Annotated in this window: 43 protein-coding genes, 29 tRNA genes and 3 rRNA genes (1 of these 75 only partly in view); 66 read left to right on the top strand and 9 right to left on the bottom strand. The window is 32.9% G+C overall.

The genetic code is table 11. The annotated features are described in order from the left end of the window. Both PYW31_RS04605 and PYW31_RS04610 read left to right on the top strand, forming a co-directional pair. Nucleotides 1-915: the 3' portion of an ATP-binding cassette domain-containing protein gene (locus PYW31_RS04605; protein WP_046837870.1), read on the top strand. Its footprint begins 618 nt before the window's first position; the window shows 915 of its 1,533 coding nt (coding positions 619-1,533); the start codon falls outside the window, past its left edge; its stop codon occupies nt 913-915. Between the two features lie 9 nt (nt 916-924). Continuing rightward, nucleotides 925-1,785 (top strand): sugar ABC transporter permease, encoded by an 861-nt coding sequence (locus PYW31_RS04610; protein WP_046837869.1) that lies wholly within the window; start codon nt 925-927, stop codon nt 1,783-1,785. Between the two features lie 126 nt (nt 1,786-1,911). On the opposite strand, the gene PYW31_RS04615 is transcribed toward PYW31_RS04610, so the two are convergent. Beyond that, nucleotides 1,912-2,889, bottom strand: a complete 978-nt coding sequence (locus tag PYW31_RS04615; protein WP_046837868.1) for a metal-dependent hydrolase — start codon at nt 2,887-2,889, stop codon at nt 1,912-1,914. Nucleotides 2,890-3,017: 128 nt separating this feature from the next. Between PYW31_RS04615 and mutY the strand changes: the two genes are divergently transcribed. From mutY to PYW31_RS04630, 3 genes are all read left to right on the top strand, one after another. Next, nucleotides 3,018-4,064: an A/G-specific adenine glycosylase gene (mutY, locus tag PYW31_RS04620; protein ID WP_046837867.1), complete on the top strand. Its 1,047-nt coding sequence runs from the start codon at nt 3,018-3,020 to the stop codon at nt 4,062-4,064. 67 nt (nt 4,065-4,131) lie between these two features. Further along, the gene (ntdP, locus tag PYW31_RS04625) at nt 4,132-4,674 is read left to right on the top strand and encodes a nucleoside tri-diphosphate phosphatase (protein WP_046837866.1); all 543 of its coding nucleotides are present in this window, start codon (nt 4,132-4,134) and stop codon (nt 4,672-4,674) included. Between the two features lie 210 nt (nt 4,675-4,884). Next, a complete protein-coding gene (locus PYW31_RS04630) occupies nt 4,885-6,621 on the top strand; it encodes an ABC transporter ATP-binding protein (RefSeq protein WP_046837865.1) in 1,737 nt (578 codons plus the stop codon). Nucleotides 6,622-6,778: 157 nt separating this feature from the next. On the opposite strand, the gene PYW31_RS04635 is transcribed toward PYW31_RS04630, so the two are convergent. Together PYW31_RS04635 and PYW31_RS04640 are read right to left on the bottom strand one after the other, a co-directional pair. After that, nucleotides 6,779-7,873: an FUSC family protein gene (locus PYW31_RS04635; protein WP_046837864.1), complete on the bottom strand. Its 1,095-nt coding sequence runs from the start codon at nt 7,871-7,873 to the stop codon at nt 6,779-6,781. Nucleotides 7,874-7,944: 71 nt separating this feature from the next. Continuing rightward, entirely contained in the window at nt 7,945-9,234 is a 1,290-nt protein-coding gene (locus PYW31_RS04640; protein ID WP_046837863.1) for a glutamate-1-semialdehyde 2,1-aminomutase, read from the bottom strand. An 82-nt stretch (nt 9,235-9,316) separates the two neighbouring features. Between PYW31_RS04640 and PYW31_RS04645 the strand changes: the two genes are divergently transcribed. The 45 genes from PYW31_RS04645 (at nt 9,317) to fumC (ending at nt 29,425) form a co-directional block, all read left to right on the top strand. After that, the gene (locus PYW31_RS04645; protein WP_046837862.1) at nt 9,317-9,772 is read left to right on the top strand and encodes a peroxiredoxin; all 456 of its coding nucleotides are present in this window, start codon (nt 9,317-9,319) and stop codon (nt 9,770-9,772) included. A gap of 6 nt (nt 9,773-9,778) precedes the next feature. Continuing rightward, complete coding sequence (locus tag PYW31_RS04650; RefSeq protein WP_046837861.1) at nt 9,779-10,729, top strand: phosphoglycerate dehydrogenase; 951 nt, start codon at nt 9,779-9,781, stop codon at nt 10,727-10,729. A 95-nt stretch (nt 10,730-10,824) separates the two neighbouring features. Then, nucleotides 10,825-11,280, top strand: a complete 456-nt coding sequence (gene perR, locus PYW31_RS04655) for a peroxide-responsive transcriptional repressor PerR (RefSeq protein WP_046837860.1) — start codon at nt 10,825-10,827, stop codon at nt 11,278-11,280. A 747-nt stretch (nt 11,281-12,027) separates the two neighbouring features. After that, a 16S ribosomal RNA gene (locus PYW31_RS04660) occupies nt 12,028-13,580 on the top strand. Nucleotides 13,581-13,684: 104 nt separating this feature from the next. Then, nucleotides 13,685-13,761 (top strand) — tRNA-Ile (locus PYW31_RS04665). Nucleotides 13,762-13,791: 30 nt separating this feature from the next. Continuing rightward, a tRNA-Ala gene (locus PYW31_RS04670) sits at nt 13,792-13,867 on the top strand. Between the two features lie 190 nt (nt 13,868-14,057). Then, nucleotides 14,058-16,979: ribosomal RNA gene (locus PYW31_RS04675) — 23S ribosomal RNA — on the top strand. 81 nt (nt 16,980-17,060) lie between these two features. After that, a 5S ribosomal RNA gene (rrf, locus tag PYW31_RS04680) occupies nt 17,061-17,175 on the top strand. Together the 16S, 23S and 5S rRNA genes with 28 tRNA genes alongside form the textbook arrangement of a ribosomal RNA operon. A gap of 9 nt (nt 17,176-17,184) precedes the next feature. After that, nucleotides 17,185-17,260 (top strand) — tRNA-Val (locus PYW31_RS04685). Between the two features lie 16 nt (nt 17,261-17,276). After that, nucleotides 17,277-17,352 (top strand) — tRNA-Thr (locus PYW31_RS04690). 7 nt (nt 17,353-17,359) lie between these two features. Further along, nucleotides 17,360-17,435 (top strand) — tRNA-Lys (locus PYW31_RS04695). 13 nt (nt 17,436-17,448) lie between these two features. Further along, a tRNA-Leu gene (locus tag PYW31_RS04700) sits at nt 17,449-17,530 on the top strand. Nucleotides 17,531-17,533: 3 nt separating this feature from the next. After that, a tRNA-Gly gene (locus PYW31_RS04705) sits at nt 17,534-17,608 on the top strand. Nucleotides 17,609-17,616: 8 nt separating this feature from the next. After that, nucleotides 17,617-17,705 (top strand) — tRNA-Leu (locus tag PYW31_RS04710). 14 nt (nt 17,706-17,719) lie between these two features. Further along, nucleotides 17,720-17,793: transfer RNA gene (locus tag PYW31_RS04715), tRNA-Arg, on the top strand. Nucleotides 17,794-17,801: 8 nt separating this feature from the next. After that, nucleotides 17,802-17,875 (top strand) — tRNA-Pro (locus PYW31_RS04720). A 24-nt stretch (nt 17,876-17,899) separates the two neighbouring features. Further along, nucleotides 17,900-17,975 (top strand) — tRNA-Ala (locus PYW31_RS04725). 25 nt (nt 17,976-18,000) lie between these two features. Continuing rightward, nucleotides 18,001-18,074: transfer RNA gene (locus tag PYW31_RS04730), tRNA-Met, on the top strand. A 27-nt stretch (nt 18,075-18,101) separates the two neighbouring features. Beyond that, nucleotides 18,102-18,175, top strand: a tRNA-Ile gene (locus tag PYW31_RS04735). Between the two features lie 9 nt (nt 18,176-18,184). Beyond that, nucleotides 18,185-18,277, top strand: a tRNA-Ser gene (locus tag PYW31_RS04740). Between the two features lie 41 nt (nt 18,278-18,318). Next, nucleotides 18,319-18,411, top strand: a tRNA-Ser gene (locus PYW31_RS04745). A 13-nt stretch (nt 18,412-18,424) separates the two neighbouring features. Further along, nucleotides 18,425-18,498: transfer RNA gene (locus PYW31_RS04750), tRNA-Met, on the top strand. Between the two features lie 12 nt (nt 18,499-18,510). Continuing rightward, nucleotides 18,511-18,586 (top strand) — tRNA-Asp (locus PYW31_RS04755). A 4-nt stretch (nt 18,587-18,590) separates the two neighbouring features. Next, nucleotides 18,591-18,663 (top strand) — tRNA-Phe (locus PYW31_RS04760). A gap of 18 nt (nt 18,664-18,681) precedes the next feature. Beyond that, nucleotides 18,682-18,757, top strand: a tRNA-Thr gene (locus PYW31_RS04765). Nucleotides 18,758-18,767: 10 nt separating this feature from the next. Next, nucleotides 18,768-18,851 (top strand) — tRNA-Tyr (locus tag PYW31_RS04770). A 12-nt stretch (nt 18,852-18,863) separates the two neighbouring features. After that, nucleotides 18,864-18,937: transfer RNA gene (locus tag PYW31_RS04775), tRNA-Trp, on the top strand. A gap of 2 nt (nt 18,938-18,939) precedes the next feature. Next, nucleotides 18,940-19,012, top strand: a tRNA-His gene (locus PYW31_RS04780). 11 nt (nt 19,013-19,023) lie between these two features. Continuing rightward, a tRNA-Gln gene (locus PYW31_RS04785) sits at nt 19,024-19,095 on the top strand. A gap of 9 nt (nt 19,096-19,104) precedes the next feature. Continuing rightward, nucleotides 19,105-19,178, top strand: a tRNA-Cys gene (locus tag PYW31_RS04790). Nucleotides 19,179-19,185: 7 nt separating this feature from the next. After that, a tRNA-Gly gene (locus PYW31_RS04795) sits at nt 19,186-19,260 on the top strand. A gap of 19 nt (nt 19,261-19,279) precedes the next feature. Further along, nucleotides 19,280-19,354: transfer RNA gene (locus tag PYW31_RS04800), tRNA-Gly, on the top strand. A 19-nt stretch (nt 19,355-19,373) separates the two neighbouring features. Continuing rightward, a tRNA-Gly gene (locus PYW31_RS04805) sits at nt 19,374-19,448 on the top strand. Between the two features lie 19 nt (nt 19,449-19,467). After that, nucleotides 19,468-19,542, top strand: a tRNA-Gly gene (locus PYW31_RS04810). A gap of 433 nt (nt 19,543-19,975) precedes the next feature. Next, entirely contained in the window at nt 19,976-20,362 is a 387-nt protein-coding gene (gene panD / locus PYW31_RS04815; RefSeq protein WP_046837925.1) for an aspartate 1-decarboxylase, read from the top strand. A 359-nt stretch (nt 20,363-20,721) separates the two neighbouring features. Then, nucleotides 20,722-20,804: transfer RNA gene (locus PYW31_RS04820), tRNA-Leu, on the top strand. A 246-nt stretch (nt 20,805-21,050) separates the two neighbouring features. Continuing rightward, nucleotides 21,051-22,133 (top strand): PTS sugar transporter subunit IIC, encoded by a 1,083-nt coding sequence (locus tag PYW31_RS04825; protein WP_046837926.1) that lies wholly within the window; start codon nt 21,051-21,053, stop codon nt 22,131-22,133. A gap of 171 nt (nt 22,134-22,304) precedes the next feature. After that, nucleotides 22,305-23,768, top strand: coding sequence for an ABC transporter substrate-binding protein/permease (locus PYW31_RS04830; RefSeq protein ID WP_046837927.1), 1,464 nt, complete (start codon nt 22,305-22,307; stop codon nt 23,766-23,768). Continuing rightward, nucleotides 23,761-24,483: an amino acid ABC transporter ATP-binding protein gene (locus PYW31_RS04835; RefSeq protein WP_046837928.1), complete on the top strand. Its 723-nt coding sequence runs from the start codon at nt 23,761-23,763 to the stop codon at nt 24,481-24,483. Before PYW31_RS04830 ends, PYW31_RS04835 begins: the two co-directional genes overlap by 8 nt. Before the next feature lie 165 nt (nt 24,484-24,648). Next, complete coding sequence (gene queG / locus PYW31_RS04840) at nt 24,649-25,776, top strand: tRNA epoxyqueuosine(34) reductase QueG (RefSeq protein WP_046837929.1); 1,128 nt, start codon at nt 24,649-24,651, stop codon at nt 25,774-25,776. Nucleotides 25,777-25,780: 4 nt separating this feature from the next. Beyond that, a complete protein-coding gene (gene trmL, locus PYW31_RS04845) occupies nt 25,781-26,251 on the top strand; it encodes a tRNA (uridine(34)/cytosine(34)/5-carboxymethylaminomethyluridine(34)-2'-O)-methyltransferase TrmL (RefSeq protein WP_046837930.1) in 471 nt (156 codons plus the stop codon). Between the two features lie 190 nt (nt 26,252-26,441). Then, nucleotides 26,442-27,041, top strand: coding sequence for a 6-phosphogluconolactonase (locus PYW31_RS04850; protein WP_046837931.1), 600 nt, complete (start codon nt 26,442-26,444; stop codon nt 27,039-27,041). Between the two features lie 23 nt (nt 27,042-27,064). Then, nucleotides 27,065-27,250, top strand: coding sequence for an SAS053 family DNA gyrase inhibitor (locus PYW31_RS04855; RefSeq protein ID WP_046837932.1), 186 nt, complete (start codon nt 27,065-27,067; stop codon nt 27,248-27,250). A gap of 180 nt (nt 27,251-27,430) precedes the next feature. Continuing rightward, nucleotides 27,431-27,847, top strand: a complete 417-nt coding sequence (locus PYW31_RS04860) for a hypothetical protein (protein ID WP_046837933.1) — start codon at nt 27,431-27,433, stop codon at nt 27,845-27,847. Nucleotides 27,848-28,039: 192 nt separating this feature from the next. After that, entirely contained in the window at nt 28,040-29,425 is a 1,386-nt protein-coding gene (gene fumC, locus PYW31_RS04865) for a class II fumarate hydratase (RefSeq protein WP_046837934.1), read from the top strand. A 56-nt stretch (nt 29,426-29,481) separates the two neighbouring features. Here the strand turns inward: fumC and PYW31_RS04870 are convergent, their stop codons facing one another. Next, nucleotides 29,482-30,309, bottom strand: a complete 828-nt coding sequence (locus PYW31_RS04870; protein WP_046837935.1) for an RluA family pseudouridine synthase — start codon at nt 30,307-30,309, stop codon at nt 29,482-29,484. Between the two features lie 192 nt (nt 30,310-30,501). On the opposite strand from PYW31_RS04870, the gene PYW31_RS04875 reads away from it, so the two are divergent. The 4 genes from PYW31_RS04875 (at nt 30,502) to PYW31_RS04890 (ending at nt 36,310) form a co-directional block, all read left to right on the top strand. Beyond that, a complete protein-coding gene (locus PYW31_RS04875) occupies nt 30,502-31,611 on the top strand; it encodes a GAF domain-containing sensor histidine kinase (protein ID WP_046837936.1) in 1,110 nt (369 codons plus the stop codon). Between the two features lie 21 nt (nt 31,612-31,632). Continuing rightward, nucleotides 31,633-32,256 (top strand): response regulator, encoded by a 624-nt coding sequence (locus PYW31_RS04880; protein ID WP_046837937.1) that lies wholly within the window; start codon nt 31,633-31,635, stop codon nt 32,254-32,256. A 122-nt stretch (nt 32,257-32,378) separates the two neighbouring features. Next, nucleotides 32,379-33,662, top strand: coding sequence for a dicarboxylate/amino acid:cation symporter (locus tag PYW31_RS04885; RefSeq protein ID WP_046837938.1), 1,284 nt, complete (start codon nt 32,379-32,381; stop codon nt 33,660-33,662). Between the two features lie 362 nt (nt 33,663-34,024). Further along, on the top strand, nt 34,025-36,310 hold the full coding sequence (locus PYW31_RS04890; protein ID WP_046837939.1) for a bifunctional glycosyltransferase/CDP-glycerol:glycerophosphate glycerophosphotransferase: 2,286 nt from the start codon (nt 34,025-34,027) through the stop codon (nt 36,308-36,310). A 68-nt stretch (nt 36,311-36,378) separates the two neighbouring features. Here PYW31_RS04890 and PYW31_RS04895 read toward each other — a convergent pair whose 3' ends face one another. Next, nucleotides 36,379-37,179, bottom strand: coding sequence for an ABC transporter permease (locus PYW31_RS04895; RefSeq protein WP_046837940.1), 801 nt, complete (start codon nt 37,177-37,179; stop codon nt 36,379-36,381). A 491-nt stretch (nt 37,180-37,670) separates the two neighbouring features. On the opposite strand from PYW31_RS04895, the gene PYW31_RS04900 reads away from it, so the two are divergent. From PYW31_RS04900 to PYW31_RS04925, 6 genes are all read left to right on the top strand, one after another. Next, nucleotides 37,671-40,010, top strand: coding sequence for a CDP-glycerol glycerophosphotransferase family protein (locus PYW31_RS04900; RefSeq protein WP_046837941.1), 2,340 nt, complete (start codon nt 37,671-37,673; stop codon nt 40,008-40,010). 19 nt (nt 40,011-40,029) lie between these two features. After that, entirely contained in the window at nt 40,030-41,001 is a 972-nt protein-coding gene (locus tag PYW31_RS04905; RefSeq protein WP_275115347.1) for an accessory Sec system protein Asp2, read from the top strand. A gap of 243 nt (nt 41,002-41,244) precedes the next feature. Continuing rightward, nucleotides 41,245-42,171 (top strand): proline dehydrogenase family protein, encoded by a 927-nt coding sequence (locus tag PYW31_RS04910; RefSeq protein ID WP_046837981.1) that lies wholly within the window; start codon nt 41,245-41,247, stop codon nt 42,169-42,171. Nucleotides 42,172-42,286: 115 nt separating this feature from the next. After that, on the top strand, nt 42,287-42,682 hold the full coding sequence (locus PYW31_RS04915; RefSeq protein ID WP_046837982.1) for a replication initiator protein A: 396 nt from the start codon (nt 42,287-42,289) through the stop codon (nt 42,680-42,682). 378 nt (nt 42,683-43,060) lie between these two features. Continuing rightward, the gene (gene thrS, locus PYW31_RS04920; protein WP_053042489.1) at nt 43,061-44,974 is read left to right on the top strand and encodes a threonine--tRNA ligase; all 1,914 of its coding nucleotides are present in this window, start codon (nt 43,061-43,063) and stop codon (nt 44,972-44,974) included. 43 nt (nt 44,975-45,017) lie between these two features. Next, nucleotides 45,018-45,932, top strand: a complete 915-nt coding sequence (locus tag PYW31_RS04925; protein WP_046837983.1) for a PhzF family phenazine biosynthesis protein — start codon at nt 45,018-45,020, stop codon at nt 45,930-45,932. Nucleotides 45,933-46,159: 227 nt separating this feature from the next. Here the strand turns inward: PYW31_RS04925 and purU are convergent, their stop codons facing one another. Next, a complete protein-coding gene (purU, locus tag PYW31_RS04930) occupies nt 46,160-47,011 on the bottom strand; it encodes a formyltetrahydrofolate deformylase (protein WP_046837984.1) in 852 nt (283 codons plus the stop codon). A gap of 431 nt (nt 47,012-47,442) precedes the next feature. Here purU and xdrA point away from each other — a divergent pair, with 431 nt between their 5' ends. The 6 genes from xdrA to yhaM all read left to right on the top strand — a co-directional run bounded on the left by xdrA (nt 47,443) and on the right by yhaM (nt 55,009). Then, nucleotides 47,443-47,907: an XRE family transcriptional regulator XdrA gene (gene xdrA, locus PYW31_RS04935; RefSeq protein ID WP_046837985.1), complete on the top strand. Its 465-nt coding sequence runs from the start codon at nt 47,443-47,445 to the stop codon at nt 47,905-47,907. Between the two features lie 289 nt (nt 47,908-48,196). After that, entirely contained in the window at nt 48,197-49,327 is a 1,131-nt protein-coding gene (locus PYW31_RS04940; protein WP_046837986.1) for a DUF445 domain-containing protein, read from the top strand. Nucleotides 49,328-49,395: 68 nt separating this feature from the next. Further along, complete coding sequence (locus PYW31_RS04945; protein WP_046837987.1) at nt 49,396-49,740, top strand: YlbF/YmcA family competence regulator; 345 nt, start codon at nt 49,396-49,398, stop codon at nt 49,738-49,740. Between the two features lie 208 nt (nt 49,741-49,948). Beyond that, nucleotides 49,949-51,133, top strand: a complete 1,185-nt coding sequence (locus PYW31_RS04950) for a metallophosphoesterase family protein (protein WP_046837988.1) — start codon at nt 49,949-49,951, stop codon at nt 51,131-51,133. Nucleotide 51,134: 1 nt separating this feature from the next. Next, complete coding sequence (locus PYW31_RS04955) at nt 51,135-54,068, top strand: ATP-binding protein (RefSeq protein ID WP_046837989.1); 2,934 nt, start codon at nt 51,135-51,137, stop codon at nt 54,066-54,068. Beyond that, on the top strand, nt 54,068-55,009 hold the full coding sequence (gene yhaM, locus PYW31_RS04960; protein ID WP_046837990.1) for a 3'-5' exoribonuclease YhaM: 942 nt from the start codon (nt 54,068-54,070) through the stop codon (nt 55,007-55,009). The genes PYW31_RS04955 and yhaM overlap by 1 nt, the downstream gene beginning before the upstream one ends. Nucleotides 55,010-55,227: 218 nt before the next feature. Here the strand turns inward: yhaM and prsA are convergent, their stop codons facing one another. The 3 genes from prsA to PYW31_RS04975 all read right to left on the bottom strand — a co-directional run bounded on the left by prsA (nt 55,228) and on the right by PYW31_RS04975 (nt 57,655). Beyond that, a complete protein-coding gene (gene prsA, locus PYW31_RS04965; RefSeq protein WP_046837991.1) occupies nt 55,228-56,220 on the bottom strand; it encodes a peptidylprolyl isomerase PrsA in 993 nt (330 codons plus the stop codon). Between the two features lie 157 nt (nt 56,221-56,377). Further along, nucleotides 56,378-56,938 carry a DUF3267 domain-containing protein gene (locus PYW31_RS04970; protein WP_046837992.1) on the bottom strand — a complete coding sequence of 187 codons (561 nt, stop codon included), beginning with the start codon at nt 56,936-56,938 and terminating at the stop codon, nt 56,378-56,380. 339 nt (nt 56,939-57,277) lie between these two features. Then, nucleotides 57,278-57,655 carry a YtxH domain-containing protein gene (locus tag PYW31_RS04975; RefSeq protein ID WP_046837993.1) on the bottom strand — a complete coding sequence of 126 codons (378 nt, stop codon included), beginning with the start codon at nt 57,653-57,655 and terminating at the stop codon, nt 57,278-57,280. Nucleotides 57,656-57,671 lie beyond the last annotated feature (16 nt).

The raw sequence follows: 57,671 nt of genomic DNA on the forward strand, positions 1-57,671 counted from the left end.
TATTTAGCGTGGATTTCACATGGACAACTTAGAATGGAAGGTTCATTGAAACAGATCTTACCGATATTTAATGATCATGAAAAGGACAGGTTATCTTTAACAAGTGATGAGGAAAAGGCAAATTTTGATGTTGATTGGAAAAAAACAAGAACGAGAGTACCAGAGTTAACCTATAACTTCAAACGTACGGAACGATATAACCATGTTAAGCCACCGGTTGCGCTTGTGCGATTTTGGACATTCTTCATAGCATGTTTTGTCGGCTTAGTGCTCATGGCTTTATTGATTTTTAATGATATAGGTAAGTTGGAAATTGGCCAGAATATTGATCAAGCAACGATTCAAAATCAGCATAAAAATCCTTACCAAGAAAAACTCGGATATGGCATTGTTTTAGAAGATTCAATTAATCTTGAAAACATGGATGATCATAAGAAAATCAATATAGGTAAATATGCGTTTATGACTATTGTTGGTGAAAACAATAAAAACTATAAAATCACAATTGATAACAAGAATTACAAAGTAGCTAAAAATAAAATACGCTATTTTAATCCAGCTGGATTATATGAAGCACATAGTGTGAAATCTTTAGCGCCATATATGCATAATAACTACAGTAATTATAATGAATTTTTTAATAGTCATTTGCATAAAAAACATAATAAAGTGACAGAATCTTTAGTCCCTGAAAATGATAAGGATAATCGTTTTGTAGTTCCTATTGTTCAACAGCCTATTTCAATGCTCTTTAATGATAAGAATAAACTTGCTGGGTTTACCATCCCAATCAAAGATAAAGATAAACTAAAAGATGAATTTAACATTGATAGTAAGTTTTGGATTACTAAATCAGGAGATGGCTATTTCATGGCCGATTTAAAAAATAATCAGTGGATATATATCGAATTGTAGGTGTAAAGAATGATAGATAGTGTTATTAATTTTTATAAAAATATTCCATATCTTTTTAAACATGCATACCGCCGTTTGAAAACTCAATGGATGTGGTTGGCTATACCTTTTATTGCGAGTCTGTTATTAATGTTTTTGATGATGCTCATCTTTAAATTAAACGATACAGAAGAAATCAAGCAAGCACGTGGTTACTTTAGATTAGCAGGTATCACAAGTTTTGCGTATATTTGGATAGCTGTATATCAGAGCTATATTATTTATAAGAAAGACTACCTTATTGGGAAATTGTATAATATCAATCCAATCTTCCAAAATATTGTCATAGCAACAATTACGAGTATCACAATGTTTATATCATTAGTAATTATCATCTTTGCTACGCCTGTGAATATTGAAAGCTCTATACCATCAACTTTATATTATGTAGTCATGACATTGATATTTATTGTAGTGGTTTCAACAATTTTAGGTTTACTAACAATAAAGTATACAAAAATTAATGCGATGTATTTTGTCGGTTCATTTATTACTTTTTTCATCGTTCCAATTTTATTTATACCAAAAACGAATGAAACCATTGTGTCACATATTTTAATGTTAAATCCTGTGTTTTACCTTATACAAGGTATTACACAGTCGGTAGTATTAGGTGCACTAAGTTTGAATAATATTCCGTACCATTTGTACTATTATTTATTTATAGCAATGTTATGTGTAGTCATTTTTGCGATGTATAGAACAATCGCGAATAAAAAGTATTTTTATGTAGATATGTCAGATGACACTATTGTTGATAACAATCATAGTTCAGAGCATGTAGAAGCGCAAAAAGAAATACCAACTAAAGAAAAAACTAACCTAGATTAAAAAATAAGATAACATCTTTATAAGTGATAAATGAGATTAAGCTAATAAAAAACTGGAAAGTGTGTTATTAATAAACACAACTTTCCAGTTTTTATTTTGAATTCATTTATTTAGTTATTCAAATCATTATTTAGCGAATAATTTTCTTTGTAATTTATCTTCGCTAAATACCCAACCAATATAGGAATGATCTATCTCTTTATGCTCATCTAAATGTGCAATTGCCACAAATGAATAATGTCCATTTTTTAAATAGCGCAAATCGATTAATCTTATTTCTGTAGTATCATCATCTAATTTAGTTGCTTGCCAACGATAGATAGAGGAAAAATTAAGAAACGTTTTAATATTTTTGTCATTCTTGACGTATTGCATAAGGTCATCACTAGGAAATGGGTGGCGCTCTGATTTATCACTAAAGACGATATTTCTGCCAAAGCTTCTGCCTACGTAATCATAAGTTTCAGTTTGTATAGCTACGCGCCACTCCATAAAACGAATGGTGGGTGCCACAAATATTTTTACTGGATTATGCTCTTGCTTAATTTGTTTTAGAGCCTGCTGTTTAATAATAGCTTGCATTCTAAAGCGAATAATATAATATACTACAAGCAGAGCAATAATAGGGAAGAATGCAAGATATGGGTGTACGCCAAATAACCAAAGTACGATACCCACACACCACATTATAAATATTATAGGATCAAAGGTGTTTATCACACTGAGTTGTATCCATTTATTTGTAATGGGTCTTAATGCTTGTGTACCATATGAGTTAAATATATCAACGAACACATGAAGGAATACTGCAAGTTGTGCCCATAACCATACATGTGTTACATCTATATTTTTAAAAAATGTAAAAATAAAGAGTGAAATCAATAAAGGCCATAATAATGTGAATGGTATAGAGTGTGTTATTCCTCTATGATTTGAAATATAAGTTGCATTGTCTTTTAATTTTAAAGCTGTGTCACCGTCTGGGATCAATGAGCCTACTACTAATGTGGTAGCTGTAGCTACAAATGATCCTGCCATTGCTGGATCTTGGGTAGCTAATGCTGTTAAACCAATACCCATAACAATATGTGTGCCTGTGTCCATAAGTGTTCACTCATTTCATCTCAATATTATATTAAGTACATTATAAGCTAAGATGTTACATAATAAAAATATCATACTATGTTTTAATAAAAAAAATAAAGATTTGCTAAAAGAAAGAGATGTGTAAAATGTTAAAAGAATCAAAGTTCAAAAATAATCTAGTCACATGGTTTAATGAGAATCAGCGTGAAATGCCATGGAGAGAAACATCAAATCCATATTATATATGGCTAAGTGAAGTTATGTTACAACAAACACAAGTCAAAACCGTCATAGACTATTATCATCGATTTATTAGCCGTTTTCCAACAATTGCAGATCTAAGTCAAGCTCATGAAGACGAAGTATTAAAATATTGGGAAGGCTTAGGTTATTATAGTAGAGCGAGAAATTTTCACACTGCAGTAAAGGAAGTACACGACAATTATAACGATCAAGTGCCAAATGAACCACAGACATTTGGTAAATTAAAAGGTGTCGGTCCTTATACACAAGCTGCAGTTATGAGTATTGCGTTTAATGAACCATTAGCAACTGTGGATGGGAATGTATTTAGAGTATGGGCTCGGTTGAACAATGATACACGTGATACAAAATTACAATCAACACGTAAAGCTTTTGAACAAGAATTACAACCGTATGTTGAAGAAGATGCGGGTACGTTTAATCAAGCAATGATGGAATTAGGTGCCTTGGTATGTACTCCAAAAACCCCGCTGTGTTTATTTTGCCCAGTACAAGCACATTGTGAAGCGTTCGAAAATGGAACAGTCCATAACTTACCTGTAAAAACAACGAAAGTTAAGAAAAAGCATATTAAACAAAAGGTATATATCGTGAGAAACCAAAACAATGAAATTTTAATTGAAAAGCGTACACAAAAATTACTTAATAATATGTGGCAATTTCCAATGTATGAAGCGGATGGAAAAGAGGGCATAGTTGCCGATTTATCACAGGAAATAAAGTTTGATAACACACCGGTTTTTAAATTAAAGCATCAATTCACACATATTACATGGGATATAGAAGTCTTTATGGCACAAGAAAAATTAAACCAAGAGACAGTTGAATTACCACAAAATATGGTGTGGATGGCTTTAGAAGATAAAGAGGCATTTAATTTTCCAGTAAGTATGACTAAAATATACAAATTTATTTCAGATCATTGTTAGACTCTGTGTTGCAACCTGACTTATGTTATAATTCATAATGTGAAATTAAGAAAAGGTGGTGTGGAGCATGGTAAAAGAATCCATACCTAAAGAAGGTCAGACGATAAAGATACAAAGTTATAAACACGATGGTAATATACATCGTGTTTGGTCTGAGACTACTATACTAAAGGGTACGGATCATGTAGTCATTGGTGGTAATGATCATACACTCGTCACAGAAAGTGATAGTCGTACATGGATTACTAGAGAACCAGCAATCGTTTATTTCCATTCTGAATATTGGTTTAATGTTATTTGTATGTTTAGAGAAGATGGAGTTTATTATTATTGCAATTTATCTTCGCCATTTGTGTGCGATGAAGAAGCTTTAAAATATATCGATTACGATTTAGATATAAAAGTATATCCTAACGGTAAATATCATTTATTAGACGAAGATGAATATGAACAACATATGAAACAGATGAATTATTCACCAGATATCGACGTGATTTTGAGAAGAAATGTAGATATTTTACAACAATGGATTGAACAGAAAAAAGGTCCATTTGCTCCTGACTTCATAAAAGTTTGGCGTGAAAGATATAAAAAAATTAGAAACTATTAAGCACATTTAATGTTTTTCTTTTTGATATCATTTATAGTGTTATGGGTATGAGCAGAGCAAACATGAAAATCTATGTTTGACGCAAATAAAATATCCGTAATCGCAGATGAATTGATAAACAAACTAAAATAGCGCGTTTACAGCAGCCTAGTTGGATGGTCAACATAGGCTGTTTCATTTGTAAATATATGTTGGGGAGGAATAGTTTTTATGATTCGCAGATATTTACAATTCGTATATCCATATAAATGGAGAATCATCGCCACTATTTTTGTGGGTATATTAAAATTTGGTATACCAATGTTGATACCATTATTGATAAAATTTGTTATTGATGATGTCATAAATAATGGTGCTATATCAACAGAAGAGAAATTTACGAGATTAAGTATTGCATTGGGCATTGCAGCATTTATTTTTGTAATTGTGCGACCACCAATAGAATTTTTAAGACAGTACTTAGCACAGTGGACAAGTAATAAAATTTTATATGACATACGAAAAAGACTTTATGGCCATTTACAAGCACTGAGCGCAAGATTTTATGCGAATAACCAAGTGGGACAGGTTATATCAAGAGTGATTAATGATGTTGAACAAACGAAAGATTTTATATTAACAGGTTTGATGAATATTTGGCTTGATTGTATAACGATAATCATTGCATTATCAATTATGTTTTTCTTAGATGTTAAGCTGACATTAGCTGCAATCATTATATTCCCGTTCTATATCTTAACTGTTTATTTCTTCTTTGGGCGTTTAAGAAAATTAACAAGAAAGAGATCTCAAGCATTAGCTGAAGTTCAAGGTTTTTTACATGAACGAGTGCAAGGGATGTCAATTATTAAAAGTTTTGCAATTGAAGATAATGAAGCAGAAAATTTCGATAGACATAACAAACATTTCTTAAATAGAGCATTTAAACATACACGATGGAATGCTTATTCATTTTCTGCAATAAATACGGTTACAGATATAGGGCCTTTGATAGTTATTGGTTCTGGAGCGTATCTAGCCATAAATGGTTCGATTACAGTAGGGACTTTAGCTGCTTTTGTTGGATATCTAGAACAACTTTTTGGACCTTTACGTAGATTAGTTTCTTCTTTTACCACATTAACTCAAAGTTTTGCATCTATGGATCGTGTATTTCAACTTATGGATGAAGATTATGACATTAAAAATAAAAAAGGTGCACAACCTTTAGAAATTAAACAAGGTCATATTGAATTGAATAATGTGAGTTTCAAGTACAATAATAATGAGTCAACAATTTTGAATAATATAAATTTAGAGGTTAATCAAGGTGAAACAGTAGCGTTTGTTGGAATGAGTGGTGGAGGTAAATCCACATTAATTAATCTTATTCCGAGGTTTTACGATGTCACTGAAGGTGAGATTAAAATTGATGACATTAATATTAAATCATATTTGACTGGTAGTTTAAGAAATCAAATTGGATTAGTTCAGCAAGATAATATTTTATTCTCAGATACAATTAAAGAAAATATATTATTAGGTAGACCCAATGCGACAGATGAAGAAATTATTGAAGCAGCTAAAATGGCAAATGCACATGATTTTATAATGGATTTACCAGAAGGATATGATACTGAAGTAGGAGAAAGAGGTGTCAAATTATCTGGTGGACAAAAACAACGTGTGTCCATTGCCCGTATATTCTTAAATAATCCACCTATTATTATATTGGACGAAGCTACAAGCGCACTAGATTTAGAAAGTGAATCTATTATCCAAGAGGCACTTAATGTGTTGAGTGAAAATCGTACCACACTTATCGTTGCACATAGGTTATCTACAATTACACACGCAGATAAAATAGTAGTCATAGAAAATGGTGAAGTCGTAGAGGCAGGTACACATCAAGCACTTTTAGCTAAACAAGGTGCTTATGAACATCTCTATAGTATACAAAATTTATAAATTAGGATAATGAAAAATACAGTTAATGTTAGTTCAACATTAACTGTATTTTTCTATTTATATAGTTATTAAGACATGAGATTATTTGAAGAATGAAGAATATAATTAAAAAATCCTTTGATAGTACAAAAAAGTATGTACTACCAAAGGATAAGTTTTATAAATCAAAATCTTCTTCTAATATATCAATTTCATTATCATTTGTATGATATGAAAAGAAACTAATACGTAATCTATCTAAATGTTCTAGCGTATAACGGTATTCTTCGATTGCAGCAACAATTTGCATTAAGTTAGCATAAGAATACATAGTTTGATAAGGATTTTTTATTATCTCTTTTTGGAAAGCATCCATCAAGTCTTTTTTTTGTGGATTTTCAATCTGACTATCTAATTGACTAACATCATATCGCGCTTTTTTTGAAAGACTAACAAAAATTTGTTCGTGATAGGCGATTAAGGTATCGATTTCTAATTTAATCTGTAATAGTAATTCATGATTAATATTATGAAGGTCGTTTTGATAACGATTCATTCTTTTTAAAACTTCATATGCTTGTCTTGTACTACGAACGACTTCTTTAAAAAGTATTTTCTTTCTATTTTGTGAGAAAATTTGCTTCTTCGTCCAGGGTTTCTCTTCCTCATAATAACCAAAAGTTTGTTCAAGTTTGCTTATGCGCTTACTAATTAATCCTCTGTCTTCTTTAATATGATGATATTCAGAAGTATCATTTAGCACTAATTTGAACCACACAAAAATATCTGAACAAATATTTAAGGAATTATAATAAATTTTAGATTCGAATTTAGGTGGTAAGAATAGAAGGTTAACTAGAGATGAACTTATAACGCCAATCATAACAAGTACAAATCTATAAAAAGCAGATACGTAAAAGTCTCCTGAGTGTTGTCCCATAATAATTAATGCAGTAACACTTGCTAATGTAGCAACGTGTGCTAAATTAAAACGAAATAGAATTGCAATTAATAATATTACAGTTACACCCATGATTACCACGTTATCTCCAAATATCGTAACCATAGCTACTGATAATAATGCTCCAACTACGTTACCAAGTGCCTGTTCTGAAACAATTTTAAGTGACCGATAGACACTTGGCTGCATAGCAACAACTGCACTGACACCAGCTATAGCTTTTAAACCAGCTTCATTGGGTAGTAGAGAAGCGATAAACAAAGCAAGTATAATAGCTATACCTGTCTTCAGAATACGGGCTCCTAATTTCAAATGTACCGCTCCTTAATATTTAATAATAGTATTTATACTTGTTATACAACGATTGTTCATAAAATTCAAGTTTATTTCATTTGGCTAAAAGCATAATCTACCGCTTTCAATGTATCATCAATATCTTGTTCTGTATGCTCTGTAGTTAAAAACCATGCTTCAAATTTGGAAGGTGCAAGGTTAATGCCTTGGTTTAACATTAATTTAAAGAACTTAGCAAATGCATCGCCATCTGAATTATCAGCTTGATCGTAGTGCGTTACTACTTCATTAGTGAAATATAAAGTGAGGGCACCGTATACTCTGTTAACAGTTGCAGTGATGTTATGTTTTTCAATAAGTGAATTCAAACCATTTTCTAATCGTTGACCTAATTCATTTAATCTATTATAAACGCCATCTTCTTCTAATACTTCTAATAATGCGATACCAGCTTTCATTGAAAGAGGGTTACCAGCCATTGTTCCAGCTTGATATGCTGGGCCTAATGGTGCAACTTGTTCCATAATTTCTTGTTTACCACCATAACCACCAATAGGTAGGCCGCCGCCGACGATTTTACCGAATGCAGTTAAATCTGGGTAAACGTTGTATAAGTCTTGCGCACCACCGTAATGGAAACGGAAAGCAGTAATGACTTCATCGTAGATTACTAAACTACCATTTTGGTGAGTTATTTCATTCACTTTTTCTAAGAATCCGGGTTTTGGTTCAACCATTCCAAAATTACCTACAATAGGCTCAACTAATACACCCGCAATATCATCTCCCCAATAATCGATTGCTTCTTGATATGCTTCTATATCATTATATGGAACGGTAATGACTTCTTTTGCAACACTTTCAGGCACACCAGCAGAATCAGGAGAGCCTAACTGAGAAGGACCACTACCAGCTGAAACCAATACAAGATCAAAATGACCATGATATTGTCCAGCAAATTTTATTATTTTATTTCTATTAGTATAGGCACGAGCAACACGTATGGTCGTCATAACTGCTTCAGTACCAGAGTTCACAAATCTAATCTTTTCTAATGAAGGAATTGCACCACGTAATTTTTTGGCGAACTCAATTTCCAATTCGGTAGGGGTACCATATAATACGCCTTGAGCAGCTTGCTCTTGAATAGCTTGAGTGATATGTGGGTGTGCATGACCTGTAATTATTGGCCCGTATGCTTGTAAGTAATCAATATATTTATTACCATCTACATCAAATAAGTAAGCGCCTTGCCCAGAACGCATCATTACAGGTGCGCCACCACCTACAGCTTTATATGAACGGGAAGGTGAGTTAACACCACCAAGAATATACTCATTAGATAATTGTTGAAGTTTTTCGCTCTCGCTAAATTTCATTGTTATCAACCTCTTTTTATTTAATATTTTCGTTTATTATCGTATCATAAAATAAAGAATAAAAAGAAATAGGGTGGGTTAAATGTTAAAAAAAGGAGATAAATTTCCACAATTTAAATTAGAAAACCAAGATGGTAAGATTATTTCTAATGAAACTTTAAAAGGAAGTAAGGCAGTATTGTATTTTTATCCTAGAGATAATACACCTACATGTACTACAGAAGCTTGTGATTTTAGAGATAATTTGTCAGTATTTAATGATTTGAATGTAAAAGTATTTGGCGTTAGTGGTGATACTAAAAGAAAACATCAAAACTTCATTAAGAAATTAGATTTAAATTTTGACTTATTAGTAGATGAAGGATTTGAATTATCAAATGAAGTTGGTGTATATCAAATGAAGCAATCATTTGGCAAAAGTTCGATGGGTATTATACGTACTACATTTATCATCGATGAAGCAGGATTTATTATTGACGTTATTGAAAAAGTGAAAGTTAAGACACAGATGGATGAATTAAAAAGAATTCTGGGGTGAACACTTATGAAAATCGTGGGTTTAAGAAAATTAGATGGATTAGAAGAGGACCTCATAAATGCATTTCCGGATATAAAGTTTGTTTTTACTAATGGTATAGATGATATAACAGATGAGGACAAACAGAGCGTAGATATATTAGTGGGGTATGATGGATCTTTAGATCAAGCTTTTTTAGAAGCGTGTCCAAAGTTGAAATGGTTAGCATGGTATTCCACAGGAGTGAATAAATTACCATTAGACTATATAGCAAAGCGCAATATTATCCTAACAAATGGTAAAGGTGTACATGCAAAACAAATGTCAGAGTTTATTATAGCTTACATTTTAGATGACTATAAGCTTATGAGAACATCCTATATCAATCAACAAAATAAGTTATATGATTCTAAGATGGTAGGGCATAGAGTAAGTAATGAAAGTATTTTATTTCTAGGTACCGGTAGTATAGCAACAAGCACTGCGCACATTGCAAAAGCATTAGGCATGGAAATTATAGGTGTAAATACTTCAGGACGTAATGTAAAAGGCTTTGATAAAACGTATTCGGTAAAAGAACTTACTAATATACTACCTGAAGCGGATATTATCGTTAATACTCTACCTGAAACAAAATCAACTATACATTTACTTAGTAGAAAACATTTTGAAGTTATGAAAGCTACATCATTATTTATTAATGTAGGAAGAGGAACGTTAATAGAAGAAAGTGTATTAATTGATGTATTAAAAAACAAGATAATTAGACATGCATATTTAGATGTATTTGAAAAAGAACCATTAACACCAGATAACGAATTGTACTTATTGGATAATGTAACTATTACAGCACACATTACTGGCAACGGTATAGAAAATAATGGAGAAGCAACTGAGATATTTATTGAAAACTTAAATCACTTTCTCAATAACGGAGATGTAATTGAGAATAAAGTTGATTTGGAAAAAGGCTATTAATGTGTTTTAAGTAATGAATATTGACATTCCCCTCCCACAACCGTTATATTAATATTAAGTAATAATAATTCTTAAATAGAAAGATGGTGAGGGAAATGAGTGCAGAGATGGAAACAGTTGAACATCAGCTAGAAGATTCAATTGCATCTTTAAGAAACGCCGGTATTAGAATTACGCCGCAACGACAAGCGATTTTGAAATTTTTAATTGCTTCTGAGACACACCCTACTGCCGATGAGATTTATCAAGCACTTTCACCTGATTTTCCAAATATAAGTGTTGCTACTATATATAATAATTTACGTGTATTCAAAGATATTGGCATTGTTAAAGAGTTACCATATGGTGATTCCTCTAGCCGTTTCGATTTTAACACACACAATCACTACCATGTTATTTGTGAAAACTGTGGGAAGATAGTGGATTTCCATTATCCACAGTTAGATGAAGTTGAACAATTGGCACAACACGTAACAGATTTTAATGTATCGCATCACCGTATGGAAATTTATGGAGTTTGCAAAGAGTGCCAAGATAAAGATAATAACTAATAATTAAAAGAATCATTTAGACATAATGAATATTAAAGAACAGAACAACAGCTGAGCACACTTATTTTTAAACGTTGCTTAGCTGTTGTTTTTTAATACAAAGAATTAAATGAATGGTTTAATATATAAGAAAGTAAAAATTAAGAACAAGAATAATGGTAATAAAAAAAACACATACTGATTTTTAATAGCTATATGAAGAAAATAAGTAATACTATATTAGTAATTGACTAATTATGTGTAAGTAAATTTAGAAATCAGAGTGAAATATGGTCGAAAAAGGCACATATATTTACACTAAATAAACATCTAATACATATAATAAATAAATAGACAATACAAAGGTAAAATTAACCCAAAAACATTGTTGAATTTTATTGACGATAACAAATAATCTTGATATTATGAATAAGTCGTCAAAACAAGGCGCCAAACAAACAAAATAACTACTTTAACAAAAAACATAAAGTGTAAATTTGACACTTGTTAAACTTGTTGAAAGGTTATACAATAGTAAATGTTGAGTTGAGAAAACGCAACAAACTTAATAAATAAAAAAAGAAATTTATTGTTGACTTAACAAAAACTTAATGTTAAAATAAATTCTTGTAACACATTAATGGACATTGAAAACTGAATCGCAATATGTCAACGTTAATTCCGAACACAACATTAAATTGTTGGTTCAAACGTGTTAGAGATAACACACAAATTAGTATTTTATGAGCTAATCAAACATCATAATCATTTATGGAGAGTTTGATCCTGGCTCAGGATGAACGCTGGCGGCGTGCCTAATACATGCAAGTCGAGCGAACGGATAAGGAGCTTGCTCCTTTGAAGTTAGCGGCGGACGGGTGAGTAACACGTGGGTAACCTACCTATAAGACTGGAATAACTTCGGGAAACCGGAGCTAATGCCGGATAACATATAGAACCGCATGGTTCTATAGTGAAAGATGGTTTTGCTATCACTTATAGATGGACCCGCGCCGTATTAGCTAGTTGGTAAGGTAATGGCTTACCAAGGCGACGATACGTAGCCGACCTGAGAGGGTGATCGGCCACACTGGAACTGAGACACGGTCCAGACTCCTACGGGAGGCAGCAGTAGGGAATCTTCCGCAATGGGCGAAAGCCTGACGGAGCAACGCCGCGTGAGTGATGAAGGTTTTCGGATCGTAAAACTCTGTTATTAGGGAAGAACAAATGCGTAAGTAACTGTGCGCATCTTGACGGTACCTAATCAGAAAGCCACGGCTAACTACGTGCCAGCAGCCGCGGTAATACGTAGGTGGCAAGCGTTATCCGGAATTATTGGGCGTAAAGCGCGCGTAGGCGGTTTCTTAAGTCTGATGTGAAAGCCCACGGCTCAACCGTGGAGGGTCATTGGAAACTGGGAAACTTGAGTGCAGAAGAGGAAAGTGGAATTCCATGTGTAGCGGTGAAATGCGCAGAGATATGGAGGAACACCAGTGGCGAAGGCGACTTTCTGGTCTGTAACTGACGCTGATGTGCGAAAGCGTGGGGATCAAACAGGATTAGATACCCTGGTAGTCCACGCCGTAAACGATGAGTGCTAAGTGTTAGGGGGTTTCCGCCCCTTAGTGCTGCAGCTAACGCATTAAGCACTCCGCCTGGGGAGTACGACCGCAAGGTTGAAACTCAAAGGAATTGACGGGGACCCGCACAAGCGGTGGAGCATGTGGTTTAATTCGAAGCAACGCGAAGAACCTTACCAAATCTTGACATCCTTTGAAAACTCTAGAGATAGAGCCTTCCCCTTCGGGGGACAAAGTGACAGGTGGTGCATGGTTGTCGTCAGCTCGTGTCGTGAGATGTTGGGTTAAGTCCCGCAACGAGCGCAACCCTTAAGCTTAGTTGCCATCATTAAGTTGGGCACTCTAGGTTGACTGCCGGTGACAAACCGGAGGAAGGTGGGGATGACGTCAAATCATCATGCCCCTTATGATTTGGGCTACACACGTGCTACAATGGACAATACAAAGGGCAGCTAAACCGCGAGGTCATGCAAATCCCATAAAGTTGTTCTCAGTTCGGATTGTAGTCTGCAACTCGACTACATGAAGCTGGAATCGCTAGTAATCGTAGATCAGCATGCTACGGTGAATACGTTCCCGGGTCTTGTACACACCGCCCGTCACACCACGAGAGTTTGTAACACCCGAAGCCGGTGGAGTAACCATTTATGGAGCTAGCCGTCGAAGGTGGGACAAATGATTGGGGTGAAGTCGTAACAAGGTAGCCGTATCGGAAGGTGCGGCTGGATCACCTCCTTTCTAAGGATATATTCGGAACATCTTCTTTAGAAGATGACAGAGGGATAACATTGACATATTGCATTCAGTTTTGAATGCTCATTAAGAGTATTCGTAATCGTAATGGGCCTATAGCTCAGCTGGTTAGAGCGCACGCCTGATAAGCGTGAGGTCGGTGGTTCGAGTCCACTTAGGCCCACCATTAGATTATTTTGGATATTATACATGGTATGGGGGCTTAGCTCAGCTGGGAGAGCGCCTGCTTTGCACGCAGGAGGTCAGCGGTTCGAACCCGCTAGTCTCCACCATTAGAAATTGTACATTGAAAACTAGATAAGTAAGTAAAATATATAGATTTTACCAAGAAAAACCGAGTGAATTAGAGTTTTAAATAAGCTTGAATTCAAAAAGAAATAATCGCTAGTGTTCGAAAGAACACTCACAGATTAATAACATTTTGGGTTTTTAACCGACTTCGTCGTGTTAAAAGTCAAAAAAGATTAAGTTATTAAGGGCGCACGGTGGATACCTTGGCACTAGAAGCCTATGAAGGACGTTACTAACGACGATATGCTTTGGGGAGCTGTAAGTAAGCTTTGATCCAGAGATTTCCGAATGGGGAAACCCAGCACGAGTTATGTCGTGTTATCGATATGTGAATACATAGCATATTCGAAGGCAGACGCGGAGAACTGAAACATCTTAGTACCCGCAGGAAGAGAAAGAAAAATCGATTCCCTGAGTAGCGGCGAGCGAAACGGGAAGAGCCCAAACCAACGAGCTTGCTTGTTGGGGTTGTAGGACACTCTATACGGAGTTACAAAAGAGCAAATTAGACGAATCATCTGGAAAGATGAATCAAAGAAGGTAATAATCCTGTAGTCGAAAGTTTGTTCACTCTTGAGTGGATCCTGAGTACGGCGGAACACGAGAAATTCCGTCGGAATCCGGGAGGACCATCTCCCAAGGCTAAATACTCTCTAGTGACCGATAGTGAACCAGTACCGTGAGGGAAAGGTGAAAAGTACCCCGGAAGGGGAGTGAAATAGAACTTGAAACCGTGTGCTTACAAGTAGTCAGAGCCCGTTAATGGGTGATGGCGTGCCTTTTGTAGAATGAACCGGCGAGTTACGATTTGATGCAAGGTTAAGCAGTAAATGTGGAGCCGTAGCGAAAGCGAGTCTGAATAGGGCGTTGAGTATTTGGTCGTAGACCCGAAACCAGGTGATCTACCCATGACCAGGCTGAAGTTCAGGTAACACTGAATGGAGGGCCGAACCGACTTACGTTGAAAAGTGAGCGGATGAGTTGTGGGTAGCGGAGAAATTCCAATCGAACCTGGAGATAGCTGGTTCTCTCCGAAATAGCTTTAGGGCTAGCCTCAAGTGATGATTATTGGAGGTAGAGCACTGTTTGGACGAGGGGCCCTTATCGGGTTACCGAATTCAGACAAACTCCGAATGCCAATCAATTTAACTTGGGAGTCAGAACGCGGGTGATAAGGTCCGTGTTCGAGAGGGAAACAGCCCAGACCACCAGCTAAGGTCCCAAAATATATGTTAAGTGGAAAAGGATGTGGCGTTGCCCAGACAACTAGGATGTTGGCTTAGAAGCAGCCATCATTTAAAGAGTGCGTAATAGCTCACTAGTCGAGTGACACTGCGCCGAAAATGTACCGGGGCTAAACATATTACCGAAGCTGTGGATTGTCCGTAGGACAATGGTAGGAGAGCGTTCTAAGGGCGTTGAAGCATGATCGCAAGGACATGTGGAGCGCTTAGAAGTGAGAATGCCGGTGTGAGTAGCGAAAGACGGGTGAGAATCCCGTCCACCGATTGACTAAGGTTTCCAGAGGAAGGCTCGTCCGCTCTGGGTTAGTCGGGTCCTAAGCTGAGGCCGATAGGCGTAGGCGATGGATAACAGGTTGATATTCCTGTACCACCAAAATTCGTTTTGAGCGATGGGGGGACGCAGTAGGATAGGCGAAGCGTGCTGTTGGAGTGCACGTCCAAGCAATAAGACTGAGTATTAGGCAAATCCGGTACTCTTAAGGTCAAGTTGTGATGGGGAGAGGAAATTTTTTCCTCGAGTCGTTGATTTCACACTGCCAAGAAAAGCCTCTAGCTAGAATTTTGGTGCCCGTACCGCAAACCGACACAGGTAGTCAAGATGAGAATTCTAAGGTGAGCGAGCGAACTCTCGTTAAGGAACTCGGCAAAATGACCCCGTAACTTCGGGAGAAGGGGTGCTCTTTAGGGTTAACGCCCAGGAGAGCCGCAGTGAATAGGCCCAAGCGACTGTTTATCAAAAACACAGGTCTCTGCTAAACCGTAAGGTGATGTATAGGGGCTGACGCCTGCCCGGTGCTGGAAGGTTAAGAGGAGTGGTTAGCTTCGGCGAAGCTACGAATCGAAGCCCCAGTAAACGGCGGCCGTAACTATAACGGTCCTAAGGTAGCGAAATTCCTTGTCGGGTAAGTTCCGACCCGCACGAAAGGCGTAACGATTTGGGCACTGTCTCAACGAGAGACTCGGTGAAATCATAGTACCTGTGAAGATGCAGGTTACCCGCGACAGGACGGAAAGACCCCGTGGAGCTTTACTGTAGTCTGATATTGAAATTCGTCACAGCTTGTACAGGATAGGTAGGAGCCTTTGATACGTGAGCGCTAGCTTACGTGGAGGCGTTGTTGGGATACTACCCTCGCTGTGTTGGATTTCTAACCCGCACCATTTATCATGGTGGGAGACAGTGTCAGATGGGCAGTTTGACTGGGGCGGTCGCCTCCTAAAGAGTAACGGAGGCGCTCAAAGGTTTCCTCAGAATGGTTGGAAATCATTCATAGAGTGTAAAGGCATAAGGAAGCTTGACTGCGAGACTTACAAGTCGAGCAGGGTCGAAAGACGGACTTAGTGATCCGGTGGTTCCGCATGGAAGGGCCATCGCTCAACGGATAAAAGCTACCCCGGGGATAACAGGCTTATCTCCCCCAAGAGTTCACATCGACGGGGAGGTTTGGCACCTCGATGTCGGCTCATCGCATCCTGGGGCTGTAGTCGGTCCCAAGGGTTGGGCTGTTCGCCCATTAAAGCGGTACGCGAGCTGGGTTCAGAACGTCGTGAGACAGTTCGGTCCCTATCCGTCGTGGGCGTAGGAAATTTGAGAGGAGCTGTCCTTAGTACGAGAGGACCGGGATGGACATACCTCTGGTGTACCAGTTGTCGTGCCAACGGCATCGCTGGGTAGCTATGTATGGACGGGATAAGTGCTGAAAGCATCTAAGCATGAAGCCCCCCTCAAGATGAGATTTCCCAACTTCGGTTATAAGATCCCTCAAAGATGATGAGGTTAATAGGTTCGAGGTGGAAGCATAGCGATATGTGGAGCTGACGAATACTAATCGATCGAAGACTTAATCAAATATTAAACCAGTTTTGATTGGTAACTTTTAAATTTTACTTACTATCTAGTTTTGAATGTATAATTTCATACATTTCATTGTCTGGTGACAATGGCAAAGAGGTCACACCTGTTCCCATGCCGAACACAGAAGTTAAGCTCTTTAGCGCCGATGGTAGTCGGACTTACGTTCCGCGAGAGTAGGACGTTGCCAGGCAATATATTCGGAGGATTAGCTCAGCTGGGAGAGCATCTGCCTTACAAGCAGAGGGTCGGCGGTTCGAACCCGTCATCCTCCACCATTATTTATTCTTAATAGCCGGCCTAGCTCAACTGGTAGAGCAACTGACTTGTAATCAGTAGGTTGGGGGTTCAAGTCCTCTGGCCGGCACCATTATTAAGAGCCATTAGCTCAGTTGGTAGAGCATCTGACTTTTAATCAGAGGGTCAGAGGTTCGAATCCTCTATGGCTCACCATTAATTTTATATCGCGGGTGTGGCGGAACTGGCAGACGCACTAGACTTAGGATCTAGCGCCTCACGGCGTGGGGGTTCGACTCCCTTCACCCGCATATGCAGAAGTAGTTCAGCGGTAGAATACGACCTTGCCAAGGTCGGGGTCGCGGGTTCGAATCCCGTCTTCTGCTCCATTATTTTTGCCGGGGTGGCGGAACTGGCAGACGCACAGGACTTAAAATCCTGCGGTAAGTGATTACCGTACCGGTTCGATTCCGGTCCTCGGCACCATCTTTTATAATGAAGCGCCCGTAGCTCAACTGGATAGAGTACTTGACTACGAATCAAGAGGTTATAGGTTCGACCCCTATCGGGCGCACTTATTTACGGGAAGTAGCTCAGCTTGGTAGAGCACTTGGTTTGGGACCAAGGGGTCGCAGGTTCGAATCCTGTCTTCCCGATAAACCCTAAAATAATACATATATGGGGGCTTAGCTCAGTTGGGAGAGCGCCTGCTTTGCACGCAGGAGGTCAGCGGTTCGAACCCGCTAGTCTCCACCATATTTAATACAAACTAAAATACAACGGCGGTGTAGCTCAGCTGGCTAGAGCGCACGGTTCATACCCGTGAGGTCGGGGGTTCGATCCCCTCCACCGCCACTAATTATTAGTTGTAAATTATATTCAGGACCTTTAGCTCAGTTGGTCAGAGCTAACGGCTCATAACCGTTCGGTCGCAGGTTCGAATCCTGCAAGGTCCATATAATTTTGGAGGAATACCCAAGTCCGGCTGAAGGGATCGGTCTTGAAAACCGACAGGGGCTTAACGGCCCGCGGGGGTTCGAATCCCTCTTCCTCCGCCATTTTTATAAAACTTAATATAATTTATTTATCTAATATTTTTGGAGGAATACCCAAGCCCGGCTGAAGGGATCGGTCTTGAAAACCGACAGGAGCTTAACGGCTCGCGGGGGTTCGAATCCCTCTTCCTCCGCCATTAATATTATTATCGCGGGATGGAGCAGTTCGGTAGCTCGTCGGGCTCATAACCCGAAGGTCGGTGGTTCAAATCCGCCTCCCGCAATTTCATAATTTTGGTCTCGTAGTGTAGCGGTTAACACGCCTGCCTGTCACGCAGGAGATCGCGGGTTCGATTCCCGTCGAGACCGCCATTATGGTTCAGTAGCTCAGTTGGTAGAGCAATGGATTGAAGCTCCATGTGTCGGCAGTTCGACTCTGTCCTGAACCATTTTAATTTTTTATGCAAGCCGGCCTAGCTCAACTGGTAGAGCAACTGACTTGTAATCAGTAGGTTGGGGGTTCAAGTCCTCTGGCCGGCACCATCTTTCCTTTGGAGGGGTAGCGAAGTGGCTAAACGCGGCGGACTGTAAATCCGCTCCTTCGGGTTCGGCAGTTCGAATCTGCCCCCCTCCACCATATTAATTTAATAGGGGCATATTTCAACGGTAGAATAGAGGTCTCCAAAACCTTTGATGTGGGTTCGATTCCTACTGCCCCTGCCATGGCGGTTGTGGCGAAGTGGTTAACGCATCGGATTGTGGTTCCGACACGCGTGGGTTCGATTCCCATCAGCCGCCCTTTATATTGTTGGGCTATAGCCAAGCGGTAAGGCAACGGACTTTGACTCCGTCACGCGCTGGTTCGAATCCAGCTAGCCCAGTTAGTTATTGGCGGCATAGCCAAGTGGTAAGGCAGAGGTCTGCAAAACCTTTATCACCGGTTCAAATCCGGTTGCCGCCTCCATGAATATGCGGGAGTAGTTCAATTCTTAGAACACGTTCCTTCCCGGAACGAGGTATAGGCGTAAGTCCTATCTTCCGCTCCATATTTATTTAATATCCCATGCGGGAGTAGTTCAATTCTTAGAACACGTTCCTTCCCGGAACGAGGTATAGGTGTAAGTCCTATCTTCCGCTCCATATTTATTTAATATCCCATGCGGGAGTAGTTCAATTCTTAGAACACGTTCCTTCCCGGAACGAGGTATAGGTGTAAGTCCTATCTTCCGCTCCATATTTATTTAATATCTCATGCGGGAGTAGTTCAATTCTTAGAACACGTTCCTTCCCGGAACGAGGTATAGGTGTAAGTCCTATCTTCCGCTCCATTCATACTTCCATGGTGGGAGTTTTTTTTTGCTCTTTTTTAAATAAACCATAAAAGAATAAAAATTTTTTCTATTTTTTATTAATATTTTTCAATAAATTTAACTATAGTATAAATACAATATTTAAGCGTTATTACATAAACTTATTATATTTAATTAATAAATTAACACTTTTAGAGTATATTAGAATAATAAATCTTATATTAAAATTAATTAAATTCTTTTTTAAAATATAATGAAAGCGATTACCTTTAGTGCTATAGGCGTAGTACAATGTTTGGGAGTTGAATCACGTGGTATTATAATTAAAGTGCGATGATAATACCCCACAATTGAAGAATAAAACATGAATTTTTAATATCTATAAATTTCTTTATATTCTGATTTATCAAAGCACGACGTACGTAGATATAATATTAGGAGCGATTTAACAATGATTAGAACTATGATGAATGCAAAGATCCACAGAGCTAGAGTTACAGAATCCAATTTAAATTATGTAGGTAGTATTACTATTGATAAAGATATCTTAGATGCAGTTGATATTCTTGGTAATGAAAAGGTTGCTATTGTAAATAATAACAATGGCGCACGTTTTGAAACGTATGTTATTGAAGGCGAAAGAGGTAGCGGTAAAATATGCTTAAATGGTGCTGCATCACGTTTAGTTGAAGTTGATGATGTCGTTATTATAATGACATACGCACAATTAGATGAAGCAGAGCTTGCTACATATTCACCAAAAGTTGCGGTAATGAATGAATACAATCAGATTACACAAATGATTCATGAAAAAGAAAATCAAACTATATTAGATTAATATACTGTTAAAAATCTCCTTAGGTAAATCTCTAAGGAGATTTTTTTATAAAATTATAGCACAACACCAAAAGATAGTAGGTTATATCAAGGTTCATATTTAAAGATAAGTTATCTATACATTTATCACAACTTATTGAAAATTTTTATATAGTATTTTAATAGTGACAAATTTCATTTTTTTATAGCAGTTATAAATAGATCAAACCTAGTGATTTCACTGTTTATTAAAGAAATCTATTGACGACAAAAGCGCTTCGTAATATAATGTATATATTGCTTATTAGTGAGCACATGTTTATAGCATTTAATTAAATAAACAGTATATATCATTAATATTACTCAATATAGAGTTATTGAGCCGGTGTGGCGGAATTGGCAGACGCGCGGGACTCAAAATCCCGTTCCTTCTTGGAGTGTCGGTTCGATCCCGACCACCGGTATATGGATGGTTTTTAATGACTATCATCTTTTAAAAGAATCCCATTGTTATGGGGTTCTTTTTTTTGACTTAATTTGCATATATGATTTATTACATATTTGTTTTATGGTTATAAATATAGTAATGAATTTAAACTTTTTATATTCGAGGAGATACATTTAAACTAGTGTTAAGCTAAACTAAATATTGTAGTTTTATCTGAAATATAATATTATTAGTCTAATGTTGTATTTGGAGGAATTAATTAATGGTTAAAAATAAAGCAATCCAAACCAAAACGAGTAAAACTACAGGTAAGCAATTTTTTAGTAATATACTTCAAGCAGTAGGGGCAGGCGTTGTCATTGCGCTCATTCCCAATGCCTTATTAGGAGAGTTGCTGAAGTTCTTTAAAGATGGTAATCATTTATTGGAGACTATTTACCAATTTGTAGTTATGATTCAATCATTTATGGCATTTATCATTGGTATTTTAGCTGCACATCAATTTAGGTTTAATGGCGCCGGCGCCGCAATGGTAGGCGTTTCTGCTATGTTAGGTAGTGGCGCTGTTAAAATTACTTCTGATGGTTTTATACTTAGTGGTATAGGTGATATTATCAATACTATTTTAGTTGTTATTATTTCATGTTTTTTATATTTATTACTACAAAATAAACTAGGTTCTTTAGAAATGATAGTATTACCGGTTATCATACCTGTGTTAAGTGGTATTATAGGTTTGTATACATTAACTTATGTGTCTAAAGTTACAAAAGGTTTAGGGCATATAGTAAGTTCATTCACAGAGCTTAACCCATTACTCATGTCCATTTTAATTTGTATTACATATTCTTTATTAATGGTTACACCCATTTCAGTGGTTGCGATTGCAACTGCAATAGGGTTGTCAGGTTTAGGAAGTGGTGCGGCTAATATGGGGATAGTTGCTGCATGTGTGACATTTTTATTTGGTTCTATAAGAATCAATGGCGTAGGTGTTAATTTAGTGCTCATCATTGGTGCAGCAAAAATGATGATACCTGTTTACTTTAGACACTTAATTATAGCCATACCTTTAATGATAAATGGTTTAATAGGTGGCTTAGTTGCTTATTTTATTGGAATTAAAGGCACACCTATGTCAGCAGGTTTTGGTTATACAGGTTTAGTCGGGCCCATCAATGCATTTAATCGTATGACTGGAGATCCTACGATGAATATTATTTTACTAGTCTTTGGGTATTTAATTATTCCGTTTGTTTCTGCATTTTTTGTTCATGAACTATGTAAAAAAATGTTGAGAGGCTATTCCGATGAAATTTATAAATTTGAAATACCCAAGCAATAAAGTCAAACGATCTAATTTAAATAATTAGATCGTTTTTTATACATAAATAATGCATAATTAATTATTTTTTAAAAAATGTTACTGTATTTAAACCGGGAAACAAAAAAATTAATTGAATATTATTGCGTTATTATGTATAATAATTAATTATATAGAGAGGGGTTTAGAAAGATGAAACAACTTGGGAAATTATTTTTGATTTTTACTATTCTTGTGAGTGCAGCAATGTTTTACATAAATCCTGATGCAAATGCTAAACAAGAAGATCAATGGGATAAAATTAAAGAGCGTGGAGAATTAAGAGTCGGCTTATCTGCAGATTATGCTCCATATGAATTTGAACATAATGTTAATGGTAAATCTGAATATGCAGGCATTGATATAGAATTAGCAAAGAAAGTTGCAAAAGATAACAACTTAAAACTTAAAATCGTTAATATGCAATTTGATAGTTTGTTAGGTGCAATTAAAACTGGAAAAGTTGACTTGATTATTTCAGGTATGACACCCACACCTGAACGTAAAAAAGAAGTAGACTTTTCTAATTCATATATGACAGTAAGTCAAAAAATGATTATTAAAAAGTCAGAATCTGACCAATTAAAGCATATAGATGATTTTGCTAATAAGAAAATTGGTGTTCAAAAACAAACGCAACAAGAGAAAATAGCACAAACGGAAATTAATAATGCAAAGATACAATCTTTGACTAGAGTACCAGAAGTTATCATGTCATTGAAAAGTGGCAAGATAAGTGGAATGGTTATTGAAGGCCCAGTGGCTGAAGCCTATTTAAAACAAAATAAAGATTTAATGTTTGCTGATGGTGTTAAATTTAAAGAGGGTGAGAAAAGTACAGCAATTGCTGCACCTAAACATTCACCTGAATTAATGGGAAAACTTAACAATACAATTAAAGATGTTAAAGATAAAAACTTAATCAAAGATTATAAAGAATCAGCTGCAAATGCAATGAAAAAAGATGATGGCAATTTCTTTAGTAAATATGGAAGCTTTTTTATTAAAGGGATACAAAATACGATTCTTATATCAATTGTAGGTGTTTTACTTGGTACGGTGTTTGGAGCTATGATTGCATTACTCAAACTCAGCAAGTTCAGAGTATTGAGATGGTTAGCATCAGCCTACATTGAATTCTTAAGGGGTACGCCTTTACTTGTCCAAGTATTTTTAGTCTACTTTGGTACGACTGCAGTATTAGGTTTAAATATCTCGGCACTCATATGTGGTATGATTGCGCTCGTTATCAATTGTTCAGCATATATTGCCGAAATTATTAGAGCGGGAATTAATGCCGTTGATAAGGGACAAACTGAAGCAGCACGTAGTTTAGGTCTGAGTTATGGACAAACGATGAAATCTGTTATTTTACCACAAGCTATCAAAAATATATTACCAGCCTTAGGCAATGAATTTGTAACTGTAATTAAAGAATCATCAATAGTATCTGTCATTGGTGTGAGTGAAATTATGTTCAATGCTCAAGTGGTGCAAGGTGCTTCATTCGATCCGTTCACACCATTATTAGTTGCAGCGGTATTATACTTTATCCTGACATTTACATTGTCTAGAATTATGTATTTCTTTGAAGGGAGATTGAAAGTTAGTGATTAATATTAAAAAATTATATAAGTCATTTGGTAAAAATGAAGTGCTAAAAGGTATTGATTTAACAGTTAAACAAGGTGAAGTAGTCGCTATCATTGGTCCTTCAGGAAGTGGGAAAAGTACACTATTGCGTTGTATGAATCTTTTGGAAACACCTACGAGCGGTGATGTTATTTTCAAAGAAAACAAATTAAATGGTAAGAATACTGAATTAGAAAAATTACGTCAACAAATGGGGATGGTATTCCAAAATTTTAATTTGTTTCCACATAAAAAAGTAATAGATAACGTTATTTTAGCGCCGAGCCTGTTGAAAAAAGATAGTGCAACTAACTTAAAAAATGAAGCACGTGGACTATTAAAAAAAGTAGGGTTGGAAGACAAAGCTGATGCATATCCAGCCCAATTATCAGGTGGACAAAAACAAAGAGTAGCTATAGCTAGAGCTTTGGCTATGAATCCAGAAGTATTGCTATTTGATGAACCTACTTCTGCACTTGATCCTGAAGTAGTAGGAGATGTATTGAAGGTCATGAAGGATCTAGCAAAAGAAGGAATGACTATGGTAGTTGTTACTCATGAAATGAATTTTGCGAGAGATGTCAGTGACAAAGTTGTATTTATGGCAGATGGGGTGATTGTTGAATCGGGAACACCTCAAGCAATTTTTGATAATCAACAACATGAAAGAACGAAAAACTTCTTGTCGAGAGTTTTATAAAAAATGAAAAGACCAAGTAGAAGGATTTAAAAGTGATGTCATTACTTATACTTCTATTTGGTTTTTTATTATGCTAAATTTTAAAAAGTAATGTATCCAATTCTCTTAAAACATAGTAATGTGTTAAAATGTAGAATGTATGTTTTTAATGTGGGGTGTAAGAAAATGGATTTAAAGCAATTAAAACAAGATGTCATAGACTATGCCCATTCTATAGGTATTGATAGTATTGGTTTTACAACTGCCGATCCTTTTGATGAATTGAAGCAGAAACTGGTTGATTATCATGAAAAAGGATATGCTTCAGGTTTTGAGGAATCTGATATAGGATTGAGAACTGAACCTAAATTAACATTACCTACTGCAAGATCTATTATAGCAATTGCAGTAGGTTATCCAAATAGATTAAAAGGGGCACCTAAAAGTGTTCGAGGAGATCGAAGAGGCATGTTTGCCAGAGCTTCTTGGGGACAAGACTATCATTCAATAATGAGAAAAAGGTTAGATAAGTTGGCTGAATATCTTCAATCAAGAGTAGAAGATGTTGAAATTCAATCTATGGTTGATACAGGTGTTTTATCTGATAGAGCTGTCGCAGAACGTGCAGGAATCGGATTTATAGGTAGAAATGGATTTGTAATTAATCCTGACCTTGGTACATGGACGTATTTAGGAGAGATGCTAGTAAGTATACCTTTTGCTCCTGATGATCCACTCATGGATAGTTGTGGAGAATGTACAATTTGTGTTGATCGCTGTCCAACTGGTGCGTTGGTTGGAGATGGACAGCTAAACAGTCAAAAATGCATTAGTTTTTTAACTCAAACTAAAGGTTATTTAAAAGATGAATATAGATATAAAATTGGTAATCGCTTGTATGGGTGTGATACATGTCAGCAAGTATGTCCCAAAAATAAAGGTATTAACACACAACATGATGACATCATTTTAGAACCAGAAATATTAAAACCAAGACTTGTGCCTCTATTAAAAATGAGTAATAAAGAATTTAAAAATACTTATGGTCACTTAGCTGGTGCATGGAGAGGTAAAAAACCTATTCAACGCAATGCTATTATCGCTTTAGCGCATTTTAAAGAAGAAGCAGCCATACCAGAGTTACAAGATGTCGCGTTAAATGACCCGAGACCAATGATTAGAGGTACAGCTTATTGGGCTATTGGGCAAATCCAAGGCGATGTAGCTAGACCCTTTATAGAACAACATTATGAAAATGAATTAGAAGAGGTCCAAGAGGAAATGTTAAAAGGACTTGAAACGAGGAGAGAATAAAAGAATGACAAACCATATAGTATTATTTCAACCAGAGATTCCAGGAAATACAGGTAGCATTGCGCGTACATGTGCTGGGACATATACTAATTTACATTTAATTAAACCATTAGGATTTAGTACAGATGATAAAATGTTAAAACGTGCAGGTTTAGACTACTGGGATTCAGTTAATATTACTTATCATGAAAGTATAGAAGCATTTTTTGAATCTACAGAAGGTATATATTATTTAATTACTAAATTTGGTAAGAAAACCTATTCTGATTTTGATTTTACAGATTTAGAAGAAAATCATTATTTCATATTTGGTCGTGAAACAACTGGGTTACCTGATTGGGTTAAAGAAGCATATCATGAAACAGCGTTACGTATTCCAATGAATGAAAATATTAGATCGCTTAATTTATCAAATACTGCATCTTTACTTATATATGAAGCTTTAAGACAACAAAGTTTTCCAAATTTAGATTAATAATTATTGTAAAAGAATGAAAAACTTGTTGGAGATTTGTATAATAGTAGTAAGTCTTAGAATTATGTTTATATACACATGATATAAACTGTGAGATTAAGCATGTAAATGGTTTATAACCCAAGCGTCAAGGGTATTTATAAAAATAATGATAAAGCGCGTCTAATAGAACAAGAGGAGTGTAATTACTATGGCAATGAACTTTAAAGTATTAGAAAATGAAACTAGTGTAGCAGAGTATGCTGCAGATATTTTAAGAAAGCAATTTAACAACAACCCTACTACAATTGCAGGTGTACACCTTTCCAAAGATAATTCACCAGTATTGGATGAATTAAAGAAAAATGTAGATAAGCACGCTGTAGATTTTAGTCAAATTAATATTTTAGACTATGATGATAATAAATCATACTTTGAAGCTTTAGGAGTTCCTGAAGGTCAAATTTATAATGTGAGTTTTAGCGAAGATACAGAATCATTTATTGGTGATAAAATTAAGACAAAAGAAAATAAAGGTAAGCTAGTGACACAAGTGCTTTCAATTGATACGAATGGTAAATTGGATGTCAGTGTAAAACAAGGCCTGTTTTCAGCTCGTGAAGTTATTTTAATCATCACAGGTAGTGATAAAAAAGAAATCGTTCATAGATTATATGAAGAAAATGGTAAAACAAACTTTGAACCTTCTGATTTAAAAGCACACCGTATGGTTAATGTGGTCTTAGATGAAGCGGCAGCAGAAGGTTTACCAGAAGATGTAAGACGTTATTTCACAGCACGCTTTGCATAAAATTATGATGTGAGGTGATTCAAGTGACAAACGATAATAGCAATGAACAATTACATGCTAAAGAAGCGGAACCAAAGAATGAAATGGTTGATGGTTTTGATGATGTAGTAGAACTTGGTAAGCAAATGGAACAAATTTCTGAAGAAAATGATGAAGCTAAATTAGAAAAATCACATGATTCAGCTGTTCGATCTGATTTAAATAAATAAATGTAAACTACCCTTTGTGAATAACAAATTCATCAAAGGGTTTTTCTATAACATTCTACTCAGCAATCGTTATAATTGGAAATACCACATAGCATGTTTGTGAAATATAAAAACACATGCCATCTTAAAAGTGAATGTGTTATTATTAAGTCATTATTAGATTTAAGGAGACTTATACATATGTTAAGTAAGTATTGGAAATACATCATGATAAGTGCTGTTATTGTTAATTTGATTTCAATCAAAGGTTTTCCAATGGCAATTGGAGCTATTTATTTACCAGTATTATTTAAAATTATAAAATTACAGATAAATTTATCACGAGGGCTTGTGGATCAAGTCAATGCTTCAACCTTTGTAAAAGGTAATCAAACAGGTGTAATTATTAGTGTATTGTGTTGTATTGTGGTTACAGTTATGCTATTTAAGCCACTAGGTAACTTTTACAACCATTTAAATGGAATATTAGGGGTATTAATTACCATTAGCCCGATAACTATGGTGATTGGAGCAATATTATTAATATTGACTGCTATAGGCATTATTCAGGCAGCGAAAGCACAATTTACAAAAGTGAATATCACTAAAACACATTAAGGATATAATTCGAAGAAACCGTAAAAGTCATAAGGCTTATACGGTTTTTTTAGTGAATGAAATACATTGTTAGAGAGATAAGGATGACAGTATTATAGAGAATATGAAAACGCTATATAATACAATTGCCCCTGTAAAATAATTAATGCTATACTTAGATTGAATATTGATTAATGAAGGGGAGAATTAGAAATGTCAGTTAGAATTGAACATGATACATTTGGTGAAATAGAAGTACCTGCAGATAAATATTGGGGTGCTCAAACTGAAAGAAGTAAACGTAACTTTCCTGTTGGTAAAGAACGTATGCCTATTGAAGTAGTTTATGGATTTGCACAATTAAAAAGAGGCGCAGCATTAGCAAATCATGAGTTAGGCAAGTTGTCTGATGCTAAAAAAGACGCTATTGTTTATGCATGTGATCGTGTCATTAATAAAGAATTAGACGCGCATTTCCCATTAGTAGTATGGCAAACTGGTAGTGGTACACAAAGCAATATGAATGTTAACGAAGTAGTAAGTTATGTTGCTAATGAATATTTAAAATCACAAGGCAGTGATGAATCAATCCATCCTAATGATGACGTTAACAAATCACAAAGTTCAAATGATACATTTCCAACAGCGATGCATGTTGCGTTATATAATGAGATAGAGACGAAATTAGAACCAGCTTTAAAAGTATTACGAGATACATTTAAAGAAAAAGAAGAACAATTTAATGATATTATTAAAATTGGACGCACACACTTACAAGATGCGACACCTATTCGCTTAGGTCAAGAAATCAGTGGTTGGCGTTACATGCTGGACAAATGTGAGACGCTTTTAGGGGAATCTAAAGCACATATTTTGAATTTAGCCATTGGTGGTACAGCGGTTGGAACTGGTATTAATGCGCATCCCCAATTTGGAGATAAGGTAGCTAAATTTATATCAGAGAATACAGGCTATGCATTTGTATCTTCTGAAAATAAATTTCATGCCTTAACAGCACATGATGAAGTTGTACAATTACATGGTACTTTAAAAGCATTAGCAACTGACTTAATGAAAATTGCTAATGATGTCAGATGGTTAGCTTCAGGTCCGCGTGCAGGTTTAGCCGAATTGTCTATACCAGAGAATGAACCAGGATCTTCTATTATGCCAGGTAAGGTTAATCCAACTCAATGTGAAATGTTAACTATGGTAGCTGTACAGGTAATGGGAAATGACACGGCAGTCGGCATTGGAAGCTCACAAGGTAATTTTGAGCTAAATGTATATAAACCGGTCATTTTACTCAATACATTACAATCCATCTACTTATTAGCTGATGGTATGCAAACATTTAACGATAATTGTGCTGTTGGTATTCAACCAATACCAGAAAATATAGATAACTATTTAAATCAATCATTAATGTTAGTTACAGCATTAAATCCACATATTGGTTATGAAAATGCAGCGAGTATCGCTAAAAAAGCACACCGTGAAGGGCTCACTTTAAAAGAATCGGCAATTCAATCAGGTCACGTTACTGAAGAACAATTTAATGAATGGATCAAACCAGAAGACATGGTTGAACCAAAATAAAAATAAAAAAGCCAATCTCTATATTAGGGATTGGCTTTTTTATCATGTTATTGGACTTATATTTCATCATCTAAACTTACAGAGATTGCTTCTTGTGTTAGAGGATGTGTAAATTCTATTTTATAACTATTTAATTGAAGTTGTCTTAACGTCGAATTACCATATAAAGGATCACCGATAACTGGATGACCAATTTCAGCTAAATGAACACGAATTTGATGTGTTCTACCAGTATCTAATTTTAATTCTAACTCACAGACGTCTTCTTTAATCATGTTAGAACTGATGATATGTGTAATTGCAGTTTGTCCAGTAGGTGAGATTCTACGCTTATTCGAATGGAATTTATCTTTACCAATAGGTTGATCTATAGTTTGTGGTTTAATAGGTAATAAACTGTGCACATTTGCTTTATAGATACGGTCTATTTCATTTTCTTCTAGCATACGATCTAAAATCTTTTTCATTAATGGATTTTTAGCAACAATTAAGAGGCCAACAGTTTCTTGGTCTAGGCGATGAATTGGCTCAACATAATCACTTTTAACTGTGTAAATGACATGATTCATTAAAGTATTGCTTTCTTTTAAATCATTAGGATGTGTTTTCACACCTTTAGGTTTCATTACAATAGCAATGTCATCGTCCTCATAGTAAATTTGCGCAAAACGGTAACTTGGTAAGTAGTTACTTACTTCTTCAGGTGTTGGTATATAAGCTATATCGCCTGTCTTTACCTTAGTCATGAGTGTCGCAGGTGCTTCGTTAAGTGTTATTGCTTTAGACATGTTTAAATTATGCAAGTCCTTTTTAGGTAAATACAACTGCTGAAAAATTTCTCTCAAAGTTAATTGATCATATTTATTAGGGATTTCAAATTTCATAATATCCTCCTCGATTATCATATATTATCATACCATAAACTCAAGGTTAAAAATATTAGTCATAGTAATTCTATAAAAAATATTATGATTCATCAGTTACACCAATTAAAGATACCCCTTCAGTATTTTTCAATTTATGAATAAGACTGTATAATGTAGATAAAGTGATTTGAAAAAGGGTGGACGGGTTATATGGAAAAACCAACACGACTTGCACTGTTAAAAGAAATTGCAGAGTTTTTAAATGAAGAAACTGAAACATATAGTATGATGTATGGTGCTTTGAAATCCTTAATTGAAGGCAGTGAATTTTCAACGGGTTGGATTTTTTTTATTGATGAAGCAGGACAACATGAATTGATTTCAGATGTGGACTTACCTGGTGCTTTGTCGAAGCATAACTGTAAATATATGCGCGAAGGTACATGTTGGTGTGTTCAAGCCTATCAAAATAAAAAATTAACTAAAGCCTCTAATATTATAAATTGTTCTCGTATTAATTTAGCAAATCGAGCATATCATGAAGAAACAGATGGGATTACCCATCATGCAACAGTACCGCTTAGATCTGGTGATGAGCAATTTGGCTTATTAAATGTTGCTACACCGTATACAACACACTATAGTGAAGAAAATTTAGAATTATTAGAGTCGGTAGCATTCCAAATTGGTTCAGCAATCAAGCGTATTTTGCTTACAGACCAAGAAAAAGAAGCGGCACGTATTAGTGAAAGAAATCGTTTAGCGAGAGATTTACATGACTCAGTAAACCAGATGCTATTTTCAGTAAAATTAACAGCACATGCAGCTTATGGGATGTCAAAGGAAGCTGTATCACAAGAGGCATTTCAAATGATTGAACAGACAAGTCAGCAAGCAGTAAACGAAATGAGAGCATTAATCTGGCAATTGAAACCTGTTGGGTTAGAACAAGGTCTTGTAAATGCTTTGAAAAAATATAGTGAGTTACTGCAACTTGAATTGAATGTACAAGTAGAAGGTTTAATCAACCTTCCTAATTTGATTGAAGAAAATATTTATCGCATTATTCAAGAAGCAATGAACAATACTAAAAAACATGGGAATACACATAGAATTGATTTAGTATTAAAACAACAAAAACAATGTTTAAATGTTGAAATTAAAGATTACGGGGAAGGTTTTGATGTGTTAGAAGCACAGCATCAATACTCACATGGATTAAATAATATGAGACAACGTACTAAAATGATACATGGTAAAATAGACATCGTCTCACAACCTCAAATGGGCACTTGTATCCATATAGTTGTACCATTATAGATGATTGAAAGGAAGATAAATATGCATCGAATTATACTTGTTGATGATCATCACATCGTAAGACAAGGTTTAGAATTTTTACTTTCCACTGTAGATGACATAGAGGTCATTGGTGGCTTTTCAGACGGTAAATCTTTTCTGAATTATTTAAAGACCGGGGATGTGCCAGATATTGTATTACTTGATTTAGTAATGCCGGAAATGAATGGCATAGAGATAACAGAAATTATGAAGGCTCAATACCCTAATGTGAAAATATTAGTGCTGACTAGCTATGTTGATGATGAACATGTAATATCTGCAATTGATAAAGGTGCAGATGGTTACGAAATGAAAGATGTAGAACCTGAACAACTCATTGAAACCATCAAGAAAGTTATAGCAGGTGATAAAATAATTCATCCTCAGGCACAACATGTAATCGAAACAGTAAGTAAAAAACCGCATTTCACAAACAAACTTTCAAAGCGTGAATCAGAAGTATTAGCCGAGATGACCAAAGGAAAAACAAATAAAGAAATCGCAGAAGCTTTATTTGTGTCAGAAAAAACAGTGAAAACACATGTAAGTCATATTTTCAGTAAACTACAAGTGTCGGACCGAACTCAAGCAGCAATCTATGCGATGGAAAATAAATTAATATAATAAGAGGAATGCTACGTATATCATGATGAATACATAGCATTTTTTTGTTTTTAATAACTTTTAATGTAAAATGTAAAGTTTTACTATATAATAAAACTTAACAAAATAAAGGGGATGTTGCTATGAAGACAAAGAATCTTTCAATAAAAATTGTCATAGCATTGGTTTTAGGTATTGCAGTAGGTTCTGTTTGTAATCTGTTTGTACAAGCAGCGTTTGTAGAATTTATAGATAAATACCTATTCAATGTCATTGGGCAAATATTCTTAAATTTAATCTTTATGTTAGTAGTACCTGTAGTATTTGTATCTATCGTTTTAGGTGTAGTTGGTGTAGGTGATCCTAAATTGCTTGGAGGCATAGGATTAAAAACAATTTCATTCTTTTTAACGACTACAGCTTTAGCAATTATTATTGGTATAGCATTAGCGTTAATATTCAAACCAGGGGAAGGTAAATCAGATTTATTAAAAAGCGAAGATGTCTCGAGTTATCAACAAACGTTAAACAAAGACAATTCACAAGGGTCAGCAGCAAAACAAACATTTGACCAAACATTGATTAATTTGTTTCCTAAAAATCCAATCCAAGCTATGACTGATGGCAATATGTTGCAAATTATTACTTTTGCAATATTCATTGGTATTGGAATAATTATGGTAGGATCCAAGGCTCAAATTGTGCATAGGCTATTTGAACAAACAAATGAAGTACTCATGTATATAATTACAATGATTATGAGAGTCTTTGCACCTATAGGAACATTCGGCTTGGTTGCACACGCTTTTACAGGGGCAGGGTTTGGTGCCATTCAACAGTTAGGCATGTATTTCTTCATTGTTTTACTTGCACTCTTTATTCATTTCTTTGTAGTATATGGATCAGCAGTAAAATTATTAGGAAATTATAGTCCATTGAAGTTTTTTAAAGCCTTTATACCAGCCATTACCATTGGTTTTAGTGCTTCAAGTTCTAGTGCAGCTTTACCCATTTCAATGAATTGTACTAAAAAAATGGGGGTTAGACCTGAAATAGCATCATTTGTTCAGCCTTTAGGAGCAACCATTAACATGGATGGAACAGCAATAATGCAAGGGGTTGCAACAATATTTATTGCGCAAATATCAGGAGCACAACTATCTGTAGGACAATTAGTTACCGTTGTAGTTATTGCCGTTGTGGCTTCAATAGGCACAGCGGGCGTACCGGGTGTGGGACTCATTATGCTAGCGATGGTATTAAATGCAGTTGGTTTAAATCCAGCCGCTATTGGTATTATATTAGGTATAGATAGATTGCTAGATATGACGAGAACATCGGTAAACATAACTGGTGATGCTGCTTGTGCCTTAATTATTTCAAGAAAAGAAGATAAAAAATTAGCATCACAAAGTGAATCTATATGAGATATAGATATTAATTAAACATCGCACTAGTGAATATAAATATAACGGCATATACCTCAATCAACGGGGTATATGCTTTTTTGTGTAAATATAATCTAATTTTTAAAAGAAGAATTAATATAATTTTACATGCAATGAAAACGGATACAATATATATATTTAAACAAATTAATTATACGAAATAGCTGAAGTTTTTTAGTTATTTATATTCAAATGAAATTTTACACGTTTTAAACTTTTAGAAATATTATATAAATATATTGTATTTAACTTTTTATAGCGATATAATATAAAACATTGTGTTTATACAAAAATAAGCAGTGATTTAATATGAAATATTGTTGCAAGAAAGAGGGAAAACAATGGATTTTTCAATAATTATTCCATTTAAGGATAAAGGGAACAACGAAAGATTTTTAGAAAATTGTATAGAAAGTCTAAATAATCAAACATACCAAGACTTTGAAGTTTTGTTTCTTCATAATAAATCAGAAAGATTACAGACACTTACGCGACATACTCAATTAAACATCAGAATGCTTGAGATGTCAGAAACTGATCAACTTACAGATTATAGAAATTTAGGGCTAGAACAGGCTAAAGGTGAGTTTTTAATATTTATGGATGCGGACGATTATTTACATCCCAATGCTTTGATTTATGCAAAAAAGATGATTGAGTCTTCGAAAGATAATACAGATGTATTTAAATTTGCAATTACTAAAACTAATTTAGATAAAACATCAACTTTAAAAAAGAATAAGCGCGTCTTTTTTGATGGTGAGGCATTTTCTAAATTGGAAGCAGTTATGAATGGAGCAGACATTTCAGTTGATGATGTACAGTTAAAGCAAATTATAAATGGTTTTTTTGAAAACCAAATGATTAATCATAAATCTGAGCATGTAAAACCAGTGAATTATCTCAGTCGTTTGAATTATCAATTTAGAGTACATAGCTTCATAATTAGAAAATCATTTTTAATTGATAATCAATTAAATTTCAAATCTAAAAATACATTATATAGTGATATTCCATTTTTAATTGAATTATATAACAATACAGCAAATATAAAACAAACAAGTACAAAATTATATTATAAGTATATTCATAATGATTCGATTAATTCTCCTTCACTTACTCAGGAAGAACATAGTGATAGATTATTAAAAAGAGTACAAGCTATAAATGAAGCATTGGTTTTTTGTGAGAATTTAAAAATGGCAAGACAATTAAAAATCACTGCTATTAACGATTACTTATACAAAGTAGTGAAAAGCCCAATATTTACCGAATCATATACAGAAGTAAGTAAAATATATCGTGAATTGTATACTATTTTAAATATTAAATCAGCAAACTTTAAATTAAGCAAAAGACACTCATATGAAATGAATGCAATTGAAAAGGGTAAATTTAAAACGGCTTTTATGTTTAGTAAAAGTAGAGTACTAGGTTATAAAGCGTATCAATTTTCTAAGCCTAAAAACCAAAGATTTAGACAAAAGAAAATACAAAAAAATGTCTTTACAAGATTACCTATACAAGAAAATACCGTATTATATGAAAGCTTTTTAGGTAAGAATTATTCAGATAGTCCTAAAGCGATATTTAAGTATTTACTAGAGAACGAACCTAATAAATGGAAGCATATATGGGTACTTAACAATCAAGATATTGTAAAAAATGAAGAGGAATTTAAGCATAAGAATGTAAGAATAATAAAAAGGTTTAGCTGGAAATATTTTTATTATGTTACTTTATCAAAATATTTTGTACTAAACATGAGACAACCTAAATGGTTGTATAAAAAAGAGGAACAAGTCATCTTATCCACATGGCATGGCACACCGTTGAAACGTTTAGTTTTTGATATGGAAAATGTAACCTCAGCTAATAAAAATTATAAAAAAGATTTTTATAACCAATCTAGAAAATGGGATTATTTAATCGCTGCTAATCAATATAGCCAAGAGATATTTGAAAGTGCCTTTATGTATCCTAAAAACCAAATATTAACGTACGGTTACCCAAGAAATGATATATTGACGAATCATTCTGTTGAATATAAAAATGAAGTGAAAGAAAAGTTGGATTTACCAAAATCTAAAAAAGTTATTTTATATGCACCAACATGGAGAGACGATGAATTCCATTCAGCAGGAAAATATAAATTTAAGCTACAATTAGATTTACAACGCATGAAAGAAGAATTTGGAAATGATTATGTCATTATATTAAGAATGCATTATTTCATTTCCGACAACATGGATTTAACTGGATTTGAAGGTTTTGCTTATGATTATTCTAAATATAATGATATTAATGACTTATATATAGCTAGCGATTTGTTGATTACGGATTATTCTTCAGTATTTTTCGATTATGCAAATCTTAGAAAGCCCATTTTATTCTTTACTTATGATATTGAAAAATATCAAAGTATGTTGAGAGGGTTTTATATTGATGTATATAATGACTTGCCTGGTCCTTTATTGCTATCAAATGATGCACTTTTTAATGCGCTTAATAATATTGAATCAGTTAATGATGAGTACAAACAAAAATATGAGAAGTTTTATAGAACGTATTGTAATTTAGAAGATGGCAATGCAACAAAACGTGTTGTAAATGAAGTATTTAACTAAAAGCACGGACAGGAATTCATTTAATGAATTCCTGTCCGTGCTTTTTTAGTGACATTATAGTATTGTCACTACATATAATCTGCGAAATGGTCTCGATAACGCATATGTAGTATAGAACCTAATATGAATAACACAGTCACTAGACATAAATTATAAACTGCTAAATGCCAGTGTGTGATAAAGAACCACTCATGATGCAATATTGCTGCCCGATATCCTTCTGCTAGGAAAAAAATGGGATTAAAATTCATAACAGTTAAAACCGTTTCGTTAGTGGGTAAGTACAATATTGAAGAAACAAAGAAAATTATTCTCATCAGTGACTGCATGATCATTTGTGTATCTCTTATAAGCACACCTAATGTTGATGTAACTAAAGAGATAGCCATCGTTAATATTAACGCAAAAGGGATATATAACAATAATTGTAAGGTGTAAATAGTTGGGTGATAGCCACCAACTAAACAAAGAAGCATTACAATGATTAATAAACCAATATGTCCGTAGAACCTACTGAATACAATATAGCTTGGTATAATTGATAATGGAAATTTCATCTTTGCGACTTGATTAAATTTTGAAGATATCGCTTTTGTGCCTTCGAGCACGCCTTGATTAACGAAAAACCACATACTTATACCGACCATTAGCCAATAAATAAACGGTACACCTTCCATAATGTTGTTACTTCTAAGCCCTAGTCCAAAAACAAACCAGTAGACTGCAATTTGCATAGCAGGATTAATTAATTCCCATGCGATACCTAAGTAATTGTTATGATTAGAAATTCTCAGTTGAAATTCAGCTAATCTTTTAATGAGGTAAGCATTTTTAATATGTTCTATAAAGACAATCCATGCTGATTTCATATGTAATAAAACTCTCTTTCATATAGCTTTTTTTATAATTATATAATACATATGTTTAAATTGAAAATAAATTTAATAGACTTTGCCTTGAAATAAATAATTACATGTAGAATGATTAACAAAAAATACTCCTGTAAAGTAAGCAAATGCAGTATGTCTTTGTAACTATATTAATTCATATTTCATTCTAAAATATTTTCTATAATAAATTTTATGAGCGTTTAACAAAATGTTTAATATTATAGTAGAGAATATTTTCAAATGTTTTATTATTGTTAAGTTTATCTTAATATTTAGGGTATAATAAAATTATATTATCGATTAAATAAAGTGTTACACTTTTTCAATTTATAAGTATTAATCAATAATATACTTATATGTATAGAATTAATAATTATTATATATTATGATGTATAAAAAGATACTTATAATACATGGGAGGAGATTACTTATAATTTAAGAAATTTGAATAAAAAGGGGAGTCAAAGGTTATGCAAATCAATATATTAGGTTTTAATATCTTCGCAAAAGGAGGGACATCAAGAAGTAATATTAATTTAATTAAAGCATTTTTGGAAAAAGGGCATGAAGTTAAATACTTTAATAGTTTGGATTTTGAAGAAAGTGAAATTACAAAATTAATTATACATGAAAATATTAATTCACCTGATTTTAAAGTTTTTAAAAGTTATGATTATGACGAGTTATCAGTTGGAGATATTTTGATTATTACAAGGGAAGATTTATTTAAATATTCTAGAATTGTTAAACAACATAATAGTAATTTAAAGGTCGTGGGAGAAATACATGGGCCACTTGAATATATTAATGATGATATTGATCTTTCGTTAGATACAATCGATTGTATACGCGTAAGCACAGAATCGATAAAACAACAATTTGAACAAAAATATAATTATAAAGCTGTTTTTAATCAATATGTGAATGCACAACACATTGAACTTACAAACATACCTTCAAATACAAAGCGAAATTTGTTAATCAAATCAAGATTTGAAGATGGTGTGAAAGATATCTCATATGTAATTAAACTAATTAATTATATAAAGCGAAATACATATAAAAATGACATTCAGTTATATATTGTAGGTTACGGGCCTTCTGAAAACTTATATAAAAATTTAGTTGAATATTATAATCTTGAGGATAATATCCATATTAATGAACGTGAGCCTTTGAATTATATTTATGTTTCAACATCTCCATATGAGACATTAGGCTATTCAATTTTAGAGACTGTGGCTAATGGTAATCAAGCACTTATATATGCAGGTGATGATAACGTTTTGGAAGGTATTTATAAGAAATATAATGCTGTTTCATTTTTGAGTAAGGATTTTCGTAAAGATAGCGAGCAACTATTACAAGTATTTGAAGGTAAATATACGCGTAGTGAGAGAGCAAAAGATGTACAACGTTTACAAGTAGACTTTGCAAATGATGACTATGTCGATAGATATCTTAATAACGTGAATAGTGTGAATAATGAAAATTTAGCTAAGGTTATTGATGTTAAAAAAGCACGTGTGCCTAAAATTAAGACTAAGAAGACAAATACTAGTAAAATTCATAACCTAGATCAAAAAAGAGATTTATATGAGAATCTAAAGAAAACCGTCTTATTTAAAAAACTATTTAACAACAATATCTTCTTTAACGGGATGAAAAAAATATATATTTATCGGAAAAACAAATTAGAAAAGAAGATTATGGATGGTATAGAACCTGAAGAAAATAAAGTGTTTATTGAATCTTTTCATGGAAGTAATTTTAGTGGTGACCCTAAATATCTGGCCTTACAGATTAAGAAAAAATTTAAAGATAAAAAAGTATATGTAAGTTCAGTTAATTCATTAGTAGATATAGAAATTAGAAATAGTGGATTGATACCAGTTAGATTTGGTAGTGCCATTTATAAGAAAATCTTCCGTTCTTGTAAATATGTATTCATGAATGGTAATTCATTAGATAATGTATATAAGCATAGTAATCAAATTTTTGTACAGACATGGCACGGTTTTCCCCTTAAAAAAATGGTGAATGATCTTAGTGACAAAAAAGAAAAAAACCTTCAACTATCCAAATTTTTACCAAGAATGAATAAATGGGATTATCTCATAACTTCATCTAATTTAAATACCTTATTATTAAAATCCGCATTTAAATTGGAAAACAATAATCAATTAAAAGTATTAGAATTGGGAGCACCGAGAAATGAATATTTAATTAATAGTAATAATGAACAAGAATGGCTTAGAATTCAGAGTAAGTATTTATTTCAAAATGATGAAAATACTAAGTATATTCTCTATTGCCCAACGTGGAGAAATGGTCAAAGAGATAGTATTACTAATATCAATTTAGTAGATTTATTAGTGTTTTTACCTTCAAATTATAAAATCATTGTTAAGTTGCATCCAAATGAGTCAAGGTTACGAAATAAATATAATAATTTAGATCCAAGAATACATTGTTTCTATAATGAATTTGTAGATATTCAAGAATTATATATATTAAGTGAAGCAATGATTACAGATTATTCTTCAACTATATTTGATTATGCGCATTTAAATAAGCCTATTTTCTTATTACAAGAAGATACAAACAAATATCAAGAAGAAGTAGGATTTTATTTTGATATCAATGAGGTTGGTAAGTTCCCAGAAGTCACTTTTAACGAAAAGAAATTAGCAAACCAACTAACAAAAATTAAAAAAATTGATTACAGTAAAATGACAAGTAGGTTAATGAAAAATGATAAATCCAATTCATCAGAAAAAATTTTAAATCAAGTTTTTAATGTGAAATGAAAATAGCGAGGTTGTATTTATGGAGTCCAATAAAGTATATAAATTAAATGAACAGATTAATTTTGAAGATCAAAAGAGAATTTTAATAGATACAGGTGATCAAGAAAACTATATACAAAAAGCACGAAAATCAGCAGCTATTCATCAACATTACAAGGATTTATTAAAGCAAGATTATATATTGTATTTTCATCAAAAAACGATATCAAAATTTTATAAAAGAGAATATGTAGGAGAATTATTCCAAAGAAAAGATCTCATCAAATTTAATCATTTATTCTATACACTTGATGCTCCGGAAGGAAGAAAAGTGAATGAGGAAGTGCCACGAAAATTATTAGTTATATTTACTTGCATGCCTAATGCGAAAGAATACGATAGTTCGCTTATACCTAAGCGTATGTTTCCCAAATTTTTTGATGGAATTGAAAAGAGCTTAGTGAAAAATGTGTATACAATGAGAATTATGGATATCAATGTGTCGCATGGTTCACACTACATCAATACTACGAACTATCCAGAATATGAAAGAGATATTAAAGGAGCAATTGAATCTGTTCAAAGTCAACTAGATATTACTACTGAAAACATAGTTTTATATGGTGGATCAAAAGGGGGAACAGGTGCTATATATCATGGTGCTGCTTTAGATTTAAAAACATTAGCTGTAGACCCAATTGTAAATATTGGTGGAAAGTTAGAGCAAAATGATAGAAGATTTTTAAAGGATAATAGAAAGGAAGACTTGGTACCAACAATTAATGATAATTTGAGTAAGCAAAATAATTTTATTAAACATGTTATTTGTAGTGAAAAAGTCCCGTTATATTACAATGAAACGAGCAGGATAGATGAACAAAACATTAATAAAATAAATATGAAAGATAAGATGATCACATCACATCCAGAAGTCTCTCGAAACACAGTACCAGAACAATTAATGATATTGAATTTCCTTTTAGGTGGACATAAACAGTTTGAAAAAGATTAGGACCTTGCTCCTAATCTTTTTTTATTAATAATCCTTTTAGAAGAGAGAAATTTTCAAAAATAAGGTTGGATCAGAAACACCACAAATATAGTATATGTCATATAATCTTACACTTAGTGTTATATAATCTGCTTTGAATTTTATTTTTATAAAATAGTGGTATAAAATCTAACATGTAAAACAAAAATATTAATAGTGTATAGAACTGAAAGTAATAATTTAATGTTTATAAGGAGGAATTCTATGACAGTAATAAAATCGTGTCTCTTTTCACTATCGCAAAGTGGTAACTTAAATAAACTAGCAAAGAAGTTGGGACCCAAGCTGGGTATTCATTCATTTATAGCTGGAACAAATTTAGTTGAATTAGAAACAAACATTTATAGATTAAATAATCGTGGCGTGGCTGTGACTATCGACAACTTAGGGGAATTTGTTTACTACGAACAAGATGCAAGTGAGGCAACATCACGAATTTTAGACGTCATAGATAGAATATATCTCAAAGGCCTTAATGGTCATATTTCAATCAAATTAACTCAAATCGGTTTAGATGTTGATGATGGGATATGCTTAAATAATGCCACTAAAATTATTGATTACGCTAACCAAAAAAATATATTTGTAAATATTGATATGGAAGACTTTAATCATATAGAATCAAGTTGGAATATTATAAATGAACTCACTGCGAAATATTCAAATATTGGTACTGTAATCCAAGCTGCTTTATATAGAGCGGAAAGTGATGTAAAGCAAAATAAAAATATGAAGTTACGCATTGTCAAAGGGGCATATAAAGAAAGTGCAAATATTTCATTTCAAATGAAAAAGGAAATAGATAATAACTTTTTAAAATTAACAAAAATACACTTATTAGACGGAGCTTTTACGTCTATTGCAACTCATGATCATAATATAATAAGAGAAATTATATATTTTATAGAAGAAAATGATATTTCGACAAGTAAATTTGAATTTCAAATGTTATATGGGTTTCGCACCAACCTTCAAGATACTTTAGTAGAGAAAGGATACAACGTCTGTGTCTACATGCCTTTTGGAAAAGAATGGTATGGATATTTTATGAGGAGAATCGCTGAAAGACCCCAAAATATAAACTTATTACTAAAGCAAACTTTCAACAAATTTTTCACAAAAGCGTATTAGAGCATATATAGTAAAGTATTATTTCTATTGAGAATTTCACAGTTTTATAAAAGTAATTTTGGAATAATATGGCATTATATAATCGCAAGTATATTAATAGAAAGCGGTGTAAATCATGAAAGATCAATTTTTTTCGGATAGTGGTAATGAAAATTTAGACTACTACCAAATGCCTAAAGTTTTAATGTGTAGCGATCGCTATATAAAATTAACACCTAATGCTTTTAAATTATATATCGTTCTACATGAACGCATGCAATTAAGTATGCAAAATGGTTGGAAAAATGAAGAAGGCTCATATTATGTCAATATGGCTCCTCAAGAAGCTGAGGATCTATTTAATTATTCAACTCTAACTTTTGAAGATACAAAAATAGAATTAGAAATGTTTGATTTACTTTATCAAGAGAAGCATAGCTCAGAAAAGTTTCCTAGATTATACATTAAAAAATGTAAATATACTGATGAAGAGCTTTTAGAGTATGAAAATATGTTAGTCAACATACAATGATATTAAGTAACGAAAATCATTTTATGTAACTTGAAATAACAATTATGACTATTTTTGAAAAAATACATTGAAATTTCAAATTGATTAATATAAACTTATCAGTAATTTCAAATTAAAATCAAAGATAAAGAAAAAATATTATATTAAAGTAAGAGATTAGAAGTCATCGGCTGTAAGCTTCTATATAAGCTAATATTTTACTACTTTAGAGATATGTATGAAAATACATCGTTTAATAACATGTTACGTTATTCAATGAGTCCTAATTGGTTAACAAATCAGTTAGGGGAATTTGGGTGGTACCACGAGACTGCGCTCGTCCCTATATCTATAGGGATAAGCGCAGTTTTTTTATTATAAATAAAAGGAGTGTTATCAATGTTTGTAGATAATGTGAAAGTTAAATTATCAAATAATAATGAATTGGAGGTGCCACAAGAAACAACATTACTTCATGTTGCTAAAAATATTGGTAGCTCTTTTTCAAAAAAAGCTGCCCTAGGATATGTCAATGGAGTTTTAAAAGAATTAAGTTATCCACTCAATAAAGATTGTGAAATTAAATTTATTACTTTTGAAGATAAAGAAGCTGAAAAATCAATAAAATATACATTATCTTTTTTAATTAGTTATATAATCCAAGACCAATTTGAGGGAATTGAAATTGCTGATTTAGGTGTAAATAACGAAGGTTTCTATTGTGATTTCCGTACTGTTTTCAAAAACCTTAATAAAGAAGATTTGAATACTATAAATAAAGCACTTTCTAATATTATAAATGCTAATCAAACAATAACAGTATCTGAAATACCTAAAAAAGAAGCACAACATATATTTAGTGATACAAAGTATATGAATTATCATGTTGAAAATAATGAAGATAATAACATTAAAGTTGCTCAAATAGGGGCATATACATCGTTAATTAGTTATCCTATAATTAGTAATTTATCAAAACTCAAAAATTATAAACTTATAAATATTTCATCTACAAATTGGCTAAGAGATATAAATAATGAACCCTTACAACGTATATCAGGTATAGCTTTTTCTAGCGGAGAAGCTTTAAAAGATCATGAAACATTTATTGAAAAATACGAAAATATTAATCATAGAAAAATAGGTAAAGAACTCAATTTGTTTACATTTTCTGATCATGCTCCTGGTATGCCCTTTTATAAGCATAATGGGCAAATTATACGTCTTGAACTTCAAAACTTTTTACGAAAACTACAATTTGAAGAAGACTATGAAGAAGTATATACACCATTTATAATGAATGAAACATTATGGAAAGAGAGTGGGCATTGGGAGCACTATAAAGACAATATGTATTTTACAGAAGTAGATGATATAAAATATGCATTGAAGCCTATGAATTGTCCAGGTCATATGCTCATTTATAAAAATGAACATCACTCTTACAGAGATTTACCTATTCGCATGGCTGAATTTGGTCAAGTACATCGTCATGAACTTAGTGGTTCTTTAAACGGATTGTTTAGAGTAAGAACTTTTAACCAAGACGATGCCCACATCTATGTGACTCGAAACCAAATAGAAAATGAAATTCTTAATGTGCTTAATTTAATTGATAAGGTATATACTATCTTTGAATTTGATTACAATATTGAATTATCTACACGTCCAGATGATTATATGGGAGATGTTAACTTATGGAATTTTGCAGAAACATCTCTTGAAAATGTACTTAATTATAATCAATTAGAATATACAATTAACGAAAAAGATGGTGCGTTTTATGGTCCTAAAATAGACATCCATATTAAAGATGCATTAGGTAGAAGTCATCAATGTGGAACAATTCAACTTGACTTCCAAATGCCAGAAACGTTTGATTTAAGTTACATTAATGAAAATAATGAAAAAGAGAGACCTGTCGTTATCCATAGAGCAGTTTATGGCTCTATCGATCGATTTTTAGGAATTTTACTTGAACATTATGCAGGTCATTTACCTTTATGGTTAGCTCCCAATCAACTTAAAGTGATTCCTGTTAACAATAAAATCCATTTAGATCATGTTGATAACATTAAAAAAAGACTGAAATCAAAAGGAATAAGAGTTAATATTGATAACACTGAGGAAAAAATGGGATATAAAATTAGAAACGCGCAACTTCAAAAAGTTCCTTATACTATTGTGATAGGAGATAAAGAAATAAATGATAATACTATTTCTGTACGTAAATATAGAGAAAATGAAGAAAAAATATATAACTTAGAGGAATTTATAGAAAAAATTATAAATGAAATTAACTTAATAAGATAATGCAGCTTACTGTTGATGATATATGTAAGGAGGTTTTTTCAATATGAAATATGTAACAGTTTATCATTATGATGCTTTTACTCTGAAACCTAATAAAGGAAATCCTGCAGGTTTAGTATTAAATGGGGATGAGTTAAATAATAATGAAATGCAAGAAATTGCATATAAAGTTGGATTTAATGAAACGGCATTTCTAGTTAGGTCCGATATAGCTGATTTTAGAATTCGCTATTTCACGCCTGGACAAGAAATGAACCTTTGTGGTCATGCAACAATCGCAATGATTTATGCTCTGAAAACAATGAATCTATTAATGAAAAAAAGACATGTAACCATCGAAACAAAGGTAGGTGTTTTAGATATTAAAGTAGATTCGTCTGAAGACAATAAAGTGGTTATAACGATGAAACAAGCAGCACCACAGTTTGAAGCGTTCAAGGGATCTAAGAAAGATTTAGCTAATGCCATAGGTATTAGCGAGGACGATTTAGAAAGCAACTTTCCAATTTTGTATGGTAGTACCGGTGCATGGACACTTCTAGTACCAGTTAACAACCTTAAAGCATTTAAAACAATGAAACCTAATAACAGCTTATTTCCAACCATATTAAATGAAAAATCTAAGGCTTCCATTCATCCATTTTGTTTTGAAACTTATGATTCAGATGCTGACATGCATGCTAGACATTTTTCGTCGCCTTTCTCAGGTACAATAGAAGATGCAGTGACAGGAACTGCTTCTGGAATTATGGGGGTATATTTTGCAAGATATAAACAAGGCACTGGTAGGGGCTCGTTAAAGCTTATTGTAGAACAAGGACATGAGATAAATAAAGATGGCCGAGTATTAGTAAACGTTTCACCCAGCGAATGTAGTTATGATGTAGAGATAGCTGGAAATGCCGTATATGTTAACAAATTTGATGTTTTATTAGAAGATAATGAAATATCAAATTAATCATCGTCGTATACACGATAATATAAAAAGGTAATTAAGTGATTAGTAGTGTACTTAATACAAACAACTATTAAGTTTATTATTATATAAATCTAAAAGTGACTAATTAGACTTGAATCTAATTAGTCACTTTGCTATAGCATAATAATTACAAAAACGAGTTAATTCTCTTTAATTTAATATACAATAGAAGAAAAAATTAACTGATGTCACATTTTGTACACAGTTTAAGCGAATACGATTGTTTTATTTCCGTTAGTGACAATGACTTTATGTTGTACATGTAATTCAACAGCTTGTGCTAATACTCTTGATTCCACATGACGACCAATTTTTCTCAAATCCTGTACGTTATATCGATGATTAATACGTGTCACATCTTGATCTATGATAGGGCCTTCATCTAAGTCAGAAGTGACATAATGACTTGTCGCTCCAACGAGTTTAACGCCACGTTCCCATGCTTGTTTATATGGATTTGCACCGATAAATGAAGGTAAGAATGAGTGGTGGATATTAATGATTTGATTTGGATAATGACTCACAAAATTGTCAGTAAGTATTTGCATATATTTTGCTAATACAATGAGTTCTACTTCGTGTTTTGCGCAAATATCTAAGATGTTTTGTTCTGTCAGGGCTTTTGAGTCGCCACTTGGTACGTAATAGAATGGGATATTAAAAGCCTCTGCAAAATGTCTATTATTTTCATGATTACTTACGACTGCAACAATTTCAGCAGCAATCTCACCACGTTGTACTCTTAGCAGTACTTCATTAAATGCATGATCCTCTTTTGATACAAATAATGCAATTTTAGTTTTTTCACTGTCATCGAACAAATTAAATTCAATATTATTTTCACTTAAACTTTTCTCTAAAGCGGCTTTTAATAAATTGACTTTTTCAAATTCAAATCTTAAATATAATTTTCCTTCTGTATCTTGAGCATTATCATATTCTGTAAAATGATCTAGATGTAATATATTAGAATCATATTCTGAAATGATATTAGTGATTAATGATGTGATTCCAACTTTATCGGAACATGTTGCTAATAATATGTATTTGTCTTTCATTTCTATGGACACCTCTAAATTTTAAAGTAATTCAAATTATAATGAAGATTCTGAATAAAGTAAATTAATATTGCTTTTTTTAATATATTTATATCAATTTGTATTTATTCAATGATAAAAATAAAGAAATAAGCTATAATAGTTAATAGTGTTTTTACTTTAAAGAAGTAATAAGTAAACTTAAAAATGACACATTTTCCAAAAATAATACGCTTACAAACATCGTGGTGTTGGTCAGTAATTTGCTAATAACATATATGTTTGATTATTTTGATAATTGCGCCAATAACGAAAAACAACGAAAATTTCATTTCACTCTTTTATTTTGTTAAAAATTGTATTAAGATGTAATTTGTGTTTCAAGAAGCGTGTATTATTGCAATTTCTTGTGTCCGGATAAAATATTCTTTTATGAAAGGTAGATTAAAGTAATGGATAGACAGAATTTCACAGATTTAATTCAAACAAAATTTAAAATGGTTCGTATTGAAGCAGGTTATACGCAAGATACGATGGCCCAAACTATTGGTCTTTCTAAAAAGACATTAGTTCAAATAGAAAAAGAGAGAGTATTACCTAACTGGACAACGTGTGTGTCAATTTGTGCTTTGTTTAGAGATTCAGATGTTTTAAATAGTACATTTGGTTGTGATCCTTTAGAAATGGTACAAACGATTTCTCGCAATCACTGCGCATACCCTAATCATGCTACAACAAGTGACATTTACTGGAATACTGTTGATAGCCGTAATGGTTTTATCTTACAAAGTAACAAAGTAAGTGATATCTACCGCGTACTAAATAAAGACACTCAACCTATATTTGGCACTTCAAAATTAAGGGAAGCTGAAACGTATTTCGGCAGAATTTCAAAAGAAGAATTAATGCACGTATAATATATTAATTCATTTGTGATAGAAGAATCATTATTTATATAATTGAGTGGCATAAGACTTAAAATTGTATATGAATGATTTAGTCACTATACTATACTTGGCCTAAACAAAGATTTAGGTCTTTTTTTATTGATGGAAATCTAAAGAAAGTATTGAAGCTTCTACATATGATAATAAATAGGGTATTATTCTACACATTATTAACTTAAGTGTTATACAATGTAAAAATGATGGTTATATATCTGTATATATAATAGTAGAAATTGAAAAATAAAAGGGGAAATAAAATATGCATGCTTTTTTAGTTATTGTGTTTATGATGGTCATAGGTGCATTAATAGGTGGCGTAACAAATGTTATTGCAGTTAGAATGCTCTTTCATCCATTTAAAACATATTATATTTTTAACAAACGTGTACCTTTCACTCCAGGTTTGATACCTAAACGAAGAGGTGAAGTAGCTAGTAAGATTGGCCAAGTTGTCGAAGAGCATTTATTAACAGAGTCATTAATTAAATCTAAATTAAATGCGCCTGCATCACGTTCTGCAATAGAGAGTTTACTACTTAATCAAATTGATAAGTTGAAGCAAGAACATTCAACTATTCAATATTTTGCAGATAAATTAGATATTGATGTAGCTCAACTAGCTAATGAAAAACTCAACCTTGTGATATCTACAAAGCTGGATGCCTTTTATCACGATTATCAACATACTGCTATAAAAGATATTTTACCTAATGATATTGAGCAATCACTTGATAGTAAAGTGGATTTAATACCGGACTTATTGTTTGATAGAGCGAGAATATATTTGAGCTCAGATAAAGGTGCTACGGATATATCATCGATGTTAGAAACATTTTTCCAAGAAAAAGGGAAGATTGTTGGCTTATTGCAAATGTTTATGACGAAAGAAAGTATAGCTGAACGTATACAACACGAATTAATTCGTCTAACGAAACATCCAAAAGCTAAAGAAATAGCCAATCAAATTATTGATAGCGAATATCAAACGATGAAATCTAAACACTTAAATGAAGTAGTCACTGTGGAACAATTCGATTCATTTAAAGATTCGGCTACAGAGTTAGCTATCGGCTATATAGATGCACAATCTGTTTCAAACAAATCATTAAGTTCTTTAATGCCCAGTTTTATTTCATTTTTAGAAAGTAAAGTGACTCAAACAATCACAGATGCAATTATTGACAATGCTTCTAAGCATATAACACCGATAATGAAAAAAATAAATTTAAAACAAATGATTGAAGAACAAGTCAATACATTTGAACTTGATTATATCGAAAGATTAATCATTGATATTGCAAATAAAGAATTGAAATTAATTATGATGTTAGGCTTTTTACTTGGAGGTATTATTGGCTTATTACAAGGTGTAATTGCAATTTTTGTATAACATATTAAATTATGTTATTGTAATATCGATGTGGATTTAACACATAAACACAAAAGGAGTGAAGCACAATGGCAGTAAATTTACACGATCATGCTAATCAATTAGAACAAGCTTTAAGAGAGAGTGACGAATACCAAGCAATCCAAAATGCTTACGCAAAAGTTAAAGAAAATCAAGAGTCTAAAGAATTATTTGACGAATTCCGTGAAACTCAATTAAACTTCCAACAAAAACAAATGCAAGGTGAAGAAATCGGTGAAGAAGAGCTACAAAAAGCACAAGAACAAGCTCAAAAAATCGAAAATGATTCTAACATTTCTGAATTAATGACTGCTGAACAAAACATGAGTCAAATTTTCCAAGAAATTAACCAAATCATTGTTAAACCTTTAGATGAAATCTACGCTGACTAATCAGTTTTATAATGTTAAGCTACAATACATTCTATGTATTGTAGCTTTTTTGTTTTATCGACTGAATATTAAACTATGTGGTAAAATATAGAGATACAAGTATTGGGGTGCATACATTTTAGCAATAGGCTAGAAGACGATTCAGCTTATAAATTGTGGCACATGCATTATTGTAAATAAACCTTTAAATAAAGGAGAACTATACTGTATGGTAAAATTTATTCATTGTGCTGATTTACATTTAGATAGCCCATTTAAATCAAGAAGTTATTTAAGTCAGTCTATATTTGATGATATGCAAAAAAGTGCTTATGAGAGCTTTGAAAAAATAATAGATTTAGCATTGAATGAAGAAATAGACTTTATGATTATTTCTGGTGATTTATTTGACCAGCAAAATCGTACGTTACGTGCAGAGGTATTTCTAAAAAAACAATTTGAACGTTTAGCAAAAGAGCAAATTTTCGTATATATATGTCATGGAAACCACGATCCACTGTCAGCTCATGTTGCGACAGAATGGCCAGACAATGTCTCCGTATTCTCAGAAAATGTTGAAACTTATCAAACGATTACTAAAAACGGAGAAGAAATTTATCTACATGGATTTAGTTATCAAAATGATGCAAGTTATGAAAACAAACTTGATGCTTATCCTTCTAGTCAAGGACAAAAGGGCATTCACATAGGTATATTACATGGTACATATAGTAAGACGAACACTCAAAATCGATATACTGAATTTAGATTAGAAGACTTAAACAATAAGCTTTATCATTACTGGGCATTAGGTCACATACATGAACGACAACAACTCAGTGATATGCCACAGATTCATTATCCTGGTAATATACAGGGGCGTCATTTTAAAGAGTTAGGAGAAAAAGGTTGTTTATTGGTTGAAGGTGATAATCTAAACCTTCACGCTCAATTTGTGCCAACTCAATTTATTCGTTTTGAACAAGCAACAATTGAAACAGATAAAACAACGAAGCAAGGGTTGTTTGATGAAATACAAAACTTTAAAGCAAAAGTAAGAATAAATGGAAAATCTATCTATCAATTAAACGTGATTCTCAACTCAGATGTTAAAATTACTGAGCAAGATATCATTCAAATACATGATATGGTTAGTGATTATGAAGAGAACGAGCATCAGTTTGTATTCATAGAAGATTTAAACATTAGAAATAAGCATGAGGAACAAAATACATTGGTGAATGAATTCTCTCCAGAATTAATAGAAGATAACACTGTGTATGATCAAGCAATGAATGATTTATATTTAAACCCTAAAGCTTCCAAATATCTAGAGAACTATAGCAACTTTGATCGACGTGCTTTAATTGAGCACGCTGAGGAATTATTAAAGTCAGATATGAGGGGAGAATAATATGAAGATTAAATCTTTAGAAATCTATGGTTACGGCAAATTTATACAAAGAAAGATAGACTTTGACGAACATTTTACAGAAATTTATGGTGAAAATGAAACAGGAAAATCAACGATTCAAGCATTTATTCATTCTATATTATTTGGTTTTCCTACAAAAAAAGAAAACGAACCACGATTAGAGCCACGTCTTGGTAACCAATATGGCGGTAAACTGACACTTATTCAAGATAATGGATCAATAGTTGAAATTGAACGTATAAAAGGTAGTGCAGTAGGCGATGTAAAAGTATACTTGCCTAATGGTATGATTAAAGATGAGTCTTGGCTGAAAAAAGAACTGAATTTTATTTCTAAACGTACATATCAAGGTATATTTTCATTTGATGTCCTTGGTTTACAAGATATTCATAAACACATGGATGAAACACAATTACAAAATTACTTATTACAAGCTGGTGCGTTAGGATCGACAGAGTTTACAAGCATGCGTGAAACGTTAAATAACAAGAAAGAGCTGTTGTACAAGAAAAACGGACGTAATCCAATCATTAATCAACAATTAGATCAATTAAAAGAATTAGAAAGTCAAATTAGAGAACAAGAAGCAAAGTTAACAACATACAAGCGGTTGGTAGATGATAAAGATAAATCTGAGCGGAGATTAAGTAATTTGAAGCAAAATCTAGCACAGTTATCTAAGATGCATGACCAAAAGCAAAAAGAGCTAGCCTTACATGAACAGGCTCAAGAATGGAAAGCATTGGAAGCAAAACTTAATATTGAGCCGATTCAATTTCCAGAACAAGGTATAGATCGCTATGAATCTGCTAAATTACAAACACAGAATCTCAAACGTGATATTGGATTACGTGAAGAAAGATTAGCGCATCTTAAAGCAGAGAATGACAAGATAGATGTTCCAAATCAAATGGATATAGATGCATTTAATCATTTACATCAACAAGAGAATGAAATTAAACAAAAAGAATACGAACTCAAAACAGTTGAAAAAGAAATACAGGATAAAGAACGTGAAAATTCAGGTTTACAATCAAATATTGGGTGGCAGGATGTACACCATCATGTGGATAGTTCAGAAGCTATGAAAAGCTATGTGAGCGACCAAATTAAAAGTAAGCAAGAACAGACGGCTTTGATTCAACAATTAGAACGAAGTATCGAAGACAATAACATAGATCAAGATACGAATCACAACGAAATAGACGCTTTAGAAGCAGATACTGTACCAGAAGAGACATTTGAAAAGAAAAAGCAATATAATCGTCAAGTATTTGAACATCAAGAAAAGAGTAACCTTTATCAGAAGATGAAAGAGGCATTTGATACGGAACAAAGGGAAAATGATAAGAGACAAAATTTATTACGTATGAGTTTAATCATTTTAGCTGTAATAGGAATAGGCTTAACTGTTTTCTCATTCTTTTCAGCTAATTTAATTTTTAGTGTCATTTTTGCTATTCTATCTTTAGTTTTTATTATAGGTATTTTCTTTGTCAAAACAAAACAAGTAGGTCACAGTGAAACTTTCTCTAAAGAAATTGATGATTTAGAACGACAAATTTTACATTTAGAAGAGCATTATGATCTTGATTTTGATTTAGATGATCAATTTAGAATAAGAGAACAATTGCATAATACGATTAAAACTAAAGATGCGCTAGAGAAAAAAGCTGACTATTTAGCGAATAATTTGGAACAAGCGCAACAACATTATCAAATTGCTCAAGAAAATATTAATAAAGTGAAGTCAGATTTACATTTATCTGATAAAATGTCAGATGAACTTATTATTGATAGTATTGGCACAATGAATAAGATCAAAGCACATGATAGTCATCTTAGTGAGCTAAAAGTACAAGAAAAAGCATTACAGCAGCAATTAGACGCTTATTATGACCATGCTAGAGAAGTAACCAAAAATCAATTTATGTATTTCAATGCTTTATCATTATTTCATGATATCGGACAATGGTTAAAAGAAAAAACAAGCTTACTTGAAAAATGGAATAGAAATGATGAACAAATCAAATTGATTGAGAGTGAAGTGACACAGCTTCATAATCGTTTGAATGAAAATAATAATGTGATTACACAGTTATTCAACTTTGTGAATGTCTCGAATGAAGAAAGTTATTATCAACATCATCAACGATATCAAGACTATAATCAACAAATGAATCGCTTCAATGATTTAACGAAATACTTGGAAAATCAAAGTTATACGTATGATTTGAGTTCAAGATTAAGTGGCAAAACATTGGCGCAATTACAAGAAGAAGATGAAACATTATCTCGACAAGTTGATGAGTATAATGATCAGTATTTAGAAATGCAATCAGAGGTTAGTACGTACAATGCTAAAATCACCGATATGGAAACGGATAAGACTTTATCAGAACTACGTCATCGTTTCCATATCCTAAAAAATAAAGTGAACGATGAAGCTAAAGATTGGGCAAGCTTAAGCTATCTACAATCACTTGTAGACGGACATATTAAACAAATTAAAGATAAACGGTTACCACAAGTGATAAACGAAGCAACATCTATCTTTGCACATTTAACAAATGGACATTATGTACAAGTGACATATGCAAATGATGAATTAATGGTTAAACAGGAAAATGGACAAATGTATGAGCCTGTAGAGCTTAGTCAATCGACTAAAGAAATACTTTATATAGCACTACGTTTGAGTTTAATTAAAACATTAAAACCATACTATCCTTTTCCTGTTATTATCGATGATGCATTTGTGCATTTTGATAAACAAAGAAAAGAAATTATGATGAATTATTTAAGGCAGATGCCATCGAGTTATCAAATTTTATACTTTACATGTATTAAAGATACAAGTGTGCCTTCAAAACAAATCATTACATTGAATAAATACGAGGAAGGCGGTAAATAATGAGAAATGTAGAAAAGTTAAATCCTGGAGATTCTGTTGATCACTTTTTCTTGATTCATAAAGCAATACAAGGTGTAACAGCTCAAGGTAAAGATTATATGACGATTCATTTGCAAGATAAAAGCGGTGATATCGAAGCAAAACTATGGACAGTAAGTAAAGAAGATATGAAAGTGTTAGTACCGGAAAAGATTGTACATGTAACAGGTGATGTTATTAATTATCGCGGTAGAAAACAAATGAAAATCAATAAAATAAAATTAGCCACGCCAGATGACAACATGAAAACACAAGATTTTGTTGATGGGGCGCCTTTAACACCCGATGAAATTCAAGAAGAAATTTCACATTACATGTTAGAGATTGAAAATGCTGCATTACAACGTATTACGCGTCATCTTATACGTAAGTATCAGGAAGCATTTTTTACATTCCCTGCGGCTAGTACGCATCATCATAATTTTTCCAGTGGTTTAAGCTATCATGTATTAACGATGTTACGTGTTGCTAAACCAATTTGCGATATTTACCCGTTATTAAATCGTAGTTTATTGTATAGTTCAATTATTTTACATGATTTAGGAAAGGTAAAAGAATTGAGTGGACCAGTAGCTACTTCATACACGGTTGAAGGGAATTTATTGGGGCATATATCGATTGCAAGTGATGAAGTAGCAGAAGCAGCTAGAGAACTCAATATCGAAGGCGAAGAAGTATTGTTATTACGTCATATGATATTAGCGCATCACGGTAAAATGGAATTTGGTTCTCCAAAATTACCACATATGAAGGAAGCGGAAATATTATTCTTTATTGATAATATTGATGCTAAAATGAATATGTTTGAAAAAGCGTATAAAAAGACTGAAAAAGGTCAATTTACAGAACGTATATTTGGGCTAGAAGGTAGACAATTTTATAAACCAGTGTCATTGGACTAAAAGGATACCATATCAAGAGTTACTAGAATGAATTAAGATTCTAGTAACTTTTTTATATATAAAATTATAAACGTAAGGATACGGTTGTTTAAAATAAGGTGTGAGTGGCCCAATAGAAAAATTGAATTGTGATTTAATATCTACAAATTAGGATGAATTTTGAGATAAATTGGTATAAAAAAGAGACACGAGCTAGCTCGTGTCTCTTTTGAATTTCGTTATTGTCCAGTAGAAATGCCTGAACTACCTTGTTGTTGCATAGCTTGTTGCTGTTGTTGCTGTTGTTGTTGCTTGATTTTTTCTGGGTCTAAGATTGAATCTTCAATCGCTTTTTTAATATCTCTATCTTTATAATCTACTTTATATTCATCTAATAATTCTTTATAAGCATCTGTAAGTAATTTAGGATTTTTTTGAACTTTAGTTTGAATTAATTGAGATTTGAGTTTACCTTTTTCTTTATCAAAATCATTTTGCTTATCTGCTTTGATGATGTGGTAACCATAATCTGTTTTAACTACTTTAGAAACATCGCCTTCTTTAAGTTTGAAGAGGGCTTTTTCAAATTTATCATCCATTTGTCCTTTAATAACATAGCCTAAACTACCATCTTTTTTAGCTGAAGATTTATCCATTGAGTCTTTCTTAGCAATTTCACCAAATTTATCTGGATTTTTTTCAACTTCTTTTTGAATTTTTTCTGCTTTAGCCTTAGCTTTCTTAGCAGATAAACCTTCTTTGTCATCGTCGTTTTCTTTTACTTTAATTAAGATATGTGAACCTTTTTTAGTGTCTTGTTTAATTTCTTTATCCGACATATCCACTTTATCATTTAATAATTCTTTTTGATAAGCTTGTAGTTTTTTCTGTTCTTTGTAGTCATCTAAAGACATTTTTTGTTGTTTTAACATACTTTCAAATTGGTCTTTACCACCATATTGTTTTTGTTCTTTTTCAACTTCTTTATCAATGTCTTTTGTATTCACTTGATCTTTATACTTATCAGCTAACAATTTATTTAATAAAATTGAGAATGAACTGTTGGCGATTTGTTCATCACCTAATTTATTCATGACATCTTCAACTTTAACGTCGCCTGCTTTTGATGAAATAATAGTATCTTCTTTTGAATCTGTAGCACTGTTACCACAGGCGCCTAATAATAAAGCACTAGCTGTAACGGGAAGTATAATTTTTTTAAATGATTTCATAGTTGGAAACTCCTTTTGTAAGAATAACAACGTAAATATAACATATTATGATGTATTCACCAATAAGAAACCTTATTTCTAGGACTATAGTAGTAGTCGTTTAAAGTAGATTGTATATTTTTACAAAAAATGCGTCACTGAGTAAGTGAACGCATAGTTAATGATGGTTATATTTAGTTTCAACTCGATTTAAAATATTGATACCTGTTTGATGTTCTTCAATAAAAGTACCTTCATTTGAGAATAAGATAATTTTTAAGTATAGAAAATCCATGACCGAATAACCCATATTTAATGCGATAAGAAACATGAGATAATGGCCGTATTGAGGGAAAAGTGTACTCACATATGCGCATATACTTGTAATAACAATAACAGGTGTAATTAAATCAAAACAAAAATAATATTTATTCACAGGCGTATTCACATATGTATTGTAAAAAGGAACTAGTCTATGTCTTACTAATTTATATTTTTTAAAAGACTTGTAATATGGGAACAAAAATATTAAATGAATTGCTTTATGAATAGGGTATAGGAATAATACAAGCACTAAAAATATTAAAAAATAGCGATCTGTTATTTTAGTATTTGAAAAGAAGTATAAAATTTCATATGCTATTAAAAATGAAATAATCGTTGTGACAAAACTTAAAAATGCAATTCTTGGTAAGCCGAAGCGTGCATTTATATCAATTTGGCGTGAACATAAATACATTACAGCATCATACTCCTTCACTTTATAAATTACGATGATATATACTCCCGTATTATCTATCTTAAAGACAAAAACGTCAAGGTAAATTTGATGCTTAAAGCATTGCGCGTAATGGATTTTATTCTAATTAATTTTATAATAAATATACATCAAATTTCACAATAATTATCGAGCGGACAAAGTAATAATTATTATAGGCATAAAGGTGATTGACTAATGAACAATTCACCACAGGGGAGAGGGGAATGATAACTTATAACAAAAAAACTGTATACCTGAATGATTCATCTAAGGTATACAGTGCAATATGCTCGGTGGTACGCATATAATTTATTGGTGTTATTTATCTTTATCATTTTCGAATGTTTTGCTAATCTCTTCTCCACGATTTTGGAGGTTTTCAATATGAGATTGTAGGTGTTTAATATTAGGATCAATGTCTGATTTGAAATCACCAATCATCGTTTTCACTTCATCACCAATAGAGCTTCCGAATTCGGTACTTTCTGACTTGATTTGAGAAATGTAATTAACAATATCGTTCACGCTTTGTTTAATTTTGTTAATTTCTCTTTCAACTTCAGAATTTGCGCCAGTGGGTCTTCTAGTTTGCGTGTCAAACTGGTTAGAAGCTTTTTTATCACGGTTCATTAAAGCAACGCCGAGACCAGTTGCAACACCAGCACTAATTCCTAATAAAATTTGAGCTGTTTTCATAAAAATTCTCCTCATT

It is taken from the genome of Staphylococcus succinus, from assembly GCF_029024945.1.
In the GTDB taxonomy this organism is placed as follows: domain Bacteria; phylum Bacillota; class Bacilli; order Staphylococcales; family Staphylococcaceae; genus Staphylococcus; species Staphylococcus succinus.

Coding starts and splice junctions, on each gene's coding strand:
- PYW31_RS04610 (WP_046837869.1), top strand. CDS start 925: ATGATAGATAGTGTTATTAATTTTTATAAAAATATTCCATATCTTTTT.
- PYW31_RS04615 (WP_046837868.1), bottom strand. CDS start 2,889: ATGGACACAGGCACACATATTGTTATGGGTATTGGTTTAACAGCATTA.
- mutY (WP_046837867.1), top strand. CDS start 3,018: ATGTTAAAAGAATCAAAGTTCAAAAATAATCTAGTCACATGGTTTAAT.
- ntdP (WP_046837866.1), top strand. CDS start 4,132: ATGGTAAAAGAATCCATACCTAAAGAAGGTCAGACGATAAAGATACAA.
- PYW31_RS04630 (WP_046837865.1), top strand. CDS start 4,885: ATGATTCGCAGATATTTACAATTCGTATATCCATATAAATGGAGAATC.
- PYW31_RS04640 (WP_046837863.1), bottom strand. CDS start 9,234: ATGAAATTTAGCGAGAGCGAAAAACTTCAACAATTATCTAATGAGTAT.
- PYW31_RS04645 (WP_046837862.1), top strand. CDS start 9,317: ATGTTAAAAAAAGGAGATAAATTTCCACAATTTAAATTAGAAAACCAA.
- PYW31_RS04650 (WP_046837861.1), top strand. CDS start 9,779: ATGAAAATCGTGGGTTTAAGAAAATTAGATGGATTAGAAGAGGACCTC.
- perR (WP_046837860.1), top strand. CDS start 10,825: ATGAGTGCAGAGATGGAAACAGTTGAACATCAGCTAGAAGATTCAATT.
- panD (WP_046837925.1), top strand. CDS start 19,976: ATGATTAGAACTATGATGAATGCAAAGATCCACAGAGCTAGAGTTACA.
- PYW31_RS04825 (WP_046837926.1), top strand. CDS start 21,051: ATGGTTAAAAATAAAGCAATCCAAACCAAAACGAGTAAAACTACAGGT.
- PYW31_RS04830 (WP_046837927.1), top strand. CDS start 22,305: ATGAAACAACTTGGGAAATTATTTTTGATTTTTACTATTCTTGTGAGT.
- queG (WP_046837929.1), top strand. CDS start 24,649: ATGGATTTAAAGCAATTAAAACAAGATGTCATAGACTATGCCCATTCT.
- trmL (WP_046837930.1), top strand. CDS start 25,781: ATGACAAACCATATAGTATTATTTCAACCAGAGATTCCAGGAAATACA.
- PYW31_RS04850 (WP_046837931.1), top strand. CDS start 26,442: ATGGCAATGAACTTTAAAGTATTAGAAAATGAAACTAGTGTAGCAGAG.
- PYW31_RS04860 (WP_046837933.1), top strand. CDS start 27,431: ATGTTAAGTAAGTATTGGAAATACATCATGATAAGTGCTGTTATTGTT.
- fumC (WP_046837934.1), top strand. CDS start 28,040: ATGTCAGTTAGAATTGAACATGATACATTTGGTGAAATAGAAGTACCT.
- PYW31_RS04870 (WP_046837935.1), bottom strand. CDS start 30,309: ATGAAATTTGAAATCCCTAATAAATATGATCAATTAACTTTGAGAGAA.
- PYW31_RS04875 (WP_046837936.1), top strand. CDS start 30,502: ATGGAAAAACCAACACGACTTGCACTGTTAAAAGAAATTGCAGAGTTT.
- PYW31_RS04880 (WP_046837937.1), top strand. CDS start 31,633: ATGCATCGAATTATACTTGTTGATGATCATCACATCGTAAGACAAGGT.
- PYW31_RS04885 (WP_046837938.1), top strand. CDS start 32,379: ATGAAGACAAAGAATCTTTCAATAAAAATTGTCATAGCATTGGTTTTA.
- PYW31_RS04890 (WP_046837939.1), top strand. CDS start 34,025: ATGGATTTTTCAATAATTATTCCATTTAAGGATAAAGGGAACAACGAA.
- PYW31_RS04895 (WP_046837940.1), bottom strand. CDS start 37,179: ATGAAATCAGCATGGATTGTCTTTATAGAACATATTAAAAATGCTTAC.
- PYW31_RS04900 (WP_046837941.1), top strand. CDS start 37,671: ATGCAAATCAATATATTAGGTTTTAATATCTTCGCAAAAGGAGGGACA.
- PYW31_RS04905 (WP_275115347.1), top strand. CDS start 40,030: ATGGAGTCCAATAAAGTATATAAATTAAATGAACAGATTAATTTTGAA.
- PYW31_RS04910 (WP_046837981.1), top strand. CDS start 41,245: ATGACAGTAATAAAATCGTGTCTCTTTTCACTATCGCAAAGTGGTAAC.
- PYW31_RS04915 (WP_046837982.1), top strand. CDS start 42,287: ATGAAAGATCAATTTTTTTCGGATAGTGGTAATGAAAATTTAGACTAC.
- thrS (WP_053042489.1), top strand. CDS start 43,061: ATGTTTGTAGATAATGTGAAAGTTAAATTATCAAATAATAATGAATTG.
- PYW31_RS04925 (WP_046837983.1), top strand. CDS start 45,018: ATGAAATATGTAACAGTTTATCATTATGATGCTTTTACTCTGAAACCT.
- purU (WP_046837984.1), bottom strand. CDS start 47,011: ATGAAAGACAAATACATATTATTAGCAACATGTTCCGATAAAGTTGGA.
- xdrA (WP_046837985.1), top strand. CDS start 47,443: ATGGATAGACAGAATTTCACAGATTTAATTCAAACAAAATTTAAAATG.
- PYW31_RS04940 (WP_046837986.1), top strand. CDS start 48,197: ATGCATGCTTTTTTAGTTATTGTGTTTATGATGGTCATAGGTGCATTA.
- PYW31_RS04945 (WP_046837987.1), top strand. CDS start 49,396: ATGGCAGTAAATTTACACGATCATGCTAATCAATTAGAACAAGCTTTA.
- PYW31_RS04950 (WP_046837988.1), top strand. CDS start 49,949: ATGGTAAAATTTATTCATTGTGCTGATTTACATTTAGATAGCCCATTT.
- PYW31_RS04955 (WP_046837989.1), top strand. CDS start 51,135: ATGAAGATTAAATCTTTAGAAATCTATGGTTACGGCAAATTTATACAA.
- yhaM (WP_046837990.1), top strand. CDS start 54,068: ATGAGAAATGTAGAAAAGTTAAATCCTGGAGATTCTGTTGATCACTTT.
- prsA (WP_046837991.1), bottom strand. CDS start 56,220: ATGAAATCATTTAAAAAAATTATACTTCCCGTTACAGCTAGTGCTTTA.
- PYW31_RS04970 (WP_046837992.1), bottom strand. CDS start 56,938: ATGTATTTATGTTCACGCCAAATTGATATAAATGCACGCTTCGGCTTA.
- PYW31_RS04975 (WP_046837993.1), bottom strand. CDS start 57,655: ATGAAAACAGCTCAAATTTTATTAGGAATTAGTGCTGGTGTTGCAACT.